57 protein-coding genes (1 of these 57 running past the window's edge) are annotated in these 56,378 nt (G+C 60.6%); 43 read left to right on the forward strand and 14 right to left on the reverse strand.

The genetic code is table 11. The features are described 5' to 3' along the window. Nucleotides 1–380: 380 nt before the first annotated feature. Complete coding sequence (locus I2H19_RS01975) at nucleotides 381–1,202, forward strand: 3'-5' exonuclease (RefSeq protein WP_195620953.1); 822 nt, start codon at nucleotides 381–383, stop codon at nucleotides 1,200–1,202. A 21-nt stretch (nucleotides 1,203–1,223) separates the two neighbouring features. On the opposite strand, the gene I2H19_RS01980 is transcribed toward I2H19_RS01975, so the two are convergent. The 3 genes from I2H19_RS01980 to I2H19_RS01990 form a co-directional block, all read right to left on the reverse strand. After that, the gene (locus I2H19_RS01980; RefSeq protein ID WP_195620954.1) at nucleotides 1,224–1,646 is read right to left on the reverse strand and encodes a hypothetical protein; all 423 of its coding nucleotides are present in this window, start codon (nucleotides 1,644–1,646) and stop codon (nucleotides 1,224–1,226) included. A 366-nt stretch (nucleotides 1,647–2,012) separates the two neighbouring features. Next, entirely contained in the window at nucleotides 2,013–2,999 is a 987-nt protein-coding gene (locus I2H19_RS01985) for a hypothetical protein (RefSeq protein WP_195620955.1), read from the reverse strand. 123 nt (nucleotides 3,000–3,122) lie between these two features. Then, nucleotides 3,123–3,776 carry a helix-turn-helix transcriptional regulator gene (locus I2H19_RS01990; protein WP_195620956.1) on the reverse strand — a complete coding sequence of 218 codons (654 nt, stop codon included), beginning with the start codon at nucleotides 3,774–3,776 and terminating at the stop codon, nucleotides 3,123–3,125. Nucleotides 3,777–4,053: 277 nt separating this feature from the next. On the opposite strand from I2H19_RS01990, the gene dpaL reads away from it, so the two are divergent. The 5 genes from dpaL (at nucleotide 4,054) to hydA (ending at nucleotide 10,437) form a co-directional block, all read left to right on the forward strand. Beyond that, the gene (gene dpaL, locus I2H19_RS01995; RefSeq protein WP_195239318.1) at nucleotides 4,054–5,268 is read left to right on the forward strand and encodes a diaminopropionate ammonia-lyase; all 1,215 of its coding nucleotides are present in this window, start codon (nucleotides 4,054–4,056) and stop codon (nucleotides 5,266–5,268) included. A 237-nt stretch (nucleotides 5,269–5,505) separates the two neighbouring features. Further along, nucleotides 5,506–6,891, forward strand: coding sequence for a YgeY family selenium metabolism-linked hydrolase (locus I2H19_RS02000; RefSeq protein ID WP_055252228.1), 1,386 nt, complete (start codon nucleotides 5,506–5,508; stop codon nucleotides 6,889–6,891). Nucleotides 6,892–7,092: 201 nt separating this feature from the next. Further along, nucleotides 7,093–8,295: a knotted carbamoyltransferase YgeW gene (gene ygeW, locus I2H19_RS02005; RefSeq protein WP_195620957.1), complete on the forward strand. Its 1,203-nt coding sequence runs from the start codon at nucleotides 7,093–7,095 to the stop codon at nucleotides 8,293–8,295. A 150-nt stretch (nucleotides 8,296–8,445) separates the two neighbouring features. Continuing rightward, nucleotides 8,446–9,060: a nucleotidyltransferase family protein gene (locus tag I2H19_RS02010; protein ID WP_195620959.1), complete on the forward strand. Its 615-nt coding sequence runs from the start codon at nucleotides 8,446–8,448 to the stop codon at nucleotides 9,058–9,060. Nucleotides 9,061–9,069: 9 nt separating this feature from the next. Continuing rightward, nucleotides 9,070–10,437, forward strand: coding sequence for a dihydropyrimidinase (hydA, locus tag I2H19_RS02015; protein WP_195620961.1), 1,368 nt, complete (start codon nucleotides 9,070–9,072; stop codon nucleotides 10,435–10,437). Between the two features lie 109 nt (nucleotides 10,438–10,546). Here hydA and yqeC read toward each other — a convergent pair whose 3' ends face one another. Beyond that, complete coding sequence (gene yqeC, locus I2H19_RS02020; RefSeq protein ID WP_195620963.1) at nucleotides 10,547–11,281, reverse strand: selenium cofactor biosynthesis protein YqeC; 735 nt, start codon at nucleotides 11,279–11,281, stop codon at nucleotides 10,547–10,549. 102 nt (nucleotides 11,282–11,383) lie between these two features. Here yqeC and yqeB point away from each other — a divergent pair, with 102 nt between their 5' ends. The 23 genes from yqeB (at nucleotide 11,384) to I2H19_RS02135 (ending at nucleotide 26,084) form a co-directional block, all read left to right on the forward strand. Further along, nucleotides 11,384–12,178, forward strand: a complete 795-nt coding sequence (yqeB, locus tag I2H19_RS02025; RefSeq protein ID WP_035137452.1) for a selenium-dependent molybdenum cofactor biosynthesis protein YqeB — start codon at nucleotides 11,384–11,386, stop codon at nucleotides 12,176–12,178. 9 nt (nucleotides 12,179–12,187) lie between these two features. Continuing rightward, entirely contained in the window at nucleotides 12,188–13,231 is a 1,044-nt protein-coding gene (locus I2H19_RS02030) for an XdhC family protein (protein ID WP_195620965.1), read from the forward strand. 311 nt (nucleotides 13,232–13,542) lie between these two features. Beyond that, entirely contained in the window at nucleotides 13,543–14,100 is a 558-nt protein-coding gene (gene rplE, locus I2H19_RS02035; protein WP_006235260.1) for a 50S ribosomal protein L5, read from the forward strand. Between the two features lie 79 nt (nucleotides 14,101–14,179). Continuing rightward, nucleotides 14,180–14,365, forward strand: coding sequence for a type Z 30S ribosomal protein S14 (locus I2H19_RS02040; protein WP_022094280.1), 186 nt, complete (start codon nucleotides 14,180–14,182; stop codon nucleotides 14,363–14,365). Nucleotides 14,366–14,484: 119 nt separating this feature from the next. After that, entirely contained in the window at nucleotides 14,485–14,883 is a 399-nt protein-coding gene (gene rpsH / locus I2H19_RS02045; RefSeq protein WP_195361119.1) for a 30S ribosomal protein S8, read from the forward strand. A 33-nt stretch (nucleotides 14,884–14,916) separates the two neighbouring features. Then, nucleotides 14,917–15,453 carry a 50S ribosomal protein L6 gene (gene rplF, locus I2H19_RS02050; RefSeq protein WP_006235263.1) on the forward strand — a complete coding sequence of 179 codons (537 nt, stop codon included), beginning with the start codon at nucleotides 14,917–14,919 and terminating at the stop codon, nucleotides 15,451–15,453. Nucleotides 15,454–15,528: 75 nt separating this feature from the next. After that, on the forward strand, nucleotides 15,529–15,897 hold the full coding sequence (gene rplR, locus I2H19_RS02055; protein ID WP_006235264.1) for a 50S ribosomal protein L18: 369 nt from the start codon (nucleotides 15,529–15,531) through the stop codon (nucleotides 15,895–15,897). 14 nt (nucleotides 15,898–15,911) lie between these two features. Further along, on the forward strand, nucleotides 15,912–16,436 hold the full coding sequence (gene rpsE / locus I2H19_RS02060; RefSeq protein WP_006235265.1) for a 30S ribosomal protein S5: 525 nt from the start codon (nucleotides 15,912–15,914) through the stop codon (nucleotides 16,434–16,436). Between the two features lie 2 nt (nucleotides 16,437–16,438). Next, nucleotides 16,439–16,621, forward strand: a complete 183-nt coding sequence (gene rpmD, locus I2H19_RS02065; RefSeq protein ID WP_006235266.1) for a 50S ribosomal protein L30 — start codon at nucleotides 16,439–16,441, stop codon at nucleotides 16,619–16,621. Nucleotides 16,622–16,624: 3 nt separating this feature from the next. Then, a complete protein-coding gene (rplO, locus tag I2H19_RS02070; protein WP_195620967.1) occupies nucleotides 16,625–17,074 on the forward strand; it encodes a 50S ribosomal protein L15 in 450 nt (149 codons plus the stop codon). Beyond that, entirely contained in the window at nucleotides 17,068–18,354 is a 1,287-nt protein-coding gene (gene secY, locus I2H19_RS02075; protein ID WP_035137447.1) for a preprotein translocase subunit SecY, read from the forward strand. The genes rplO and secY overlap by 7 nt, the downstream gene beginning before the upstream one ends. An 18-nt stretch (nucleotides 18,355–18,372) precedes the next feature. Further along, on the forward strand, nucleotides 18,373–18,999 hold the full coding sequence (locus I2H19_RS02080) for an adenylate kinase (protein ID WP_006235269.1): 627 nt from the start codon (nucleotides 18,373–18,375) through the stop codon (nucleotides 18,997–18,999). Further along, the gene (gene map / locus I2H19_RS02085) at nucleotides 18,996–19,784 is read left to right on the forward strand and encodes a type I methionyl aminopeptidase (protein ID WP_006235270.1); all 789 of its coding nucleotides are present in this window, start codon (nucleotides 18,996–18,998) and stop codon (nucleotides 19,782–19,784) included. The genes I2H19_RS02080 and map overlap by 4 nt, the downstream gene beginning before the upstream one ends. Before the next feature lie 232 nt (nucleotides 19,785–20,016). Further along, nucleotides 20,017–20,235 carry a translation initiation factor IF-1 gene (infA, locus tag I2H19_RS02090; RefSeq protein ID WP_035137443.1) on the forward strand — a complete coding sequence of 73 codons (219 nt, stop codon included), beginning with the start codon at nucleotides 20,017–20,019 and terminating at the stop codon, nucleotides 20,233–20,235. A gap of 150 nt (nucleotides 20,236–20,385) precedes the next feature. Further along, nucleotides 20,386–20,499 (forward strand): 50S ribosomal protein L36, encoded by a 114-nt coding sequence (gene rpmJ, locus I2H19_RS02095; RefSeq protein ID WP_006363204.1) that lies wholly within the window; start codon nucleotides 20,386–20,388, stop codon nucleotides 20,497–20,499. 14 nt (nucleotides 20,500–20,513) lie between these two features. Continuing rightward, nucleotides 20,514–20,888, forward strand: coding sequence for a 30S ribosomal protein S13 (gene rpsM / locus I2H19_RS02100; protein ID WP_022094275.1), 375 nt, complete (start codon nucleotides 20,514–20,516; stop codon nucleotides 20,886–20,888). A 14-nt stretch (nucleotides 20,889–20,902) separates the two neighbouring features. After that, nucleotides 20,903–21,307 carry a 30S ribosomal protein S11 gene (gene rpsK, locus I2H19_RS02105; RefSeq protein WP_006235274.1) on the forward strand — a complete coding sequence of 135 codons (405 nt, stop codon included), beginning with the start codon at nucleotides 20,903–20,905 and terminating at the stop codon, nucleotides 21,305–21,307. A 19-nt stretch (nucleotides 21,308–21,326) separates the two neighbouring features. Further along, a complete protein-coding gene (gene rpsD, locus I2H19_RS02110; protein ID WP_006235275.1) occupies nucleotides 21,327–21,923 on the forward strand; it encodes a 30S ribosomal protein S4 in 597 nt (198 codons plus the stop codon). Nucleotides 21,924–21,955: 32 nt separating this feature from the next. Then, a complete protein-coding gene (locus I2H19_RS02115) occupies nucleotides 21,956–22,897 on the forward strand; it encodes a DNA-directed RNA polymerase subunit alpha (protein WP_006235276.1) in 942 nt (313 codons plus the stop codon). A gap of 30 nt (nucleotides 22,898–22,927) precedes the next feature. Beyond that, nucleotides 22,928–23,395, forward strand: a complete 468-nt coding sequence (rplQ, locus tag I2H19_RS02120) for a 50S ribosomal protein L17 (protein ID WP_055287451.1) — start codon at nucleotides 22,928–22,930, stop codon at nucleotides 23,393–23,395. A 92-nt stretch (nucleotides 23,396–23,487) separates the two neighbouring features. After that, nucleotides 23,488–24,312: a tRNA pseudouridine(38-40) synthase TruA gene (gene truA, locus I2H19_RS02125; RefSeq protein ID WP_195620968.1), complete on the forward strand. Its 825-nt coding sequence runs from the start codon at nucleotides 23,488–23,490 to the stop codon at nucleotides 24,310–24,312. 203 nt (nucleotides 24,313–24,515) lie between these two features. Further along, nucleotides 24,516–25,514: a glycosyltransferase family 2 protein gene (locus I2H19_RS02130; protein ID WP_195239306.1), complete on the forward strand. Its 999-nt coding sequence runs from the start codon at nucleotides 24,516–24,518 to the stop codon at nucleotides 25,512–25,514. 132 nt (nucleotides 25,515–25,646) lie between these two features. Then, nucleotides 25,647–26,084 (forward strand): arginine repressor, encoded by a 438-nt coding sequence (locus I2H19_RS02135; protein ID WP_006235280.1) that lies wholly within the window; start codon nucleotides 25,647–25,649, stop codon nucleotides 26,082–26,084. Nucleotides 26,085–26,274: 190 nt separating this feature from the next. On the opposite strand, the gene I2H19_RS02140 is transcribed toward I2H19_RS02135, so the two are convergent. Beyond that, on the reverse strand, nucleotides 26,275–28,473 hold the full coding sequence (locus I2H19_RS02140; RefSeq protein WP_195620969.1) for a transglycosylase domain-containing protein: 2,199 nt from the start codon (nucleotides 28,471–28,473) through the stop codon (nucleotides 26,275–26,277). 162 nt (nucleotides 28,474–28,635) lie between these two features. Between I2H19_RS02140 and I2H19_RS02145 the strand changes: the two genes are divergently transcribed. The 4 genes from I2H19_RS02145 to I2H19_RS02160 all read left to right on the forward strand — a co-directional run bounded on the left by I2H19_RS02145 (nucleotide 28,636) and on the right by I2H19_RS02160 (nucleotide 35,005). Next, nucleotides 28,636–30,594, forward strand: coding sequence for a U32 family peptidase (locus I2H19_RS02145; RefSeq protein ID WP_195620970.1), 1,959 nt, complete (start codon nucleotides 28,636–28,638; stop codon nucleotides 30,592–30,594). A 96-nt stretch (nucleotides 30,595–30,690) separates the two neighbouring features. Next, entirely contained in the window at nucleotides 30,691–31,902 is a 1,212-nt protein-coding gene (gene tyrS, locus I2H19_RS02150) for a tyrosine--tRNA ligase (protein ID WP_195620971.1), read from the forward strand. Between the two features lie 281 nt (nucleotides 31,903–32,183). Beyond that, the gene (locus I2H19_RS02155) at nucleotides 32,184–34,004 is read left to right on the forward strand and encodes an adenine deaminase (protein WP_195620972.1); all 1,821 of its coding nucleotides are present in this window, start codon (nucleotides 32,184–32,186) and stop codon (nucleotides 34,002–34,004) included. 206 nt (nucleotides 34,005–34,210) lie between these two features. Further along, entirely contained in the window at nucleotides 34,211–35,005 is a 795-nt protein-coding gene (locus I2H19_RS02160; RefSeq protein ID WP_195444904.1) for a Cof-type HAD-IIB family hydrolase, read from the forward strand. 131 nt (nucleotides 35,006–35,136) lie between these two features. Here I2H19_RS02160 and I2H19_RS02165 read toward each other — a convergent pair whose 3' ends face one another. The 6 genes from I2H19_RS02165 to I2H19_RS02190 form a co-directional block, all read right to left on the reverse strand. Beyond that, the gene (locus tag I2H19_RS02165; protein WP_195620973.1) at nucleotides 35,137–35,979 is read right to left on the reverse strand and encodes a Cof-type HAD-IIB family hydrolase; all 843 of its coding nucleotides are present in this window, start codon (nucleotides 35,977–35,979) and stop codon (nucleotides 35,137–35,139) included. An 87-nt stretch (nucleotides 35,980–36,066) separates the two neighbouring features. Beyond that, the gene (locus I2H19_RS02170; RefSeq protein ID WP_195620975.1) at nucleotides 36,067–37,485 is read right to left on the reverse strand and encodes a citrate synthase; all 1,419 of its coding nucleotides are present in this window, start codon (nucleotides 37,483–37,485) and stop codon (nucleotides 36,067–36,069) included. A 77-nt stretch (nucleotides 37,486–37,562) separates the two neighbouring features. Further along, nucleotides 37,563–37,850 (reverse strand): ACT domain-containing protein, encoded by a 288-nt coding sequence (locus I2H19_RS02175; RefSeq protein ID WP_006235289.1) that lies wholly within the window; start codon nucleotides 37,848–37,850, stop codon nucleotides 37,563–37,565. A 396-nt stretch (nucleotides 37,851–38,246) separates the two neighbouring features. After that, nucleotides 38,247–38,954: a site-specific integrase gene (locus tag I2H19_RS02180; protein ID WP_267489789.1), complete on the reverse strand. Its 708-nt coding sequence runs from the start codon at nucleotides 38,952–38,954 to the stop codon at nucleotides 38,247–38,249. Between the two features lie 18 nt (nucleotides 38,955–38,972). Beyond that, nucleotides 38,973–39,224, reverse strand: a complete 252-nt coding sequence (locus tag I2H19_RS02185; RefSeq protein WP_006235292.1) for a helix-turn-helix domain-containing protein — start codon at nucleotides 39,222–39,224, stop codon at nucleotides 38,973–38,975. A 9-nt stretch (nucleotides 39,225–39,233) separates the two neighbouring features. After that, nucleotides 39,234–39,746, reverse strand: coding sequence for a hypothetical protein (locus I2H19_RS02190; protein WP_147336061.1), 513 nt, complete (start codon nucleotides 39,744–39,746; stop codon nucleotides 39,234–39,236). A gap of 552 nt (nucleotides 39,747–40,298) precedes the next feature. Here I2H19_RS02190 and I2H19_RS02195 point away from each other — a divergent pair. From I2H19_RS02195 to I2H19_RS02240, 10 genes are all read left to right on the forward strand, one after another. Then, on the forward strand, nucleotides 40,299–42,521 hold the full coding sequence (locus I2H19_RS02195; protein WP_195620980.1) for a hypothetical protein: 2,223 nt from the start codon (nucleotides 40,299–40,301) through the stop codon (nucleotides 42,519–42,521). Nucleotides 42,522–42,526: 5 nt separating this feature from the next. Beyond that, complete coding sequence (locus tag I2H19_RS02200; RefSeq protein ID WP_117769450.1) at nucleotides 42,527–43,267, forward strand: ABC transporter ATP-binding protein; 741 nt, start codon at nucleotides 42,527–42,529, stop codon at nucleotides 43,265–43,267. A gap of 279 nt (nucleotides 43,268–43,546) precedes the next feature. Beyond that, complete coding sequence (locus I2H19_RS02205; protein WP_195620982.1) at nucleotides 43,547–45,235, forward strand: ABC transporter ATP-binding protein; 1,689 nt, start codon at nucleotides 43,547–43,549, stop codon at nucleotides 45,233–45,235. Then, on the forward strand, nucleotides 45,232–45,582 hold the full coding sequence (locus tag I2H19_RS02210) for a hypothetical protein (protein ID WP_195620985.1): 351 nt from the start codon (nucleotides 45,232–45,234) through the stop codon (nucleotides 45,580–45,582). Before I2H19_RS02205 ends, I2H19_RS02210 begins: the two co-directional genes overlap by 4 nt. A 367-nt stretch (nucleotides 45,583–45,949) precedes the next feature. Then, nucleotides 45,950–46,375, forward strand: a complete 426-nt coding sequence (gene rpmE, locus I2H19_RS02215; protein ID WP_195620995.1) for a 50S ribosomal protein L31 — start codon at nucleotides 45,950–45,952, stop codon at nucleotides 46,373–46,375. Between the two features lie 340 nt (nucleotides 46,376–46,715). Then, complete coding sequence (gene secA / locus I2H19_RS02220; protein WP_195621004.1) at nucleotides 46,716–49,523, forward strand: preprotein translocase subunit SecA; 2,808 nt, start codon at nucleotides 46,716–46,718, stop codon at nucleotides 49,521–49,523. Further along, entirely contained in the window at nucleotides 49,523–50,671 is a 1,149-nt protein-coding gene (gene prfB, locus I2H19_RS02225) for a peptide chain release factor 2 (protein ID WP_195621007.1), read from the forward strand. The genes secA and prfB overlap by 1 nt, the downstream gene beginning before the upstream one ends. A 167-nt stretch (nucleotides 50,672–50,838) precedes the next feature. Further along, nucleotides 50,839–51,729, forward strand: coding sequence for a YitT family protein (locus I2H19_RS02230; RefSeq protein ID WP_195621009.1), 891 nt, complete (start codon nucleotides 50,839–50,841; stop codon nucleotides 51,727–51,729). A gap of 208 nt (nucleotides 51,730–51,937) precedes the next feature. Beyond that, nucleotides 51,938–52,768 (forward strand): transketolase, encoded by an 831-nt coding sequence (locus tag I2H19_RS02235; protein WP_006235308.1) that lies wholly within the window; start codon nucleotides 51,938–51,940, stop codon nucleotides 52,766–52,768. Between the two features lies 1 nt (nucleotide 52,769). Beyond that, nucleotides 52,770–53,711 (forward strand): transketolase family protein, encoded by a 942-nt coding sequence (locus I2H19_RS02240; RefSeq protein ID WP_195621011.1) that lies wholly within the window; start codon nucleotides 52,770–52,772, stop codon nucleotides 53,709–53,711. A gap of 290 nt (nucleotides 53,712–54,001) precedes the next feature. Here the strand turns inward: I2H19_RS02240 and I2H19_RS02245 are convergent, their stop codons facing one another. The 3 genes in view from I2H19_RS02245 to I2H19_RS02255 are tightly spaced (at most 48 nt apart) and all read right to left on the reverse strand, a layout consistent with a single transcriptional unit that may run on beyond the window. Beyond that, nucleotides 54,002–55,255 (reverse strand): hypothetical protein, encoded by a 1,254-nt coding sequence (locus tag I2H19_RS02245; RefSeq protein ID WP_195621012.1) that lies wholly within the window; start codon nucleotides 55,253–55,255, stop codon nucleotides 54,002–54,004. Beyond that, the gene (locus tag I2H19_RS02250) at nucleotides 55,248–56,195 is read right to left on the reverse strand and encodes an ABC transporter ATP-binding protein (RefSeq protein ID WP_195621015.1); all 948 of its coding nucleotides are present in this window, start codon (nucleotides 56,193–56,195) and stop codon (nucleotides 55,248–55,250) included. The genes I2H19_RS02245 and I2H19_RS02250 overlap by 8 nt, the downstream gene beginning before the upstream one ends. Nucleotides 56,196–56,243: 48 nt before the next feature. Next, a protein-coding gene (locus I2H19_RS02255) for a hypothetical protein (RefSeq protein ID WP_195621017.1) crosses the window boundary here: on the reverse strand, nucleotides 56,244–56,378 show its 3' end. 651 nt of this gene lie beyond the right edge of the window; only the last 135 of its 786 coding nucleotides appear in the window; the start codon falls outside the window, past its right edge — the gene reads right to left on this strand; the stop codon is at nucleotides 56,244–56,246.

Consider the following 56,378-nt stretch of genomic DNA (forward strand, 5'->3'; position numbering starts at 1 on the left):
ATTGTGGCATCCCGAGCCCGCGGAAAGAAGCTGCGCCGCGGGGGAGGCGACCCAAATGGCTTTCTCATATCGTCTTTTTATGCTTCGAATGCTGCTTGAGTGCCTCGGAAAGTTCGATAAGCGCCGTGAAGAGCGAGACCAAAGCAACCAAGAGCTCTACGAGCTCTGATGGGCCCGGGATGACCTCTGATTCAAGTCACCGGGCCTAAATCTTTTTCAGGCATTTGAATAGAGCGGGCGATTCTCTTGGGGCCGTCTGCATGGCGTATGCCTGGCGCGCGTGGCATTGCGTCCCGCTTTTGTGTCCGCACGGGCGCCTATCCTTACGGCAATGTAGCCGCCTATGTAACGAGCGGCAGTTGACGGAGAAAGGCCCAACCGTGTCAGCTGAAAAGACGCCGTGTATCTCGGCTATCGATACGACGAACTTTGCGCGCCAGATTGTGCTGGACTTTGAGTTTGCGCCGGTGCCAAAGCAGCGTCAGCGCCGTGGACTGTGCAATGAGATTATCGAGGCCGGCGCCGTCAAGCTCGATTACCACGGCAACGTTATGGGCGAGTTCTCGCAGTTTGTACAGACGGAATTTACCGAAGGCGTTGCGTTCCCCGTCCGCGAGCTCACAGGGATATCGGCCGTGGGCACCGCGATGGCCGATCCGCTCTACATGGTGATCAAAAGGCTCAGCGATTGGATCGGGCGCTACTCCGCCCAGGTGGTCTGTTGGAGCGGGGCGGATCGTCGACAGCTTTTGATCGAGTGTCAAGCAAAGCACATCGATCTTTCCGCATTTCCTACGGACTGGGCCGACCTGCAGGCGTTTTACACCTCGATCATGGACATGAGCAGCCACGGGTGCGTCTCTTTGAGTGACGCAGCGACGTGGTTTGGCATCGAGTTCGACGAGTCGACGGGTCACGCCCACAGCGCCCTAGCCGATGCACGCGTGACCGCCAAGCTGCTCAAGCAGATGATGGACGGGGACTACCGCGTGAGCCCGCGCGCCCAGGAGGTCCGTCAACGGTGGGGGATGGGCGAGCGAGCTCAGACGCGCCTTTCCAGCAAGTGCTCCGAGCTGGGCGACCTGCTGCTAAAGCTGAAGGCGGAGGGGGTAGGCCTTTTGAGAACGCCATTCGGTTTGGCATGGCGGGGCTGTAAGCGCGAGCCCGCCTTGCTGTTTGAATCGAAGCGTCAACCAGTATGACGAGCTGTCTGGTCTGTCTGCCTACGCCCCCGCAATCCCGCGTGCCACGCTCAGCAGCTCGTACTCCCTCTGACTCCACTGGCGTAGCTCGGCTGCGTCGACGGCATCGCGACACAGATCCAGGAACACCTCGGCGCTCTCGCAGAAATACTTGCGGGCAAAGTCGACCGAGCCGTCCGCGATGCACGCGCCGTCGGCAAAGAGCTTCCAGCTAGATGGCTCACGCGAGTCGTCTCCGAACAGCTTAATCTGCAGCACATGCGGATTGCCAGCAGCACAGAGCTTTTCCTCGAGCTTCTGTACCGTAAAGCGCATCTGGTGGGAGAGGCTGCTCTTGATCATGGCCGAGGCGTAGCCATTTGGCTTATCCAGAAGATGCATGTGATTTGGTTTGACGATCAGGTTGTGGAAGTTACGCTCGCTGCGCACAGAGAAATTGTCCATACGGACTCCTTTCATCGATGTTGGCAGGGCCACCGTGCCTCTTGGCCGGTTGGCGTCGGAATCGTGGAGCCAACTCTCTACCCCGACTCTGGATAAAACACGCCCGCTCCTTGCGGGCACGATGGAGTCTATCAACGTGTACGGACAGAAATCAGGCACCGCTTGCGAAATGACGCGCGGGCGGCGCTTGATTTCGCCGGCTGTCGCTAGGCTTAAATCAGAAAAAGTGTCGAAATCAGCCGTGTAAAAGTACGGAAAAGTGTCGAAATAGGCACCTTAAAACTTCGGAAAAGTGTAGCTGGATGACAAAACAGCACTTAGAAGCCGGTGCTGGATGCGGGATCCTGCGGCCGCCTTCAGCTCTCGCTACTCATCGTCCCCGTCGTTGGGGTCGCCCTTGAGGGTGTTGATGTCCAGATACTCGTTATCGTCCTCTTTTTGCTGGGTCTCCGACTCCGCTTGGGTGGGGCCGGAGAACAGCCGGAATCCCTCAAACGCAATGACGCCGAGCAGGGCAATGACAATGGCGATAAAGGCAACCTTGACTGCCTGCGGAAATTCCGAGAAACGCAGCGCCTTTTCCTCGGCGTAATAATCGGCGAAGCGCTCTTCGCCCGTGCTTTTGGTATACGCCGGCGCGGACGCGGCCTCCGGGTCATATTCCGGTGCAGGCGTGGCAGCGTACGGGTCGTTGAGATAATCGCTCGATGCGTTGCCATAATCCTCGGTCTCGATGCGATCGGTGCCTGCATAGCCATCGGAATAATCGGAATATGCCGCACCGCCCTCATAGTCCGCGGCGCTCGTGTTGGCGGCAAAAAGCGGATTAACCGGAACGTCGAGTGCCGGCATGCCGGTAGAGGTCTCGTCCAGATCGGCCGCTGCCCACGAGTCGTAGGCAACCTGATGGGCAGTGGGCTCATTGAGTCTTGTGATCGGAGACTTTCGTGCCGCAGGAACAGGTAGCTGCTGGGCGCTGTACATAACGGTGCTGTCGGTCGATTTGCCCTGCGCCGCCGCGGCAAGAAACGCCGCCGTCTCGGACGGGTCGCTTGCGGGGCGGGGAGCGGGCATGGTTGCCGGAGCAGGTGCGGGTATCGGTGCAGGCGCAGGTGCCGAAACAGGCACAGGCGCAGGTGCCTGCGCGGGTTTCGGCGCGAGCGGGGGATTCGGGCTTGACGGGCGAGTCCCGCCGCCCATGAGCTCGTCGGCGGTCCAGGGGCGATCGTCCATCACGTCGTCGAGGCTCAACGCAAACAGATCGTCTTCGTCTCCATCGAACATGTGGTGCACGTGTCCACCAATTGCCGGAGTCACTCCGCGACCGGTGCACGATGCCTTGCTCAACGCCATTCTGTTCCACCCTTTCGAAATGCTTATCTCATCGATTATATGGAACTTGCCTTGCAGCCGAGTCTCGGATTCGTGCATTCCAGAACTCGCGCCCAAAAGGGGAGGGGCGACTGGGCGAACTTCCTACTTGTCGCTGGCCGCAGCTTTGGCCTCGTTGAGGTAGCTATAGAAGCTGTATTTGGAGATGCCAAAGAACTCGCAGGCGCGTTCGCTCGACTTGGAAATGAGGAAGGCGCCGCGACGGTCGAGGTAGCCAATGGCGCGGATGCGCTCGTCCTTGGTCATGAGCGCCGCAGGCTTGCCCACAAACTGCTCGCACTCGCGCAGCAGGTCCTCGAGCAGGTCGCCGATGTTCTTGGTAATGGGCTCGGGCTCGGTGTAGCCCGTGCCGCCGGTGCCGGTAAAGGCATCGAGCGAGCGCTCAAAGGCCTTCATGAGCGTAATGTCAAAGTTGATGCCCAAAATGCCGACGGGCTTGCCCTCATCGTTGCGGATAAAAATTGTCGAGGACTTGAGCAGCTTGCCGTCGGTGGTTTTGGTGAGGTACGGCTCGCGGTCGCGTACGTCGGTGGCACCCTCGTGCATGGACTCAAACACAATGTGGCTGGGACCGTCGCCCAGCTTGCGCCCGCTTACGTGGCCGTTTTCGATCACCACGATAGAGTGGTCAACGTCCTCGGTCTCCAGGTCGTGGACGACAACTTCGCAGTTGGGGCCAAACTGGAGCGCCAAACCGTGTGCGAGGCGCTTGTAAAACTCAATCTGTGCGGGGGTCATGGGTGCCTTCCTAAAAATTAGTTTGGGCACACTTTGCCATAAACCCCACTTGTTCGCAAATAGCGAAGGTGTCGCTGCGTTATGTGACCGTTCGGCGGCGAAAAGGTACCGATTACGGCAACAAACAATTTGTTAGATTTTCCAATCAAAAAGTGTGATAGAACAGTGCTAACAAACTTTTTGTTTGGCATCCACATAAAAGTTCAGCCGCATGAATGGGATCGGGCTGAAACGCGTATGCGGGGGCCGGCAAGAGAGGACTTAAGGAGTTCACCGTATGGCCGATAAGATCCAGTGGGCGAGCAACACGATGCCCAAGAGCGATGACAAGCACTTGGGAATCATGAGCCTCGACCACGTGAAGAAGGCCCGTGCCTTCCACCAGTCGTTCCCCCAGTACACCGTCACTCCGCTTGCCCGCCTGGACGGCCAGGCCGCGCGCCTGGGCCTGTCCAACCTGTGCGTTAAGGACGAGAGCTATCGCTTTGGCCTCAACGCCTTTAAGGTTCTGGGCGGCTCGTTTGCCATGGCCAACTACATTGCCGACGAGACCGGCAAGGACGTTGCCGACTGCACCTTCGATTACCTGACCTCCGATCAGCTGGCCGAGGACTTTGGTCAGGCTACCTTCTTTACCGCCACCGACGGCAACCATGGCCGCGGCGTGGCATGGGCTGCCAACAAGCTGGGCCAGAAGGCCGTCGTGCACATGCCCAAGGGCTCCACCAAGCCCCGCTTCGATAACATCGCCGCCGAGGGCGCCACGGTGACCATCGAAGAGGTCAACTACGACGAGTGCGTGCGCATGGCCGCCGCCGAGGCCGACGCCTGCGAGCGCGGCGTCATTGTTCAGGACACCGCCTGGGAAGGCTACGAGAAGATCCCGTCCTGGATCATGGAGGGCTACGGCACCATGGCTTCCGAGGCTGCCGAGCAGCTGCGCGAGATGGCCATCAACCGCCCGACGCACGTCTTTGTCCAGGCTGGCGTGGGTTCGCTCGCCGGCGCCGTGGTGGGCTACTTCACCAACCTGTATCCCGATAACCCGCCCACCTTTGTCGTGGTCGAGTGCGCTCCTGCCGCCTGCCTGTACAAGGGTGCTGCCGCCGGCGACGGCGATCCGCGCATCGTGGACGGCGACATGCCCTCCATCATGGCCGGTCTGTGCTGCGGCGAGCCCAACATCCTGGGCTGGGATATCCTGCGCAACCACACCACCGCCTTCGTCTCCTGCCCCGACTGGGTCACGGCTCGCGGCATGCGTACCCTGGGCGCTCCCGAGAAGGGCGATCCACGCGTCATCTCCGGCGAGTCCGGCGCTGTGACCACCGGCCTGGTCGAGACCCTCATGCTCGATCCCGAGTACGCCGAGCTCAAGGAGCTCATCGGCCTGGACAAGACGAGCTCCGTGCTCTGCTTCTCCACCGAGGGCGACACCGATCCGGATCAGTACCGTCGCATCGTCTGGGAGGGCGAGTACCCGACTTGCTAGCAGACTGACCTGTCCGGAGGCAGCCGGAGGACTTTACTCCCTGCTCGGACAGTCCTGCTCGCACGGAGAGCACATTAAGTGCTCTCCGGCTCGTGCGGAACTCGCGACGGAGCAAAGTCCTCCGTCCGCCTCCTATGGTTACTTGCTTGCCGGGTGCTCAACCTCACGCTGCTTGGTACAAGTGATCTATCTGAAATATCTACCTGTAGGTAAACCCTTGTAGAAAGGTTGACTGTTATGGCTAAAGAACTCGATTTCGACGCTATCAAGGCTGCTGCTGAGTCTCATCGTGCTGATATGACTCGCTTCCTGCGCGCCATGATCTCTCACCCCTCTGAGTCCTGCGAGGAGGGCGAGGTTGTCGCCTGCATTAAGGCCGAGATGGAGAGCCTCGGCTATGACGAGGTCAAGGTCGACGGCCTGGGCAACGTTATGGGCTTTATGGGCGAGGGCGACAAGATCATCGCCATCGACTCCCATATCGACACCGTCGGCATCGGCAACATCGAGAACTGGGACGCCGATCCCTATGAGGGCTACGAGACCGACGAGATCATCTACGGCCGCGGCGGCTCCGACCAGGAGGGCGGCATGGCTTCTGCTACCTACGCTGCCAAGATGATGAAGGACATGGGCCTCATCCCCGAGGGCTACAAGATCATGGTCGTCGGCACCGTCCAGGAAGAGGACTGCGACGGCATGTGCTGGCAGTACATCTACAACAAGGACGGCATTAAGCCCGAGTTCGTCATTTCCACCGAGCCCACCGACGGCGGCATCTACCGCGGTCACCGCGGCCGCATGGAGATCCGCGTCGACGTTCACGGCACCTCCTGCCACGGCTCCGCTCCCGACCGCGGCGACAACGCCATTTACAAGATGGCCGACATCATCGCCGACGTCCGCGCCCTCAACAACAACGGCTGCGACGAGTCGACCGACATCAAGGGTCTCGTCAAGATGCTCGACCCCAAGTACAACCCCGAGCACTTCGAGGATGCCCGCTTCCTGGGCCGCGGCACCTGCACCGTCAGCCAGATCTTCTACACCAGCCCCAGCCGTTGCGCTGTCGCTGACTCCTGCGCCATCTCCATCGACCGTCGTATGACCGCCGGTGAGACCTGGGAGTCCTGCCTGGACGAGATCCGCAACCTGCCGGCCGCCAAGAAGTACGGCGACGACGTGAAGGTCTCCATGTACATGTACGACCGTCCGTCCTGGACCGGCGAGGTCTACGAGACCGAGGCTTACTTCCCCACGTGGATCAACAAGGAGACCGCTCCGCACGTCAAGGCCCTCGTCGACGCCCACAAGGCCATGTTTGGTGACGAGCGCATCGGCTGCGAGCCCAGCATGGACAAGCGCACCGGTCGCCCGCTGTGCGACAAGTGGACCTTCTCCACGAACTGCGTTTCCATCCAGGGCCGCTACGGCATCCCCTGCGTGGGCTTTGGCCCGGGCGCCGAGTCTCAGGCTCATGCTCCCAACGAGGTCACCTACAAGGACGACCTGGTCACCGCTGCCGCCATGTATGTGGCTGCCCTGAACCTCTACGATCCGAGCCAGGCCGATGGCGACGCCACCGTGTTCCGCGCCGGTCTGACCAACAACAAGATCGATTAGTCCCATTCCTCGATCTTGTTGAGCCGGGGACAGCTCGTGTCCCCGGCACCCCCTGTTGACTTGGGGCCCGCGGTCGTTATCTCCCATGCTTCCTCGACGGTAGCGGGTCCTCGTCATAGTGCTCTGCATGTTCTAGCCACACGCGCATGCCGGAGCACATCTACTCATTGCAATCGTTTCATCTTTGGAAAGGATATTTACATGGACGCCAAGTTTACCGAGCTCGTCGAGCAGCTGAACGGCCTCGATTTTAAGGGCATGTACGGCAGCGACTTCCTGCACACCTGGGATAAGACCACCGATGAGCTCAAGGCGCTCTACATCGTCGCCGACGCCCTGCGCGAGCTGCGCGAGAACAACGTTTCGTCCAAGATCTTCGATTCGGGTCTGGCCGTCTCCCTGTTCCGTGACAACTCCACCCGTACGCGCTTCTCCTTCTCTAAGGCAGCCAACCTGCTCGGCCTTGAGCTGCAGGACCTGGACGAGAAGAAGTCCCAGATCGCCCACGGCGAGACCGTCCGCGAGACCGCTACCATGATCTCCTTCATGGCCGACGTCATCGGCATCCGCGACGACATGTACATCGGCAAGGGCGACGCCTACATGGCCGAGGTCTCCGAGTCTGTCCAGCAGGCCTACGAGGACGGCGTTCTGGATCACCGCCCCACGCTCATCTCCCTGCAGTCCGATTCCGACCACCCCACGCAGGCCTCTGCCGACATGCTCTACCTCATCAACGAGTTTGGCGGCCTTGAGAACCTCAAGGGCAAGAAGGTTGCCGTCACCTGGGCCTATTCGCCCTCTTACGGCAAGCCGCTGTCCTGCCCGCAGTCGCTGATCAGCCTGCTGCCCCGCTTTGGCATGGACGTCACCCTGGCCCACCCCGAGGGCTATGACCTCATGCCCGAGGTCGTCGAGCGCGCCAAGGGCTATGCCGCCGAGTCCGGCACTACCTTTAAGCAGGTCAACACCATGGCCGAGGCCTTCGAGGGCGCCGACATCGTGATCCCCAAGAGCTGGGCTCCGTTTGCCGCCATGGAGAAGCGTACCAACCTGTACGCCGAGGGCGACGACGCCGGCATCGCAGCGCTCGAGAAGGAACTGCTCGCCCAGAACGCCACCCATCAGGACTGGTGCTCCACGACCGAACTCATGGAGAAGACCGCCAACGGCCAGGACACCATCTTTATGCACCCGCTGCCCGCCGACATCTCCGGTGTCTCCTGCGAGCACGGCGAGGTTAACGCCGACGTCTTCGACATGCACCGCGTGGGCATGTACAAGGAGGCCAGCTACAAGCCGTACGCCATCGCTGCCATGATGTTCCTGCAGAAGGTTGCCGATCCCGCCGCTACCCTCAAGGCCCTCGACGAGCGTAACACCGCCCGTTGGCTCCAGGCCTAAAGCCGGGCTGAGGTAAGCCATGTAAAGGGGGCGCTCTGCCAACCGGCGGGGTGCCCCCTTTTTGCATCGTGGGCGTGCGGGATAAGCGCTTTCGATGTGGATGCCCGCGGCGCGAGTTATGGGTACGATGGTTTCAGGGGAGGTATCACCATGAAACTTGGATGCGTCATTATGGCTTCGGGCGAGGGCAAGCGGTTTGGCTCTAACAAGATGCTTGCCGATATCTATGGCGAGCCGCTGATTGCCCGGACCATCGATTCGGTTCCCCGGGGCTTTGACGTCGTGGTTTCGACGCGTTGGCCCGAGGTCGCTCAGATTTGCGAGGACAAGCATTGCCCGTGCGTGCTGCACGACGGCGAGCTGCGCAGCGAAAGCGTCCGTGCGGGCCTTTCATGGGGAGTCGAACGCAACTGGAAAGGTTGCCTCTTTTTGCCGGGCGACCAGCCGCTCGTGAGTTCGGGTTCATTTGAGGCTATGGTTCGTGCGTTTGACGAGTGTGGCCGCAAACATCCGGTGCGTCTTGCGTGCAACGGTGAGCCTTCGAGCCCGGTGCTCTTTCCGGCGGAACTGCTCGATGCACTTATGTGTCTTGAGGGCAAGGACGGCGGCGGTTCGATCCTCAAGGACCGTACCGACGTGGTGCTGGTCGAGGCGCGTGCCTACGAGCTGTGGGACGTCGATACCGCCAAGGGACAGCAACGCATAACGGAGCATATCGCCGCCTGCTCGTATTTTGATCGCGTGGCCAACTGCATCAATCAATAAGGAGCAATTATGATCATCATCAAAAACGGCGCGCTCGTGACGCCCCAGGGGCTTCGCCGCGCCGATCTTGCCATGGAGGGCGATAAGATTGTGCGGATTGCCGCGGCAATCGAGCCGGGCGAGGGCGATACCGTCCAGGACGCCACCGACTGTTGGGTGTTCCCCGGCTTTATCGACGGCCACACGCACATGCAGTGCTGGACTGGCATGGATTGGACGGCCGATAGCTTTGAGACCGGTACGCGTGCGGCTGCCTGCGGCGGTACGACGACCATCGTGGACTACGCGACGGCCGATCGCGGCGTGACCATGCCCGATGCCTTGGCCGAGTGGCATCGCCGCGCCGACGGAACCTGCACGGCCAACTACGCGTTTCATATGGCACTCGCCGAGTGGAATGAGCGCAACCGCGCCGATCTTTCGGCCATGCGCGAGGCGGGCGTGTCGTCGTTTAAGACCTACTTTGCCTACGACCATCTGCGCTTGAACGATGCCGAGACGCTCGAGGTGCTGGAGGAGCTCAAGCGTATTGGCGGCATACTGTGCGTGCATTGCGAGAACGGTACGCTGGTGAATGAGCTGCAGAAGCGCGTGTTTGAGCAGGGCATCCACGGGCCCGAGGGCCATGCGCTCAGCCGTCCGGATGTGTGCGAGGCCGAGGCCGTGAGCCGTCTGTTGTATCTGGCGCACCTGGCCGGCGACGCACCGGTCAACGTGGTGCACCTTTCGACCAAGCTTGGTCTTGAGGCCATCCGTGCCGCCAAGGCGCGCGGGCAGAAGAATATCTATGTCGAAACCTGCCCCCAGTATCTGATGCTCGACGACACCTGCTATCTGGAGCAGGGCGAGGACGGCTTTGCGGGCGCCAAGTACGTGATGAGCCCGCCACTGCGCCATGCCGGCGACCGTGCCGCGCTGCGCGAGGCGCTTGTGGCCGGCGAGATCGATACTATTGCGACCGATCATTGCAGCTTTAACCTGCACGGGCAAAAGGACCGCGGACGCGATGATTTCCGCGCGATTCCCAACGGCGGGCCCGGCGTGGAGCATCGTCCCGTCGCGATTGCCACGAGCTTTGAGGGCCAGCTGGGACCCGAGGATCTGTGCCGCTTGATGAGCGAGAACCCGGCGCGCGTCTTTGGCATGTATCCGCGCAAGGGCTGTCTTGCCGAGGGCGCCGATGCCGACGTGTGCGTGTGGGATCCCAAGGCGCGCTGGACGATCAGTGCCGCGACGCAGCATCAGGCCGTGGACTACACGCCGCTCGAGGGTTTTGAGGCGCATGGCCGCGCCAAGGCCGTGTTTGTGAACGGCGTGCTGGCGGCACGCGACGGCGAGCCCACCGGAGCCCAGCCCGGTCGCTACGTGCCCCGCTAGCAGCAAAGATGCCGTGTCCCCTCCTCAGTTGCGGTGAAATACGGACTGTTTGCGGCCGTCGGGCGGCCAAACAGTCCGTATTTCACCGCAACTGACGAGATGGGGCCGGCTACTTGAGGCTGCTGGCGATGAGGGGGCGGCCGAGGGCTGCCTCGAAGCGGTCGGCCATCGTGGGGTCGGCAAGCGTGTCGACTTGGTTGAGCATGACGCGTGCGGTGCTGAGTCCCAGCGCCTGCATCTCGGCATTGAGCACCTGGGCGACGCGCTCGGGTGTGGCGATGTCGGTGGGCTCGCAGCCGCAGCGCTCGCAGAAGAGCTCGGGGCGGTGGACAACCTCGGCGACGGGCTTGCCCAGCCCCGAGGCGCCGACGATCCAGACGATGTTGGCCGTGCCAGAGGGAATTACCGGCTCCCAGGCGGCGTGCGCCTTGAGCGGGAGTCGCTTGCTGCCATCTGCCTCGGCCAGGACGTAGTCAAAGCGCTGTGCCAGCTCGTTGAGCGGCTCGGCGGGGGCGGAGAGCTTGCCTGTCTCCGGGTCCAAAACGCCCGCCTGGCAGATGCTTCCGTGGCTCATGCCAGCGCATGCCTCGCAGGTGCAGCCGGGAACATGCAGGGCCCCCGGCTTCCAAGGCGCGGCGTCCAGGCGACGGCTCGACCCGTCCCACGGCACGCCGGCGACGGGGAACATGCGCGTGGCGGTACAGAGAAGCACCCTGCCGCCAGCGCGCATAAGCTCAAGGCCGAGCGTCTTCAGCAAGGTCGACTTGCCTCCACTGCCGATAATTGCGGTAATGCCCGGCTCGATCTTGAGCGCGGAGGCAAGGTTTCCGCTCGTCGTTTCCATCTGTTCACCGCCGTATAATACTGTGATAATAAATAATCATCAGAGTAGCGGTCGAGCCGCTTTTGCTCTGCTCAAACCGTAGCACAGGGAGGTGCCCCGGGAATGCTCGTTTATGTTCGCGGCGCCGGCGATATCGCCACGGGTGTCGCCGCTCGCTTGGTGCGCGCCGGCGTGTCGGTCGTTATGGCCGATATCGCGGTTCCCACGTGCATCCGCCGCACAATCAGTTTTTGCGAGGCTATTCGCCTGGGCGAGGTCCAGGTCGAGGGCATTCGCGCTCGCTTGGCGCAGACGCCGGCAGAGGCGCTCGAGATTACCCAAGCGGGGGATGTTGCCGTCGTGGTGGACCCTCAGGCCAAGATGCTCGATGAGCTTAAACCCGCGGCTGTGGTCGACGCGATTTTGGCCAAGCGCAACCTGGGCACCACGCGCGACATGGCGCCTACCGTCATCGCCGTGGGGCCGGGCTTTACCGCGCCGGTCGATTGCGACGCCGTGGTCGAGACCATGCGCGGGCATTTTTTGGGCCGCGTCATTACCCAGGGCTCGCCCCAGCCCAACACGGGCGTGCCGGGCGTGATCGCCGGCTATGGCAAGGAGCGCGTTATCCACAGCCCCGCCGCCGGCGTGTTTCGGTCCGACCGCGCAATCGGCGACATCGTGAGCGCCGGAGACGTGATTGGCTACGCGGACGATACGCCCATGTGCACGCAGATCGATGGCTGCCTGCGCGGGCTTTTGGCGAACGGCGTGCAGGTGACTGAGGGCTTTAAATGCGCCGATGTCGATCCGCGTGGCGATGCCAGCTATATCAACTACATTTCGGACAAGGCGACGTCGGTCGGCGGCGGCGTGCTCGAGGCACTCGCTATGCTCACCGATATCTTTAGAGGATAGAAGGCGGCAATGGAAAAGCTCGATGTTGTGAATGCGGCGCTTGTCGCCCTGCGTGCTGGCGAGACGTGCGAGCTCGTGGTCGTAGCCGGCACGGCGGGGTCGTCGCCGCGCGGCGTGGGCGCCTGGATGGCCGTCTTTGCCGACGGTAGCCAGGCGGGCACCATCGGCGGCGGCAAGATCGAGCTCTTTGCGCTGGACGAGGCGCGAGAGCTGCTGGCCGCGGGGCAATCGCGTCTGGTCCGCTACACCATGGGCGGCGAGAACTCCGATACCGGCATGATCTGCGGCGGAGCCATCTGCCTGTGCTACCTACATCTGGATGCGACCCAGGCACCGTTGTTCCAGGAAATTGCCGACGTCTTGGTCTATCGGCGCATCGGCGACTTCGTCATCGACTTTGAACCGTTTATCGCGAGCGCGCTCGAGGGCGATGTGGCCGAGTACCATGGCGAGGCATCGCGCCATACCATTGCGGGCTGCCCCGGGCTTTCACTGGTGGAGGAGGGGAGTAGCGTCACCTACACTAACGCCGCCTCCGAGATTCCCGCGGCGCACGTCGAGACGCTCTGCCCCGAGGGCCTGACCTACATCTTTGGCTGCGGACACGTGGGCGCCGCGACGGCGCGCGTGCTCACGGCGGCGGGCTTTGCCGTCGTGGCTTGCGACGACCGCCCCGGCACGCTGACCCCCGAATGGGTGCCCGGTGTCTACGATCGTCGCCTGGTCGATTACAAGAACCTGAGCAAGCAGTGCCCCATCGGCCCGCGCGACCTGGTGGTCGTCGCCACGGCGGGTCACAAGTCCGATATAGACGTGGTGATTCAGGCCATGCGCGCCAAGCCTGCCTACCTGGGCTGCCTGGGATCGCGCCGCAAGACGGCCTTTGTGCGCGCCCGCCTGGAGCAGGAGGGCTTTACGCAGGAGCAGATCGACGAGCTGCACCTGCCGATCGGCGTCGCCATCGAGGCCGAGGACCCCGAGGAGATCGCCATCTCCATCGCCGCCGAGATGATCCACCTGCGCCGCACCAAACTCGTCCCCCGCAAGCGCTAGTCGCATCCCCACCAATAAGTTGCGGTGAAATACGGATTGTTTAAGCCTGTTAGGCCGCCAAACAGTCCCTATTTCACCGCAACTGCTTTTTGGGACCCATTTGTGCGGGGGAGTTGTGGAGTTGTGCAGGCAGACGAGGTTTTTCTGGAAATACGCACCCAATGCGCGTATAGTACCGATTGTTTTGTCGGCTCCTGCTGCGTCGAGTCCAAACCGCGAAATGCCATGAGCGGCGCGGATGCAGCCAGGAGGCACGAGGACAACCCATCGTGGCCACGCCCCGTGCTTAAAACCCCAAGAAGGAGTGAACAATGGCAGAAGAGAAGTATGTGCCGCGTCTGAAGACCAAGTACAACAACGAGGTCAAGCAGCAGCTTCAGGACAAGTTCCAGTACGAGAACGTCATGATGATCCCCAAGTTTGAGAAGATCGTCGTGAACATGGGTGTCGGCGAGGCCGCTACCGATTCCAAGGCCATCGACGGTGCCGTGCGCGACCTGCGCGCCATCACCGGCCAGCAGCCGATGATCACCCGTGCCCGCAAGTCCATCGCTACCTTCCGCCTGCGCGCTGGTATGCCGATCGGCTGCAAGGTTACCCTGCGTGGCGACCGTATGTGGGAGTTCTTCGATCGTCTGACCTCCGTCGCGATCCCCCGTATCCGCGACTTCCGCGGCATCTCCGCCAAGAGCTTCGACGGGCGTGGTAACTTCTCCATGGGCGTCACCGAGCAGCTCATCTTCCCCGAGATCGACTTCGACTCCGTCGATCACCAGCGTGGTATGGACATCACTTTCGTGACCACCGCCAACACCGATGAGGAGGCCAAGGCCCTTCTGGACGCCTTCGGTTTCCCGTTCAAGAAATAGGTTCACCTGCCCTAAAAGCGCCGTTCCCACAAGGGGGCGGCGTTTGGGGCGAACAATACTCTATGTGAGGAGGATATAAGTGGCTAAGACATCGATGATCGTCAAGTGCAATCGCAAGCAGAAGTTCTCTACTCGTGAGTACACGCGCTGCCAGCGCTGCGGCCGTCCGCACTCTGTGTACCGCAAGTTCGGCCTGTGCCGTGTCTGCTTCCGTGAGCTTGCACTCAAGGGCGAGCTTCCCGGCGTTAAGAAGGCCAGCTGGTAAGTCACTACCAGCGTTTCAAGCATCCGTTTGGAACAGGGAAAACGCGCTAGTTAGGCTTTGCCGTTAAGGGCGGCGAAGAACCAAGAGCACGTGTTCATCAAGAACGAAGGAGAATCTGTATGAACCTTACAGACCCGATCGCAGATATGCTTACGCGCATCCGTAACGCTAACTCTGTGAACAAGGCCACGGTCTCCATGCCGAGCAGCAAGAAGCTCGTCGAGATCGCTCGTGTTCTGCACGAGGAGGGCTACATCGAGGGCTACGATGTCGAGGACACCGTTCCCCAGAAGACTCTGCACATCACGCTTAAGTATGGTTCCAAGAAGGCTAAGGTCATCAACGGCATCCGCCGCATTTCCAAGCCGGGCCTGCGTAAGTACACCGGCGTTGCCGATATGCCCCGCGTCCGCGGTGGCCTTGGTACCGCCATTATTTCCACCAGCCATGGCGTCATGACCGACCGCGATGCTCGCAAGCACAACGTCGGCGGCGAGATCATCGCTTACGTCTGGTAATTCGCTCGGTAGGTAGAAGGAAAGGAGATCACCGTGTCTCGTATCGGTAATAAGCCTGTCCAGATTCCCGCCGGAGTCGAAGTGGCAGTCAACGGCAACAACGTTGTCGTCAAGGGCCCCAAGGGCCAGCTCGAGCTCGATGTCTTTGAGAAGCTCGCTATCAACGTCGAGGACAACGTCCTCACCGTTTCCCGTCCCGACGACGAGCGTGAGACCCGTGCCCGCCACGGTCTCACCCGCGCCCTCATCCACAACATGGTTGTTGGCGTTTCCGAGGGCTTCGAGAAGAAGCTCGAGCTCGCCGGCGTCGGTTACCGCGTGCAGCAGAAGGGCAAGAACCTCGAGTTCTCCCTGGGCTTCTCGCACCCCGTGATCGTCGAGGCTCCCGAGGGCATCACCTTCGAGGTTCCCGACAACACCCACGTGAACGTCAAGGGTATCAACAAGCAGCAGGTCGGTCAGATCGCCGCTGAGATCCGCGGTCATCGTCCTCCCGAGCCTTACAAGGGCAAGGGTATCCACTATGTTGGCGAGCACATCCGCCGCAAGCTGGGTAAGGCCGCCAAGTAGTCGTAACCGACTCACTCGCATAAGACCAGCACCCCGTCAGGTGCTGGCAAGATCAACCTTTTTAGGAGTTTACGTATGAACAAGCATAAGGCGAAGCTGGAAGGCCTCAAGCGTCGTCAGCGTCGTGTTCGCGGCAAGGTCTCGGGTACCTCCGAGCGTCCGCGTCTTCGCGTGACCCGTACTAACGCCAACATCTATGCCCAGATCATCGACGACAGCAAGGGCTCCAGCCTGACGCTCGTCTCTGCCTCGACCCTCGAGGCCGAGTTCAAGGGCACCCACACCTCGAACAAGGAGGCTGCGGAGAAGGTCGGTCAGCTCGTTGGCAAGCGCGCCATCGAGGCCGGCATCACCAAGGTCGCCTTCGATCGCGGTGGCCGTATCTACCATGGCCGCGTCAAGGCCCTCGCCGACGGTGCTCGTGCCGCCGGTCTCGAGTTCTAGGAGGTATGTAGCACATGGCTCGTAATCAGAAGCAGCAGCGCGAGGCCTCCGAGTTCGAGGAGCGCGTCGTTTACATCAACCGCGTGTCGAAGACCGTCAAGGGTGGTCGTCGCATGAGCCTCGTCGCTCTCGTCGTCGTTGGCGACGGCAAGGGCAACGTCGGCGTTGGCATGGGCAAGTCCGCTGAGGTGCCCATGGCCATCTCCAAGGCATCTCTCGATGCCAAGAAGAACATGTTTCACGTGCCGGTGACCGAGCAGGGCACCATCCCGCACGAGGTTCTCGGCCACTTTGGTGCCGGCCGCATCATCATCAAGCCCGCTGTCGAGGGTACCGGCGTTATCGCCGGCGGCGCTGTGCGTCCCCTCTTTGAGCTTGCTGGCATCAAGAACGTCCTGTCCAAGTCCCTCGGTACCGACAACGGCCTCAACATCATCAAGGCTGCCGTCGAGGGCCTCAAGGAGCTCTCCAGCCCTGAGGACGTCGCGGCTCGCCGTGGCCTGACGGTCTCCGAGATGTTCGTCGGTAAGGAGAACTAAGCATGGCTGACACCATCAAGATCAAGCAGGTCCGCAGCACCAACGGTTGCAAGCAGGACCAGGTCCGTACTGTCCGTGCCCTCGGTCTCCACAGGATCCGCGAGGTTCGCGAGATTGCTGACAACGAGTCCGTCCGCGGCATGATCTTCAAGGTCAAGCACCTTGTCGAGATTGTAGAGGAGTAGCAAATGCAGCTTCACGATCTTACTCCCGCGCCCGGTTCCGCCAAGAACCGCAAGCGCGTCGGCCGTGGCAATTCTTCGGGTCACGGCACCACTTCTGGCCGCGGTCAGAAGGGCCAGGGTTCCCGCTCTGGCGGCACCAAGGGCGCCGGCTTCGAGGGTGGCCAGACTCCGCTGGCTATGCGCCTGCCCAAGCTTCCGGGCTTCCGTAACCCCCGTCGTATCGAGTACACCGCTGTTAACGTTGAGCGTCTCGAGCGTAAGTTCGAGGACGGCGCTGTGATCGACGGTGCCGCTCTTAAGGCCGCTCGCATCACCAAGAGCGAGTTCGAGCCCGTCAAGGTGCTCGGCAATGGTGAGCTCACCAAGAAGTTCACGGTCAAGGTCGACAAGGTCAGCGCTTCTGCGCAGGCCAAGATCGAGGCCGCCGGCGGAAAGGTCGAGCTGCCGTGCTAAATGGTCTTAAGAATGCTTTCCGCATCAAAGAATTGCGCGAAAAGATTCTTTTTACCATAGCTATGCTCGTCGTGTACCGCATTGGTGCGCACGTTCCTGTGCCCGGCATTCCCTTCCAGGGGATGCTGGGCCTTTTCTCGACCGATAACAATTCGGTCGCCGCAGGTGCTATGGCCCTCCTGAATCTTTTCTCTGGCGGCGCGTTGAGCTATGTGTCGGTGTTTTCGCTGGGCATCATGCCTTACATCACCAGCTCGATCATCCTCCAGATGCTCCAGGCCGTTGTGCCTTCCCTGCATGAGCTTGCCCGCGAGGGCGAGGTCGGTCAGACCAAGATTACGCAGTATTCGCGTTACCTCACCCTTGCTCTGGCAATCCTCAACTCCGTGGGTTACCTCTTCCTCTTTAAGAGCTTCGGCATCAGCTTCAATGGCGCCGGCGCTCCCGAGATCATCTTCGACCTCATGATCGTCGGTACGCTCACCGCGGGCGCCATGCTGATCATGTGGATTGGTGAGCTCATCACCCAGCGCGGTATCGGCAATGGCATGTCGCTGATCATCTTCGCGAACATCATGGCCGGTCTGCCGCAGGCTATCTTCTCCAGCACCGAGGGCAATGCCGGTGGCATCATCACCATGGTGATCATCTGCGCCATCATCCTGCTGGTTATCCCGCTGATTGTTTTCCTTGAGCGCGGCCAGCGCCGCATCCCGGTCTCCTACGCTAAGCGCGTCGTGGGCCGTCGCATGATGGGTGGCCAGACCACCTACCTGCCCATCAAGGTCAACACCGCGGGTGTCGTGCCGATCATCTTTGCTTCGGCGCTGCTGTACTTCCCGGCTCAGATTGCCGTGTTCTTCCCCGGCATCGGCTGGATTCAGGCAGTTGCCTCCGCGCTTTCGACCGGTTGGCTCAACTGGGTGCTTAACGTTGTCCTCATCGTGTTCTTCGCGTACTTCTACACCTCCATGGTGTTCAACCCCGATGATACGGCCGACAACCTTAAGAAGCAGGGCGGCTTTATTCCGGGCGTGCGTCCGGGTAGGGCTACCGCGGCCTACATCAAGAACGCGCTCAACAAGATTACGCTTCCCAGCGCTGTCTTTTTGGCGCTCATCGCCATCGTGCCTTCGATCATCTTCTCCTTCACGGGTAACCATCTGATCCAGGCATTTGGCGGCACGTCCATCCTCATCATGGTCGGCGTCGTGCTCGACACGGTCGATAAGCTCGAAGGTCAGATCAAGATGTATGATTACGATGGATTCTTTAAATAGGCTAGAGGAGGATTGCTCATGAACCTCGTATTGCTCGGAGCTCCGGGTGCCGGTAAGGGCACCGTCGCACAGGAGCTCGTCGCCGAGTTTGGCGTCGCCCATATTTCCACGGGCGACCTGCTGCGTGCTGCCGTCAAGGGTGGCACCGAGCTTGGTATTCAGGCTAAGAAGTACATGGACGCTGGCGAGCTCGTTCCCGACCAGCTCGTGATCGACCTTGTCAAGGAGCGCCTTGCCGCCGATGACGCCCAGCAGGGCTTCATCCTCGACGGCTTCCCGCGCAACACCGCCCAGGCCGTGACGCTCGATTCCGAGCTCTCCGCCATGGGTCGCGAGATCGACTGTGCCCTTCTGGTCGATGTGGCCCCCGAGGTCATTATCGATCGTCTGTCTTCGCGTCGCACCTGCCGCGCCTGCGGTTACACCGGCACCGCTGCCGATGCTACCTGCCCCAAGTGTGGCGGCGAGATGTATCAGCGCGACGACGACAAGCCCGAGACCATCAAGAACCGTCTCGACGTCTACGAGAAGTCCACGAGTCCGCTCGTCGACTACTATCGTGGCCAGGGTCTGCTCAAGTCGGTCAACGGTGACCAGGCTCGTGAGACCGTGTACGGGGATGTCAAAGAGGCTCTCGGTCTATGATCAAGATTAAGTCTGCAACGCAAATCGAGCAGATGAAGAAGGCAGGAGCGCTATCTAAGATGGCGCTCCGCCACGTTGGAGCCATGGTGCGCCCCGGCGTTTCGACTTTTGAGCTCGATCAGCTCGCGGAGCAGATTATCCGCATGCATGGCGGCACCCCGGCCTTTAAGGGTTACGGCGGGTTCCCGGGGACCATTTGCGCATCGATCAACGATGCCGTGGTCCATGGTATTCCCAACCCCGACATGATCCTGCGCGATGGCGATATCATCTCCATCGATACGGGAGCCGTTGTCGACGGTTGGGTCGGCGATAACGCTTGGACGTTTTTCGTCGGCACCCCCACGCCCGAAGCCAAGGCTTTGTGCGAGGTCACGCGCGATTGCCTTAAGGCTGCCATCGAGCAGGCTGTTCCCGGTAACCATATCGGGGACGTCGGTTATGCCGTTCAGTCCCTCGCCGAGTCTCACGGTTACGGCGTGCTTCGTGATTATGTGGGCCATGGCATTGGCCGCGTGATGCACGAGGACCCCAATGTTCCTAACTATGGAAAGAAGGGGAGGGGCGTTCGCCTCCAGGCCGGCATGGTCATTGCCATCGAGCCGATGGTTACGATGGGTTCCAACCATGTGAGCACGGGCTCCGACGGTTGGATTGTTACGACCAACGACCACCTGCCCGCCGCGCACTACGAGAACACCGTCGCCATTACCAATGACGGTCCGGTGATTCTCACCACGGATGCGCAAGGTGCTTGGTGTTCGCTCCAAGGCGGAGAAATGTAAAAGTCGCCGCCCCCTGATGCCCAACCTCGCCTTTCAATTTCGAAGGCATGACCCCAAGGTCTATGCCTTCTCATTTCAAGGCGATCTTGGGCATCAGGGAACGGCTTTGTTTTACATTTCAAATGTAACAAGTTCCACTTAGTTGTGGAGCCATTACGAAGTTATTACGATGCGTGCATACGTGTTGTAGAATACTCAATCGCTGTCGTTTTCTAGAGAAAGATGATTGCTTGTGAAGAAGGAAGACGCAATTGAGCTCGAGGGTACGGTAAAGGAACCGTTGCCCAACGCCATGTTTAAGGTCGAGCTCGAGAACGGTCATTCGGTTCTGTGCAACATTTCTGGCAAGATCCGAATGAATTACATCCGTATTCTCCCCGGTGACAGGGTTGTCGTGGAGCTTTCCCCGTACGACCTGACCCGCGGCCGCATCACCTATCGCTACAAATAGCGGCACGCATTCACGCACTCCATTTCCGGCTGCAGGCTTAGCTCAACCTACGGTCGGATTGTGTGTGAAGACCAGCCATAGTTTTAAACGCCTGCGGCTGGGCGAGTAGATAGTAGGGAAGTAGTTTGAGCGCTACCGAAAGGAAGAACGATGAAGGTACGTCCTTCGGTCAAGAAGATGTGCGATAAGTGCAAAATCATTAGGCGCCATGGCAAGGTCCTCGTCATTTGCGAGAACCCCCGTCATAAGCAGCGTCAGGGTTAAGAGAGGAGACTACGTTGGCCCGTATTAATGGTGTCGACCTCCCGCGTGAGAAGCGCGTTGAGATCGGTCTGACCTACATTTACGGCATCGGCCGCACCACTGCGACGAAGATCTGCGTCGAGTGCAACGTTAACGTGGATACGCGCGTTAAGGACCTCACCGAGGATGAGGTTAACGCCATCCGCGATTATATCGATAAGAACCAGATCATGGTTGAGGGTGACCTCCGCCGTGAGCGCAACCAGAACGTCAAGCGCCTTATGGACATCGGCTGCAACCGCGGCCTTCGTCACCGCAAGGGCCTCCCGGTCCGCGGCCAGCGCACCCACACTAACGCTCGTACCCGCAAGGGCCCGAAGCGTCAGATCGGTGCTAAGAAGAAGAAATAAGGAGCGCTAGATAGATGGCTACTGCTAAGAAGAACGTTCGCGCTGCCCGTCTGAAGCGCGCGGACCGTAAGAACATTTCCGTGGGCCAGGCTCACATTCGTTCTACGTTCAACAACACGATCGTTTCGATCACCGATCCCCAGGGCAACGTCATTTCCTGGAAGTCGGCTGGCCAGGTGGGCTTCAAGGGCTCCCGTAAGTCCACGCCGTTCGCTGCCCAGATGGCTGCCGAGGCTGCTGCCAAGCAGGCCATGGAGCACGGTATGAAGAAGGTTTCCGTCTTCGTCAAGGGCCCCGGCTCCGGTCGTGAGACCGCCATCCGCTCCCTCCAGGCTGCTGGCCTCGAAGTCTCGAGCATCCAGGACAAGACCCCCATTCCGCACAACGGCTGCCGCCCCAAGAAGCGTCGCCGCGTGTAACTGAAAGGATCGTATCAATATGGCAATCGACAGGACTCCTGTTCTTAAGCGCTGCCGTCAGCTCGGGATCGATCCCGCTGAGCTCGGTTACAGCAGCAAGAAGGAATCTATCCGTCAGCCCAAGCGCCGTCGCAAGGAATCTGAGTACGGCATGCAGCTGCGCGAGAAGCAGAAGGTCAAGTTCATCTATGGCGTTCTGGAGAAGCAGTTCCACGGCTACTTCAACAAGGCCCGCAAGATGAACGGCGTCACCGGTGAGAACCTCATGATCATCCTTGAGTCTCGCCTCGACAACGTCGTCTTCCGTCTTGGCTTCGCCCGCACCCGCAAAGAGGCTCGTCAGTCCGTCCGTCACGGTCACTTCACCGTGAACGGCAAGCGTGTGGACATCCCGTCCTACCGCGTCAAGGCCGGCGACGTCGTCGCTGTCGGCGAGAAGTTCCGTGACCTCCTCCCCATCAAGGAGGCCCTGATTTCCTCCGAGCGCTTTGAGGTCCCTGGCTGGCTCGAGGTCGATATCGAGAAGCTGTCTGGTAACGTGCTCGCTCTGCCGACGCGTGAGCAGATCAGCGGTGATATCAACGAGCAGCTCATCGTCGAGCTCTACTCTAAGTAGTCCATCCGGGCTGCTGAGGCTGGAGGTAATACATGTCAGAATTCATTAGGCCTCAGGTTCAGGTCGAAGAGATCAACGAGACGTCTGCTCGTGTCTCCGTCGAGCCGCTCGAGCGTGGTTACGGCGATACGCTGGGTAACTCCCTTCGTCGCGTTCTTCTGTCCTCGCTCGAGGGTGCCGCCGTCGAGGCTATTCAGATCGATGGTGCGCAGCACGAGTTCATGACCATCCCTAACATGGTCGAGGATGTCACCGACATCGTCCTGAATGTCAAGGGTCTTGTCTTCAGGGCTCTCGGCACGACCGACGAGGCGACCGCCACCATCTCGGTTGACGGCCCCTGCGAGGTCACCGGTGCGGACTTCTTTATTCCGTCCGAGTTTGAGCTGGTCAACCCCGAGCAGCACATTGCTACGCTCACCGAGGGTGGCCATCTCACCATGAGCATGCGCATCGGCTATGGCCGCGGCTATGTTTCTGGCGAGGCCAACAAGCGCGACAACGATCCCATCGGTGTGATCCACGTCGACTCGCTGTACTCGCCGGTTTCCCGTTGCGCCAAGCTCGTTGAGGCTTGCCGTGTCGGTCAGCACACCGACTACGACCGCCTTGTCCTCGAGATCGAGACCAACGGCTCCATCGCCCCGCGCGACGCCGTGGTCCAGGCTGCCAATATCATTAACCAGCATATGGCTGCCTTTATGAACCTTGCCGAGACCCCCGAGGTCGAGGAGGAGGCTTCGATCTTCGCTCCCGAGGTCACCAACGACAACGCTGAGCTGGACAAGCAGATCGAGGATCTGGACCTTTCCGTCCGTTCCTACAACTGCCTTAAGCGCGCCAGCATTCACTCGGTCCGTCAGCTCGTTGAGTTCTCGGAGAACGATCTGCTCAACATCCGTAACTTCGGTGTTAAGTCGATCGAGGAAGTGAAGGACAAGCTTGAGTCCATGGGCCTGAGCCTGAAGGCTTAATGCTTCGCATATTTGAGGAGAAACTAGACCATGCGTCATAACGTTAAGAAGGGCCTGAAGCTCGGCACCGATGCGAGCCACACCAAGGCCATGAAGAAGAGCCTTGCTAAGGCCCTCTTCGAGAACGACCGCATCAAGACCACCGAGACCCGCGCTAAGGCGCTGCGTTCGGTCGTCGATCCGATCATCACCTGGGCCAAGAAGGGCGACCTGCACTCTCGTCGTCTGGCTATCGCCAAGCTCGGCGATAAGCAGCTCGTTGCCGAGATCTTCGACAAGGCTGCTCAGGGCATGTGGCAGGACCGCAACGGCGGTTACACCCGCATCATGAAGCTCGGTAACCGCAAGGGCGACAACGCTCCCATCGTTATCATGGAGCTCGTCACCGAGCCTTGCACGCCTAAGGCTAAGAAGGCTGCTCCGGCCCCCAAGAAGGCCGCTGCTCCCAAGAAGGTCGAGGCTGCCGAGGAGGCTCCTGCTGAGGAGACCGCTGAGTAGACAATCCGTCTGCATAGGCTATATTCGAGGGGTACGTTCGCGTACCCCTCTTTTTTTGTCGCGATACCGTTGCTTGTTTGTTGGGAGCGCCCATGACTGCGCCGTCTGATTTCAATTCGATTTCCGAGCTTGACGCCACGCTCGTATTTCGCGTGGCCTATGATGGCTCGTCGTATAGCGGATTTGCCGAGCAGCCGGGACAGACGACGGTTGCGGGTGAGCTACGTCGAGCTATTGAGACGCTCCTGCGCCGTCCGATCGACCTGACGTGTGCGGGACGTACCGATGCCGGCGTGCATGCGGTGGCACAGTTTATCAGCGTGCCCGTAACGGACGCTGAGTTGGCTTTGACGCGCCGTAGGTGGCTGAGGGCCATGGATGCCCTCCTGCCCAAAGATATCGCCATAAACGAGGTCTACAAGGCCCGTAAAGGCTTTTCTGCACGCTTTGATGCGCGTTCCCGTACGTATACGTACCGTATTGCCGATCGCGACGCGCGCCCTGTGCTTTCGCGCGGTGCGGTGTGGTGGCATCGCTACCCATTGGATGTTGAGGCGATGTCTGCGGCCTGTCCCGCGCTGCTGGGCGAGCAGGACTTCAAGAGCTTTTGCAAGGTGGCGTCTGCCGTGGGCAAGCCCACGCACCGCTGCGTGATGCGTGCCGAGTTTGGCCATGAGGTTGCGTTTGGCGAGGACATCCTGACGTTTACCATCGAGGGCAATGCGTTTCTGCATTCGATGGTCCGCACGATCGTGGGCACGCTTGTCGAGATTGGCATGCATCGCCGTGAACCCGAGTGGATGCGCGAGGTGATCGATGCTTGCGACCGTACCGCTGCGGGCCCCACGGCTCCTGCCTGCGGCCTTACGTTTATGGGCGTGGATTACGATCCCGCCGAGCTTGTCGTGCTCGACTAGGGGAGGGCTCGGCGCGTCGTGCGTCGGCACCTGTCATCTGTGGGCTGCGCGTGTGCAACATCTGTTCTTGGCGTGCAATACAACCGGTGTCTCATTGCTTTTATTGCCGGGGTGTACCATGAACGACAGTTTGATTCACTGCTGTCGAGAGGACGGATAACTTGGTTCGACGTGGCTCGCATCCGCGACTTTCGGTGATCCTTGTGGTAGAAGGTTCGCCCAGCTATGCGATGCGTGCGCTCGAGAGTATCCAGAACCAAGACCTCTACGATTTGCAGATTGTCGTTGTCTGCCGCGATGCTGCGCCCGGTGTGCGCCATTCGCTTCAAGTTGCTGCCGACAGGGACATCCATATTGATTTGATTGACGTCGAGGACGCGAAGCGCGGCGCTTGTCTTCGTGCCGGTTTTGCTGCCTCGCGCGGCTCTCAAATCATCGCTATGAACGCCGATGAGTGGTTTGCTCCGCAGTCCCTTTCCAAGATGGTCAATATCGCGTGCGATACTACGGCAGACATAGTGCTCCCCACGGTGTCGCTCGACCGCTATGATGCACATCGAGAGCGCCATTCGCGCGTCTTGGATGCTGCTCATATTTCCATTGATAGCAAATCTTCGATGGTGGCCGGGCTGCCTCAGTTGATTTTAGGCGGCCTAGTCGTTCAGACCTCTGGTGTGATGTACAGCCGCTCGCTGTTTGAGGCATGCCTTTTGTGCGACAAGGTGTTTCGCACAGTTGGGTTTATGGCATGCGCGCTTTCGCAGACACGATGCGTGTCCGGCTGCGGCGATGCTTGTTTCCACACGGCGGCACCTAAACTTACAGATGCCTTTGATCCCACCATGTATGCCAAGGTATCCGATGACACTCGAGCGCTCGACGAGCTTGCGGACTCACTCTCGGAAGCAGACAGCGGTGGTCGGCTCAAGCTGGCAAGCCAAAAGTTCTACTTTGCCGGACTGGTCGCCTGCATCGAGAATTTGTGTCTGAGCCCGCATGGGGTGTCGTCAATCGAGCGTTCCGCCCGCATGCGTGATATGCTCGATGCGCCTCGAACCCGTCAGATGGTCGCCGCGCTCAAGGATAACCATCGGGGGCTCGGTCTGTTGTTTGGGCCGATCGCCAGCGCCAAGCCCGCGCGCTGCGTGATGTGTACGCATCTGGCAGCTTTTCTTAACCGGACGGGCGCAAAAACCGCCTAAACGGCTCATTTCGAAACAAACTTGCATAGAATTGTTTCGAAATGCGTTCTTATACACAAAAGCCTTCAAATAGCGTTAAACTATTCAATCACTGATTGATTGTCTCCGCCATCTTTTGGAGAGAGGGTTTGTATGGCTAAAAAACGCAATGGGCGCCAGGATGCCATTAGAGATATTGTGCGCAATAAGGACGTCCGAACGCAGCGCGTGCTGGTCGATGAGCTCCGCGCTATGGGCTTTGATTGCACGCAGGCGACTGTCTCTCGCGATATTGCCGACATGGGGCTGCGTAAGCTCCCTGAGGGCATCTATGTTCTGGCAGAGGACCTGCACCTGCAGCGTATGGTTTCCGAGCTTGTAACGGGCGTTCTGCGTACCGATAATCTGGTTATGATCAAGGCTCAGCCTGGCACGGCTTCCGGCATCGCCGCCGCCGTTGATGCGGCAGAGTTGCCCGATGTGCTTGGCTCGCTTGCCGGCAACGATACGATTTTGGTTATTGCCCAGACGGCCGAGGACGGCGAGCGTCTTGAGGCGCTGATCAATAAGCTGAGCAATTCTCGCAAGTAGGCGTGCGGGTCGTGCGCTCGGCACTGTGCGCGTGACATGGTGGCTTGTAAGGGGTATCGACGTTGGTCGGTACCCCCCTTTTTTTGTTTGCCGGTATAAAGACCGTCCACCAGGTCACTTTAAATTAAAAGGCCCCCGAGCACTTTAATAAGCTGCTCGGGGGCCTTGTTGCTAATGGCCGGATGAATTTCTAGCCGACCGTATCGTCAGGCGTGGGCGAGGGGTCGGGAGTGGGCGTAGGCGTGGGCGTAGGCGTGCCGCCATCGCCGCCGGTCGAACCATCAGTGGAGCCGCCCGTCGAGCCACCGGTCGTTCCGGTGCCGCCGGTGGTGTCGCCGCCCGTGGTCTCGGTCGTCGTGGTCGTCGTGGTAGTCGTTGTGGTGGTTTCCTCTTCGTCCTCGTTCTCGTCCTTGTCGTCGTTCTCCGTCTTCTTGGTGTTGTTGGTGCCGTAGAACTTCCAGACGCTGTTGTTCTTGTAGGTGGGCGCCGTTCCGGTCGCAAACTCCTCGCGCTCGGTACCGGTCAGAACGGTGTTCATAAACCGCTTAAAGACAGGCAGGTTGGTGCTGTCGCCCAGCAGGTCCGTGCCGTATTTTTGGATGGGGATCTCACCTGCGGAATAGCCGGTCCACAGGGCGCACGCCAGCTGCGGGGTATAGCCGCAGAACCACAGGTTGGTGGTGTTGTCGGTGGTGCCCGTTTTGCCGGCATAGGGCTGGTTGACGCTCAGGGCGCCAGCAGCACCTGTACCGCTGCCCTGCATGACGCCGGACAGAACATCGGTGACCGCGGCGGCCTCGCCCTCGGTAAGCACCTGTGAGGGATTGTCCGTGTGCTGGTACAGCACCGAACCGGTACGAGAGTCAATCTCGGTGATGGCGATCGGCTGACGATAGTAGCCGCCGTTGGCAAACGTCGCGTAGGCGGCGGCCATCTCGAGCGGCGAGATCGAGCCAGTGCCGAGCGTCATGACGGGAACGTCCTCGATGTTGTCCTTGGCGGGATCGATGCCGAGCTTTTTGACGAGCGAGATGATCTTGCTGTTGCCGACGGCTTCCGCCACCTGGATGTAGCCGGTGTTGGAGGAGTATGCCGTCGCCTGCTTAAGCGTGATGTTGCCATAGCTATGGTTGGCGTAGTTTTGGACCTCGGTCGTGGTGCCCTTGGCCTTGAGCGGCGAGTTGCAGTTGAGGGTGACGTTGGGGTTCATGCCGTTTTGGATGGCAGTTGCCAGCGTAAAGGCCTTGAAGGTGGAGCCGACGGGACGCTTGGCCGTGGCATGGTTTACGTGGTTCTCGTCGGCGTTGTAGTCGTAGCCGCCCACCATGCACTTGATGTAGCCGGTCTTGGGATCGACGACGACCATGCCCATGTCCAGGCCGTCGAGCGAGAGCGTGTCGAGCTGCTCGCGAACGGCATTCTCTGCCACCTGCTGCATCGTGGGGTCGATGGTGGTCTTGACGGTCAGGCCGCCCTTAAAGAGCACGTCGGTCGAGAACTCCTGCTCCAGCAGCTGCTTAACATAGGCGACAAAGTAGGGCTGCGAGTATACATCGACGCCGCTGCCCGAGATTTCGGTCACGTTGAGGGTGATGGGCTCGGCCTGTGCGGCATCGTGCTCCTCCTGCGTAATGTGGCCCAGACGCAACATGTTGTCGAGGACCTTGTTGCGGCGGGACAGCGCCAGGTCGGGGTTGACCGTGGGGTCGTACTGCGAGGGCGAGTTGGGAAGGCCGATGAGCAGCGCGGCCTCGCTCAGGGTGAGGTCGGCGGCGCTCTTGGACAGATAGGTCTCGGCTGCGGCCTCGATGCCGTAGGCGCCGTGGCCGTAATAGATGGTGTTGAGGTACATCATGAGGATCTCGTCTTTGGAGTACATATCCTCCATCTTTACGGCGATGTAGGCCTCGCGTACCTTACGCTCGATGGTCGAGTCGAACTGCTCCTCCTGCAGGATGGTGTTGCGCACCAGCTGCTGGGTGATAGTCGAGGCGCCTTCGTGCCCGCCGCCGAGGGTTGCCACCGCAGCACGCGCGATACCCCACAGGTCGATACCGCCGTGCTCGTAGAAGCGCTCGTCCTCGACGTCAACGGTGCCCTGCAGCACGTAGGGGGAGACCTCGTCCTTGGTGATGGACTTGCGGTTTTGCGTGTAGAAGCTCGCGATCTTGTTGCCGTTGCAGTCGACGATCTCGGTGGGCTCGCTCACCAGATACGCATTGGCGTCGGTGTAGTCGGGCAGATCGGACAGCCAGCGGTTGACGTTGCCGACCATGCCGATGCCAAATGCCACGCCCGCGATAAGCAAAAAGCCCAAAAACGAGAGCAGGATTATGGGCAGGGCATGCGTCTTTGAACGGCTGCGTCCCTGTCGTTGGCGAGGACCCATATATTGACCTCCAGGTATGTCGTGCCCGACGGCGGATGTGCCGTCGGGGCAGGATGGACATAAGTTATTACACGATAAACCAAACGGGGTGCGCGAGGCCTCGTGTATGCTGGAAGGCGGCATTTTTCAGAGTGAATGCATACCTTGGTAAGGAGTTTGTCGATGGCGATTCGGACGATGGGGCCGAGCGGACAACACAAGACTGGATTGGATGCTGCCGGTGCGGCGCTGCCCGAGCTGCTGGCGCCGGCGGGCGGGCTCGACCAGATGCTTGCGGCCATCGCCGCGGGCGCCGATGCCATCTATGCGGGGTTGGGCGGCTTTAACGCCCGTGTGAGCGCCCATGGCTTTACGGATGACGAGTTTGTGCGCGGTTGTGCCGTGGCGCATGCCCATGGCGCGCGCGTGTACGTGACGCTCAACGTGTTCGTGTTTGACGATGAGTTATCCGACGCGGTGGTGTTGGGAGCTCATGCACTGGAGCTGGGCGCCGATGCTCTGATTGTGGCCGATGCCGGGTTGGCCTGCGTGCTGCGCGCGGCGATTCCCGGGGTCGAGATTCACCTGTCTACGCAGGCGGGCGCTCATAGCGAAGGCGCCGTGCGGCTTGCCGCCGATGAGCTGGGAGTCGAGCGCGTGACGACGGCACGCGAGCTGACGGTCGACGAGATTGCGGCGCTATGTGCCACGGGCGTGCCCATCGAGGTATTCTGCCACGGTGCGATTTGCATCGGCTATTCGGGGGCGTGCGAGTTCTCGGCCCTGCGGCGTGGGCGCTCGGCGATGCGCGGCGACTGCACGCAGCCGTGCCGTCTGGCGTACGACCTGGTGGACGAGGCGGGGCAGAGCGTTGTCGCCGTCGAAGGGGATCGCCTGTTGTGCCCGCGCGACTATCTGGGTATTGCGCATCTGCCCGAGCTTGTAGATGCCGGCGTGGCGTCGCTCAAGATCGAGGGGCGCATGAAGAACCCCGATTACGTATTCAACGTGGTGCGGGTGTGGCGCCGGGCACTCGATATGCTGTGCGACGGCGCGTGGGATCCCGGTGCCGTGGAAGAGCTTGAGCGCGAGCTGGGAAGGTCGTTTAACCGTGGGTTTACCGATGCGTACCTGCGAGGGCGTTCGGGTGCCGAGCTGATGAGCTTTGAGCGCGCAATTAACCAGGGCGTGCGCGTGGGGCGTTTGGTCGCTGTGGGCCACGAAGAGGTGACCGTTGAGCTCGACGCCGCCGTGGCGGCGGGTGACACGCTCGAGATTCGGTTCTATCCGGGTGTCGACGCGCGTCCCGATGTGCCCAAGCGCTGGCCGCAGGTGCCCTGCCCGGTGGATGCCGCAGCGGGGAAGCGCGTCGTCGTGCATTGTAAGCGTAAAGTGGGCGTGGGCTGCGAGGTGTACCTGATTCGCAGCGCCGGCGTGTTGGATCAGACGGCGGCAGTGTTGGAGCGCATGCGGGCCGAGGCGGATGCGATTGCGCCCGTTGCGCGTGCCGTTGAGGTGCTGCCCTTTGAGGGCGTTGCGATGGATGGCGGTGCGTCCACGGAGTTGGTGGAGTGCGCGGTTCCCACTCGCATGGTTTTTGCTTGGCAGCTGATGGATGCCGACCCGCGCGGAGAACTTGATTTGTCCGACGCCGTTGTGGTGCTTGACGAGGTGTGCCGCACGGGTGACGCTGACTGGACCCGCTCACTGATACAGCGTGCCGGGCGCGTCGTCTGCCGCAACCTGGGACAGGTGGTGATCGCTCGCGAGCTGGGCGTGACGTTTGACGTGGCGGCGCCGGTGTTCTGCGCGAATCGGGCCACGCTTACCTGGCTGCGCGGACTCGGTGCGGGGCGGGTGTGCTTGCCGGCGGAGTTGCTCGGCAATGATGCGGAGCGTATTGCCGAACTGGCCGCTGAACCCGGCGTCTTGGGTCCGGTCGACGCCGACCGTCCCGAGCTTATGGTGTGCGAGCACTGCCTGCTGACCGCCGAGGGCGTCTGCGCCACCGATGCGACGGGACAGGTTCGTTGCCGCGACTGCTTGCGTCGTCGGCAGGTACGCTATCTGGTCGAGCGTGACGGTACACGTCTGCCAGTTGCCATTGACGCATGCGGCAGGACGAGGATTTTCCTGTCGTAGGTGCTGCGTCGCGTCAGTTTGTTATCATAAGAGAGTTTATGGACTTCCAGCACCGCCGTTTTCGGCGAGGGTGCTATAGCAAAAGGAGGATACCCAATGCTGTCTGTTGACGAGCAAATGCGTATCATCACCTCGGGCGCCGCGCAGATCGTTCCCGAGGCCGACCTTCGCAAGAAGCTTGAGAAGGGCGAGCCCCTCAACATCAAGCTCGGCGTCGACCCCACCAGCCCCGACCTGCACCTGGGCCACGCCGTGCCGCTGCGCAAGATGCGTCAGTTCCAGGACCTGGGCCACAACGTCACCCTCATCATCGGCAACGGTACCGCGTTGATTGGCGACCCTTCGGGCAAGAATTCCACCCGTCCGCAGCTTTCGCAGGAGCAGATCGAGGCCAATGCCGAGACCTACGTGAGCCAGGCCATGAAGATCCTGGATCCCGAGAAGACCACCATCGTGCACAACGGTGACTGGATCCTTTCGATGGATCTGTCCGGTCTGCTGCAGGTGTGCTCCAAGTTCACCGTCGCCCGCATCCTCGAGCGCGACGACTTTACCAAGCGCTACCAGTCTCAGACGCCGATCGCCCTGCATGAGTTCCTGTATCCCGTGATGCAGGCTTTCGACTCTGTGCAGATCAAGGCCGACGTGGAGATGGGCGGCACCGACCAGCTCTTCAACCTGCTCGCTGGTCGCGAGCTCATGGAGAAGATGGGTATGGAGCCGCAGATCGCGCTTACCATGCCGCTGCTCGAGGGCACCGATGGCGTGCGCAAGATGTCCAAGTCCTACGGCAACTACATCGGCCTGACCGATGCTCCCAAGGATATGTTCGGCAAGACCATGTCCATTCCCGACGAGATGATCGGCAAGTACTATCGTCTGGCCAGCTCGCTCACCCCGGCCGAGGTCGACAAGATCGACGCTGCTCTGGCCGATGGTTCCGCCGATCCCTATGAGCTCAAGCGCGCACTGGGCCGCGACCTGTGCGACACCTACCACGGCGCTGGCGCCGGCGACGAGGCTCAGGCCGAGTTCGACCGCGTGTTCAAGGAGGGCCAGCTTGCCGACTTCCCCGAGAAGCACGTTGAGCTGACCGTCAACGACGAGGGCCAGATTTACCTCGCCGGCCTGCTCAAGGACCTGGGTCTTTCTGCCAGCGCCGGCCAGGCCCGTCGCGATATCGACGGCGGCGGCGTCAAGATCAACGGCAAGGCCGTGGCTCCCAAGAGCTACAACATCGATCCCAGCGCCCTCAAGCTGGGCGACACCCTTTCCGTAGGCAAGCGCAAGGGCTTTAAATTGGTCTAACGAGCAAGTTGACCTCACAAGTGCCAAAAAGGCCGCAGCCGGGATTCCCGACTGCGGCCTTTTGAGTTGCGGTGAAATAGTTCCTAAAAATGCCATACGGGCGCCCAGGCAGGAACTATTCCACCGCAACTTTTTTCTCCGTCCCCAAGGGATCATTTGGCGGTGCCGTTAAGCGGAAGGGGTGTTATCGGCGGCCTCCTTTTGGGCATACAATTGCTATTGGTTTGCTGCGGTGAAGGCTCGTCCGCTCCGCAGTTATTTCTACAGTTGAAGGAGTATGTATGTCCGTTGAGGTCATGAGGTCTGTGATCGATGCAGCCGAGGGTCGTGTGCCCGTCGACACGCTGTTCACCAATGCGCAGATTGTCGACGTATATGGCCAGCGCGTGGCGCCTGGTAGCGTTGCCGTCAAGGATGGCGTAATCGTCGGCGTGCTCTACGACGGCCGCGACGATGCCTCCGGCACCTACGAGGCGACCGAGGTCATTGACTGCCAGGGTCGCTATATCGCTCCCGGCTTTATCGACGGACATCTGCATATCGAGTCCTCGAACATCCGTCCCGCCGAGTATGCTCGCATGGCGGCGACGCGCGGCACCACTACTGCCATTGCCGACAGCCACGAGATCGCCAATGTTTCCGGCCTGGACGGCCTGCGCTTTATGATCGAGGACGGCCGTCGCGCGCCCATTTCCATCAAGTACATGATGCCCTCGTGCGTGCCCGCGCTGCCCGATGAGCAAGCGGGTGCTGTGATTACCGCCGCCGATATGCAGGCGTTTTTTGCCGAGCATCCGGGCGATGTCTTTGGTCTGGGCGAAATGATGAACCTGCCGGGCGTCTTTATGGCCGATCCCGAGACCTGCGCTCGCATCGATGCTGCCAACCAAACGCCGTCCAAGCAGGTCGACGGCCATGCGCCACTTGTTGCCGGCAAGGACCTCAACGCCTATGCCGCGGCGGACATTATCGCCGACCACGAGTCGACGATTCCCGAGGAGGCACTCGACAAACTGTCCCGCGGCATGTATGTGATGTTGCGCGAGGGTACGTGTAGCCACGACCTGGCCAACCTGTCGCCGATGCTGCTGGAAAACCCCGCCCGTGCCCGCCGCTGCTGCTTCGCGACCGATGACCGCGCTCCCTCCGATGCGCTTTCGACCGGCATGATCGACAATGCCTGCCGCGTGGCTATCGAGGCCGGTATTGACCCCGTGGTTGCCATCTCTATGGCGTCCCTGTCCACGGCCGAGGCGTTTGGCCTGGACCACGGTTGCCGCGACCCGCACGAGCTGCGTGGCGCCATCGCCCCGGGCAAGCGTGCCGACCTGCTGGTACTCAACGACCTGACGTTTGCCATGGCTCCGCATCGCGTGTATGCCGCCGGCGCGCTCGTGGCACAGGACGGCACTTTTGTGGGCGAGATTGCGCCCGAGATGGCTGAGGTTGCGGCCCTTGCCGATGAGCTGCGTACTTCCGTTAAGCTGCCGAAGCTATCGCTCGACGTGTTCGACTATGCCTTTAAGCCGGGCGAGGCCGTGATCGACGTGGTGCCGGGCAAGGCCATCACGGGCATGGCTCGTCCCGAGAACGCCGAGGGCTTGCGCCGCATTATGCTGATCGAGCGTCACGGCCGCGGCTTGTCGCTGCAGGCCGAGGGCGCCGATGGCGACGGTCCCGCCGGCATGGGGCTCGTCGGCAAGCATATCGGCCGCGGCTGGGTGCGCGGCTTTACCATCACGGGCGGCGCTATCGCCTCGACGATCGGCCACGACTCGCACAACGTGTGCGTGGTGGGCGACAACGCCGCCGATATGATGGCTGCTGTCGAGGCCGTGGGCCAGGGCGGTCACGTGCTGGTGCGCAACGGCGAGGTCGTGGCGCGCATTCCGCTGGCGCTCGGTGGCCTGATGAGCGAAGGCACGGCTGAGGACGTCGCCGCGCAGCACGACGACTTTATGGTCAAGGCGCGCGCCATGGGTATTGAGCCGCCGCTCGACCCCATCATGGGCATCATCTTCCTGCCCCTGCCGGTCATCCCGACGCTCCGCATCCGCCCCGAGGGCATGTTCGACGTTACAACCTTCACCTATGCCGACTAGTCATCGGGGACGTTCTTAAACGACTAGTCGTCGGGGACACTCTTTGGCGGGCTGCCTGACGCCGCGACCGTAGGACCTCTGGCATGTGTGAGCTATTTGCCAGGTCCTTGAAACGTTTGCGCCCGCGGAGTCTTATTTGAGCTCCCTTTGGGTACGTTGGAATCGGATACACGTTCGATTCCAACAAGCCCGAAGGGAGCTTTTCTATGTTTAAACTGATTGCATCCGATATGGACGGCACACTGCTTGACGAAAACGGCCAGGTGCCTCCCGAGACCTACGAATTGATTCTGGCGCTACACGAGCATGGCGTGCATTTCGCCGCATCGTCAGGTCGTCGCTACGATCGCCTGTGTGAGTTCTTTGCGCCCGTTCGCGACAAGATGGACTTTGTTGCCGCTAACGGCGCCCAAGTCTACGCCGACGGTAAGATGGTAGACCGTGAGGTGTATTCGCACCTGGCGATTCGAAGGCTCGCCCAAGCCGTCAGGACGTTTCCCAATCTGCATCTTGCGCTCTTTGACCGAACCAAGTCCTTCTTGCTCGATGACGAGTGCAAGTTCGTGCGTGAGGTCGATAAGGACCTTCCCAATGCCGAGCGCATTTGGGAGCTGCCCGATCCCAGCGTAAATATCATCAAGGCGAGTATCTTTTGCGATGACTGTGCCGTTATGGACAGTGCCTACGTACTGCAGCGCGAGCTTGGCCAGCTTTTTACCTTTGCGCCTTCTGGAAACGCATGGATCGATGCCATGCAGCCTGGTGTGTCGAAGGCCTCGGGAATCGAGCAGCTCATGGAGCACTATGGCGTCGAACGCGACGAGGTCATGGCGTTTGGCGACTCGATGAACGACTACGAGATCATTCGCTTTGTCGGCACGGGCTGCGCGATGGAAAATGCGCGCCCCGCGCTCAAGGCGGTGGCCGATCGCGTCGTAGGCTGCAACCGCGACCACGCCGTTCAGCATGAGCTCCGTCGCGTGCTGGAGAGTCTCTCCTAATCCGGCAGTTAGGGACACTCCTTGCGGTTTTTCGGGGTAGCTAATTTGGGACGGGGCTATTTTAGCTACCCCACAAGCGGGTAGCTAAAATAGCCCCGTCCCAAATTAGCTACCCTGCTGGGTTGCTGCTGCTAGGCGAGGGCGGCCATGATGGTGCGGGCTACGCCGTCGTGGTCGTTGTCAAACTCGGTGATGGCACCGGCGGCCTCGCGGTCCTCGGGCTCGCCATTGATCATGGCCATGCCATGGCCTGCGGCCTGCAGCATGGGGATGTCGTTGATGTTGTCGCCGAAGGCCCAGGCATCTGCCAGGGGCTCGCCCAGATGCTCGCACAGCCATGTCAGAGCCGTTCCCTTGGTGGCGCCCTCGCCCATGACCTCGATATTCATTTCGTACGAACGCGTGACCTCGATCCCGTCGAGCGTGCCGAGCGCCGCCGCGATGGCGTCGCGATCGGCCGGGTCGTGCCAGTACATGGCGATGCGTTCGAGCGTCTCGACCTCGTCGATCTTGCTGTCGATATCCATGTCGATCGGTGTTCGTGTGCGCTTGAGCGAAGCCGCGATGTGGGGGTCGCCGCCACAGAACTCATCCAGACGCCCGTATAACGAGCGGGGGAGGAAGCACTGCCCATCCGCGAAGATATCGAAGGTCACATCGTGGCCGGCGGCAATGCGATGGATGCGGTGGGCAATACCACGGTCGAGCGGACGGCTCAAGATGCACGTGGCGCGCGAGGCGTCGGTGGGCGTATCCTCGTCGAGCTGCCAGACGCTGGCGCCGTTGGCGCAGACCGCGTAGTGTACGGCGGGGTGGGCGAGGATGGGCTCAAAGATGCCTGACAGCGGGCGCCCCGTGCAGGGCACAAACTCAATCCCACGTCGAGCGAGTTCGTCGAGCATTGCCCAGGTGGCGTCGCTCATCTGCTTATCACTCGTCAGCAGCGTTCCGTCCATATCGGAAAACACAATCATTTGATGCAGCCCTTTCTACTGGCATAAAAAGCGTGGCCGAAGGCGGCGATGCCCTGGCCACGCTCGAGTTCTATAACGGTCCGCGTCCTAGCGGTCGGCGAGTGGCTTGTACTCCAGCGGCTCGATCACCGGGCGGTAGGCGGGGCGGATGATGCGGTGCGCACAGAAGAGCTCTTCCATGCGGTGCGCCGACCAGCCGGCCATGCGGGCGACGGCGAATAGCGGCGTAAAGAGCGTCTCGGGCACGCCGAGCATCTTGTAGATAAAGCCCGTGTACAGGTCGATGTTGGCGCAGATGGGCTTGGTCATGCCGTGGTCGCGCATGACCTGGGGTGCCAGGCGCTCGATACGCTCGATGAGTGCGAACTCTTCGCCCAAGTCCTTCTTGGCTGCCAGTGAGCGCGCGTAACGGCGGCAGACCTCGGCGCGCGGGTCGCTGAGCGTATAGACGGCGTGGCCCATGCCGTAGATGAGGCCCGTGCCGTCGAAGGCCTGCTTGTCGAGGATCTTGCCCAGGTAGGCCGCGACCTCGTCCTCGTCCTCCCAGTTGGAGACATGCGCGCGGATGTCCTCGTGCATAGACACGACCTTGGCATTGGCGCCGCCGTGGCGCGGGCCCTTGAGCGAGCCGATAGCCGCGGCGTAGGCGGAATACGGGTCGGTGGCCGAAGACGACAGCACGCGGCAAGCGAAGGTGGAGTTGTTGCCGCCGCCGTGCTCGGCATGCAGCATGAGCATAACGTCGAGCAGCATCGCCTCATCGCGGGTGAACGCCATGCCGCCGCGCAGGACCTGTAGGATGGTCTCGGCGGTGGAGAGACCGGGCGTGGGGTGCGGTACATGAACCTCGGAGCCGCGACGCTTGGCGACCGAGGCCATATGCGCGAAGGCGGCGATGCGGGGGAGACGGGCGAGCATGGAGATGGCGACGTCGATCTCGTGCTCGGGTGTAATGGCGTCGGGCTCGGCGTCGAAGGCGTAGAGCAGCAGCACGGCGCGCTGGAGCACATTCATGATGCTCGACGACACCGTGGTCATGGGGAACTCTTTGACGTACTCGTCGCTCAGATGTCTAAAGGCACCCAGGCGCTCGCAGAAGCCGTCGAGCTCTTCCTTGTTGGGCAGCGAACCCGTGATAAGCAGATAGGCGACTTCTTCGTAGCCGTAGCGATTCTCGGCCTGGGCATTGTTGACCAGATCCTCGATGCTGTAGCCGCGAAGCGTGAGCTTGCCCTGATCGGGCACGACCTTTCCGTCGACCTTGTTGTAGCCGTGCACATCCGAGATACGAGTGAGGCCCGCGACCACGCCCGAGCCGTCGGCATTGCGCAGGCCGCGTTTGACATTGTGCTCGACAAACAGGCCCTCGTCATAAGGGTCAGTCGGCAGGCCGTGGTAGAGGTTTTCGCTCTCAGGCGAAATCTGGCGGCTTGCTTCGTAATCCAGAACCAGGCGGCTCAAGTGGTCATCGAAGCGGTAATAGATTTTCTTGGCGTCGTAGGCCATGCGCGCTCCTCTCCGGGCCGCATCGGGGTGACTTGCATGGGCATGCGCGCGTCAGGCTATCCCCAGCGGCTTGCTCGCTACAGGCGGTACATAAAGTTGAAGACGTCCTCGCGCTGGATGGACACGTTGACGCCCGAAAGCTCGCCGGCCTCGGCCAGCGCCTTCTGCAGCTCGGCGAAGTCGAGCTTGGACTCGGCGGTATCGGCCAGCATGGTCATGGTGAAGATGTCCTCGATAATGGACTGCGTGATGTCGCGGATGTCGACGTTGGCCTCGCCCAGAACGCGGGTGACGCCGGCGACGATGCCGGGGCGGTTCTTGCCAAGGACGGTGATGACGATACGGGAGGACGAGATCTCGGCCATGGGAAACCCTTTCGCGTGATTGCGGCGCGCGCGGGGCGCTCCGCTACGGTACAGTGTTCATCATTGTACCTGTCTGGCGCAAAAAAGGCGCGCTCGCTGCGGCGTTACATGCCTGCAACATGAGCGTAAGGGGGAAGGCCGTACGGGGAAGAGCCGTCTGGCGCGTGTCCGGCTCGTGTTGGGTTGATTTCCGATCTCAGCCGAACACATTGAGCGGACAGGCCGTTCTCGCAGTCAGCCGAACGCCTCCGACGGCTGATTCCGAACTGGAAGCGGAGGGCATCCCCGCCCTTCGGTAGGGGATACCGCTCCGCGGCGCATGCCGCGGGCGGCGCCCCTATCGGACCACCGTGACCTCAGTTGGGATGGGCCCAGCACTGCCGCGTACTCGGTGAGCTAGAGCCAACTGTTCGTCTTCACGTCGCGTATGGCGATATTTCGGTCGTCCGGCTCGGTGATGCCGTAGCCGAACGCCTGGAGCGTCTCGATGGACTCCTGGATCCTCTGTTGGAACATGGGACCCGGATCGACCCTCGGCCCGAGGTGCCCGCGCCAAAGGCACGGCGTGGCGCGCAGCATGTTATGGATTTTGGAGATGGGCTCGATGTCGGCGTAGACGTTGAGCGTCGCCATGGCGTCCTTGTGGCCGAGGATCGATTGGAGCGCCTTGATATCGCCGCCTTGGCGGATCCACTGCGTTGCGAACGTGTGGCGAAGGCCGTGGAACGTGATCAGCTCGTCGTTGGTGCCCATGAGGCCGTTGGTCTCCGAGAACGTCTTGAACGCCCTGCGGATATAGCTTGTCGTCGCGAAGGTCGCGCCCGGCTCCGACAGGATGTAGCAGTCCCCGATCTCGACCGCCCCGGTAAGGCCGCGCAAGCGCAGCTTTCCGCAGTCGATCTCGTGGGTCTCCTTCAGGAAGGGGAGTAGGCCGACCGGGTCGATGGGGATACCCCTGGCGTCATGGGTCTTGGTGTCCTTGATGAACGAACCCATTCCCTTCGCGTACGCCACCGAGTGTCTGATCGAGATCAGGCACGTCTCGAAATCCACATCGCACCACCGAAGGCCGCAGACCTCGCCGATTCGCATCCCCGTGTGCAGGGCGAGTACGACCGCCCTCTAATCCTCGGCGGACCAATCGAGTCCGAACTCCTTTCGGGCATCCTCTTCGCTCATGACTTCGAGAAGGTCTCCGGGTTGGCAACGAAGGGCGAGGCATAGCTGCTCGAGTGTGTTGAAGCGAATGCCGCGAATATGCCCTTTTTTAATACGGGACAGGTTCACGGGCGTGGTTCCAATCCTTTCGGCAAGTTCGTTCGAGGAAATCTTTCGCTCGGCCATGATCTTGTCGAGGCGAACAATTACGGGCATGGCGTTTCCTTACGCAATCTCGTCGGAGTCGAGGTACAGCTCTCGGGCGTACAAGAAGAGCTGGGAAAGCATGAACAGGACGATGCCGAGAACCAGAGAGGTCCAATCGAATGATGAAGCGATCTCTTGGGCGCCGACGGCCCCCTCGCCGCCAAACATCGAAACGGAGGTTTTGAGTGAGCCGGCGTAGAGGCTGGTGGCAGCTTGAACAACGAAGAGAATGCCGAGCACCTTCAAGCATGTCGCAGACCCTTTCTTGAAGGGGTCTGCGCTCTTGATCGTCCACACGAGAACGGCGCTGAGGATGGTCGTAGCGATACCGATGACGGCAGGGACCAATGTCGAGATCGCAAGGGCTGGATACGCGGGGGAGTCTGCAATTACAGGGTTGTCGAGCACTTCGATTGCTGGCTTTAAGGAGAACGCCACTTGTGCGATGGCGGTGGCGCAAAGGGTCGCAGAGGCTATCGCACATGCGATGCGGAAGGAATGAAGCCGGGGAGTGCGATTGTCGGAACTCATAATAACCTCCGAAGAATTTAAAAAACTCAGGTTACTTTTTAACAGTTTATGTTAAATTGACTTTGCCGGCAAGTAATCACAACATGCTGCAACCGAAACCCCTCTAGATTGGAGAGGATTATGTTCAGTACTGTTAAGTCGTGTAAGCTCTTGGTTTTCCTCGGCCTCGCTCTTTGTCTGTTGCTGCCGGGAGCCCCCGCTTTTGCGGATACCCCGATGCCTCCTTCCCAGGAGAGCAGCCAGTGTGCCCTCGTTGAGCCCCTCGGGTATACGGACGACGTCGTCGATACCTACTGGAGCTACAGCTGTCCTCGCGGCGTAAGCGGGCACAGCATCTCGATGTTCAACATCTCTTACAAGATGATCTCCTACCGAAATGGCTATCGCCGATCCGCGCATCATAGGGAATCCCGCCTCGCTGCAATGTGCTCCTGTGGTGTTCTTGGCACAACTGATAAATGGCAATTTGTCTATAGCACCTACTAGATGCGAGGAAGGGCCGAGCATTTTGTTCGGCCCCTCTGTTCCGACTGGATGAGGTTAAGGTTGGCGATGAATATGCTCAAAATCTCGAAGGCGATCTTTAGGTCGCTTCTCTCCTCCAGGTCGCTCTGTGTTGTCGTTGTTGCGTTGATGGTTCTTTGTGCTCTGCCCGTCTTCAGGAGCGCGGCTGGCATCGACGGACGGGTCGAATACCTCGAGTCGGGAATAACCCGTGTTGAGCAGGAATTGTCAGCATCCTATGCGGATGCGCTTGTGAATGCGGGGGAGGACGGTGTCTATACCTCTTCATCAAGCATGCCCGCGCTTCTGTACCCTCTTGCCGCGGGACGTCTTATCTTGGCACCGCTCTCTCCCCTACTTCCGTTTCTGCAGATATCGGATGGAGAGTACACCTATTATGACGGATCGAAGGAGTACTTGCTATGGGTCGCAACGGCCGTTGCCGTCTCGTTCCTTGCCGCGCGTCTTAACAAACGTGAAAAGCTCATCATCCAGGCACCGATGGGCGAGCTGGGTAGACTTGTTGCATCGAGCGTATGGGCGAGTGTTTTTGCAATGCTTGCCGTCCTCGCCATCAATCTTCCAGGGATAATCGCCGCGCTTGTGAAGAATGGCCCGGGCTCGCCGTTCTATCCGATAGGCTACATTCATTATGCGACTCCGGTTATCAAACCGGCTTGGCTGGTGTTCGCGCAGACGGCCATCTTGCAATTCTTGGTGGCAGCGTTCATCTCGCTTGTCGTTCACCTTGCCGTGCAGATTGCCAATAACCCTACGCTTGGAATCGTGTTCGTATGTGCCCTGATGGGGGTGACGATGGTTCCCGGGTATTACGGAAGATCCATCGCTTTACGTGAGTTCGCCCTGTTGAATCCCCTTACGTATGCGAACACTGAGTTGACCGTCGGCGCCTATAGCCCGTACCCGACAACGCAGATAGTGAATCTGCCTGGACTTTGCTTCGAGCGTGGCGCGATTGCCCTCGTATGCGCAATCGGGATCGAGGTGCTGGCAATTAGCCTGCTTTGCGTTGCTGGAAAGAGCGGCTGCGCGTGCCCGATATCCCCGATTTGTCTTGAGAGAGGTTCCTTCACTGCATCGAGAACGGCAACTCGTTCGAGCGCTTGTGCCTCCGCCGTTGCATACGTAAGAACGATGGGGAAACTGCTCCTGCGTTCTCCTACCCTCGCCGTATGCGCGATTGCAATGTCGACGACGATGCTGGCCCCGGCTCTGGTCGAGATGTTTCCTGACGCTGATAACGTTTCCGCTGTTCGGTATAGGGATGGGGAGCTCCGTTCAATAGATCGGTATCTAGAGCGGAACGCTGCGAATATGGACGTCGAGGGCAAAGCGGCCCTGGAAGACATGCGGGATGCTCTTTCGGGTTTCGTGTACGCGCCTATGCCTGCGGAGGGGTTTCGAAGCCTTGCGACGTACGAGCGCGCTCGAGGTGAGCTGGGCGCGGCAGATGCGACTCTCCTGCAATCGATCGGAATCGAGCCGGAGACTCCTTCTCGTGCGGAGGCGCGCGCCCTTCTGCTTGAGTCGATCGCGAGCTTGCCGGACCCCAAGGTTTACGAGTTAAGTACGAAGATGCCCCCATTAATCCTCCTTTCGTATCTCCAGGCAGCGCTTCCCTCCTTATTTTTGCTGTTGCCCGTGGTTGTCACATCGCTCGCGTGCACCCACCTGCAGTGTCGTTCCCTTCTGGTTCTCCAGATCCCCGCAACAGCGCATGTGCGTTTTCTGACGGCTGTTGCGCTGGCTCTCCTGCTTGGCTTGGTGCTGCTTTTGGTGTCGATGGTTCCCGCTGTCGTTGTGTCCGTGATTAAGAACGGTGCGGGTGGATCGGAGTATCCCGTCGCTCTCATTCGGGCGGGAGCTTCGACAACGTCCACGGTGGGGGAGGCGGTGTTGTGCAGTATTCCGTTGCTGGTCATGGCATACGGCGTGATTTCCGTCGTCGCTGCGTTGACAGCAGCGATTAGCCGCAACCCCGTTGTCACCGGAATGGTTTGCGCGGTTCTCTTGGTGTTGGGTTCGTTGAGCGCTCATGTTGAAAGCGTGGGCATGGGCGTCGCGCTGCTGGCTCCATTCGCCTCGTTTGATCCCGCTTCCCAGGTGGGGACGATTGGGTTCCTTGGGCGAGGGACGAACGCGATGCCTTTTGGAGAGGTCGTCGGCGCATCGGGCGCTCTGCTGGTGGTCTTGGGCGCCGTATCTCCGTTGATGGTGCGCCTGAGTGTTCCAAAGATCGAAAGGGGATGATCTCGATGATTGACCTTCAAACGCTGACGATCTCTTATGGAAAGAAGGTGCTCGTAGATTCGGTGAACGCTGAGTTTGCCCCGGGTACGGTCTACGGTCTCGTCGCTCCGAACGGGCATGGAAAGACGACGTTGCTGCGTGCGATGGCAGGTTTGCCGGGTCCTCGCGTGGACGGGAGCATCGTTCTGGATGAGGTGCAGGGTACGGGTGCGAGAGAGGTCCGTTCTATGATCTTCTATGCACCTGGTGAGGGGACGCTGCTGTATCCCGGATTGCGTGCGGAAGATCACCTCAAGATGGTTTGCGATATGTGGCCGCATGCTCGCGATATCGAAGAGATAGTGGAACAAACGCAGATAGGCGAGTTCGCGAAGATGAGGATCCGCACTCTGAGCCAGGGCATGAAGCAGCAGCTTACCCTGGCGATTGCGTATGCGACGGGCGCGCGGTACCTTCTATTAGATGAGCCCATGAACGCGCTCGACCCCAGCAGGGTGGACTTGCATTCCGAGATTCTCAGGAAGCTGGCCGATTCTGGTACGTGCATCATCATGTCATCCCACATCTTGGATTCGGTCGATAGGCTGTGCGATGAGATTCTGTTTTTGAAGGATGGGAGGCTCATTAGAAGCATTCCGCAAGATGATGCTGCGCCGAAGTCTCCTGGATCCCATTTCGCAAAGCCTGCCGGACGCGCCGAGGGTGCGCTAAGCACGTATCGGCGACTCTACGAAAAGGGCGGGTAGAAATGCAAGTTAAAAATCTATGTGGCCAATGTGATACCGTTGAACCCGCATATCGATACCGCTCAGCCATTCGCCTCGCCCCCGTCGCACGTATCTTCATCCGGTCTGTTACTTTTAATCTAACGATTCTTTGAGGAACGTAGGTGCTTCCAAATGTACTGTCGACTTCTTCTCAAACTGATCCTAAGAGACAGGGCCGTATGGATTTGTACGCTCGTTCTCGCTGCAGCCTTCTCCGTCCCCATTGCGTTCAATTCACCCATCTACGGGCCCTTCTTTATGAAACAGGGCATGCAGAGCTTTGTCGACGCATTCAATACGCGCGCGCCCCAGGCCAGCGGCACAGACCTATCTCCAGAGCAGCAAGCTGACGCGGAGCTTGCAAGATACGCGAACGCCGCCCTCGCCGCTCAAACCGACGCCGCCTTTCTCGACTCTGCCGAGAGCTACTACGCGCTCATGGACGAAGGCTTCCAATCCGGATCCATCGTGGGAGACCGAGAGACCAATGACGCGGAGCTCGCATATTGCCGTGCCCTGAGCAGCTCCGGCATCACGGATATCCCGGCCTCCGCAAACGACCTGCCGTTCCTTTCCTTCCTGCCTTACGCCATTGCCACGGCGCCGTCCTTCCTTCCCTCCATCCCCTTCCTTCTCTCGTCGATACTCGCGCTCGGCGCCACAAGGCCCGGGACCCTGGCGGCAAAGGCGCCCGTGCCCAAATTCCGGCGCCTTATCCAAACCGTGTTTTCGATAATCGCCGCGGGGACCGCGATGCTCCTCGCCGGCCTCGCACCCGGGGGCATTTACGCCTTGGCCCTAAACGGCTTCGGGCAGATCGGGTACCCGATCGCCTTCTTCCATGACGGCGCGCTCACTACCACGACCGCGGGAAACGTCTTCACGACCCTGCTTCTCGCGCTGCTCGCGGGCGGAACCTTGATATCCGTTTGCTCCGCCGTCCTATCGACCGCAACGAGGCGCGTCCTCGCGGGCCCCCTTACCTCAGCGCTGCTTGTCGCGGCCCCGGCATTCCCGTTGCTGTCCGATTCGGCGCTGGAGCATAACGCCGCGCTCAATCTCCTGCCGCTGGCCGTGTTCTCGCCTATCGAGGCCACGGGCTACGTAGGATGCTTCCCGACAGAATTCATCGGCTCCGGTTCAGGCAGCGCATCGATGCTTGCCGTGGCCCTGGCATACGTCGCGGTCCTTTTTGCGGTCGGCGCCGTTGCGGCACGTTCGCCCAAACAGGCTGGACCCGCTAAAAAGCACCATGGGCTCGAGCTTCTGGACGCGAGCGTGGGATACGGGAGCACGACGATACTTTCAATCGGGTCGCTTTTCCTGGGCCCGGGAACGGCGGCTGGGCTCGTCGCCCCCAACGGCTCGGGAAAAACCACCCTTCTTGAAGCGCTGTCGGGCCAATTTCCCACCCGCATCCGCTCGGGAAGCCTGGCGGCAGACGGAATCTGCCAACGCCGATCAGCCGAATTCGCAGAACTCGTCTACCTGAGCTCTTCGGGCAGCGCGGATCTCTATCCCACGCTATCGGCCATCGAGCACCTTGCTTTCGTTAGGGAGGCGTGGAAATCGGCCGCCGACATCGACTCGCTCTGCGACTCCCTCGGAATCTCCCCATATCTCGACAAGCCGACCCGTAAACTCTCGACAGGAATGAAGCAGCAGGTAAAGCTTGCCATGGCGATAGCGACCGATTGCCCGTACCTCGTCCTCGATGAACCGCTGAACGGCCTCGATCCGGGAAAGCGGAAAACCTCCTGCGACGCGATGCGCGGCGAAGTGGCGCGGGGACGCAGCGTGCTCATCTCAAGCCACCTGCTCGACGACCTGGCAGACCTCACCAACTCGTTCTACTTCATCGAAGCCGGCACGCTCGTGGAAAAGACCGAGTCGTCCTCGCAGACGCTCAAGCAGGAATACCTCGATACATACGAAGGAGGTGAATGACAAGAAAACTATTTGAACAGCTGAAGTCCAATGCGTCGCGCATGGCTGTCTACGCCATCCTCGTGGCAACGGCTTTATGCGGAATCGCGGCACCCGTCTATGCGCTCAACGGGGAGAAAGGCGATGTCGAACCCGCGTACATGGCTTCGACGGTTAAGGACCGGTACAAAGCCTTCTCTGGAGACACGTTTTACGTAGCAGAGTACGACACGACCTACCGTCAGCTTCGCTACAACAAGGGCTACGACTATCTAGGCGCAGAGGCAATCAGCTATACGTCGGGTTGGTACCGCTCCAACTATGGACACATAACCCAGTTCAAGTGTAACTACCGTGTGTACAACTAAAGCAACCGGCCGGGACGAGGGGTGACGCAAAAGCGTCGCCCCTCGTTTTTAACCATGTCAACTGAACCTAGTTCAGTTTGGTTGATTTCCGATCTCAGCCGAACACATTGAGCGGAAAGGCCGTTCCCGCAGTCAGTCGAACGTCCCCGGGGCCCTTCTCAGGCCCCGGGGACGGCATTTTCCCAGTTGAAGGAACGGTGGAGATGTGTTTCGATGGGTCAGATTCGTGTCGTTCCGAAAAGACCGTGAACCTTTTGTGGGACACGCGGCGCCGTGGTACCATAGCCGAGTTTGTTGTCTTGGTCGGAAACCAAGACGCCTTATGCGCTGATCGGTAACCAGCGCCTGACCAATAAGGAGTCCTACCATGAAGCAGGGTATCCATCCCCAGTATGTCGAGTGCACGGTGACGTGCTCCTGCGGCAACACCTTCAAGACGCACGCTACCGTGTCCGAGATGAAGGTTGAGCTTTGCAACGAGTGCCACCCGTTCTACACCGGCCAGCAGAAGTTCGTCGACACCGGTGGACGCGTCCAGCGCTTCGCCGACAAGTTCGGTGGCGCCGCTGCCGCCCAGCTCAAGAAGGCCGAGGAGGCCAAGGCTGCCAAGGCTGCCAAGGCTGCTGAGGCCGAGGCCGCTCGCAAGGCCGCCGCTGAGGCTAAGGCTGCCGAGAAGGCCAAACGTGCCGCTAAGTTTGCCGAGGAGGCTGCCAAGCAGGCCGCCGAAGCTCCCGCAGAGGCTCCCGTCGAGGACGCCGCTGCCGAGGTCGAGACCACCGAGGCTGCTGAGTAAATAGCTCGCCGAGCAAACACTCGCATTCATGGCTAAAGGGCCGCGTATCCATTTGGGTGCGCGGCCCTTTTCTTTTGGTGGTGCAAACCAACCTGTCCCCATTGCACCAGATTGGTGCGAAGGGGACAGGTTGGTTTGCACCAAATGGCAGAGAGGCGGCGTTTTCCCAGATAAAAGCTACCAAAATTAACCAGTCCCTTTTTGGCAGGTTGGTCGTAGTTATTACGTGGCGGTCGAGGTCGACCGCATAGGGTGCGCCCTGTTTGGCTAAAGTACAATTATCTGTGTTTAACTCGCCCAAGGCTGCATGGCATGGGCGATGGCCAAAAAGGAAAACCACATGGGATTCATGTCAAAGCTGCTGTCCTTTGGATCCGATAAGGACCTGAAGCGCTACTACAAGATTGTCGACAAGATCAACGGTCTTGAGCCCCAGTTTGAGAAGATGACCGAGGAAGAGCTCCGCGCCCAGACCGATAAGTTCCGTGAGCGTTACGCCAACGGCGAGTCGCTCGACGACATGCTCCCCGAGGCTTTTGCCACCGTGCGTGAGGCTTCCAAGCGCATCACGGGCATGCGTCACTTTGACGTGCAGCTCATTGGCGCCATGGCACTGCACGAGGGGCATATCGCCGAGATGAAGACCGGCGAAGGCAAGACCCTGGTCTCCACGCTGGCCGGCTACCTCAACGCTATTGCCGGCAAGGGTGTACACGTCGTTACCGTCAACGATTACCTGGCCAAGCGCGACTCCGAGTGGATGGGCCGCATCTACAAGTACCTGGGAATGACCGTCGGTCTGCTCCAGAACAACATGCCGCTTGAGCTCAAGCGTCCGGCCTACCAGGCAGACGTCACCTACGGCACCAACTCCGAGTTCGGTTTCGATTACCTGCGCGACAACATGGTCACTCGCCCCGAGCAGCGCGTGCAGCGCGGCCACCATTACGCCATCGTCGACGAGGTCGACTCCATCCTGATCGACGAGGCACGTACCCCGCTCATCATCTCGGGTGCCGGCACCAAGTCCGCCAGCACCTACAAGGACTTCGCGCGTGCCGTGCGCGGCCTTGAGCGCGGCGAGGACGTCTCGCACGACATGCTCACCGCCACCGAGGACGTAGAGCCCACGGGCGACTACGTCATGGACGAGGCCAAGCACACCATTGCCGCCACCGAGCGCGGCCTTAAGAAGATCGAGCGCCGCCTGGGTATCGAGGACATCTATGCCGACCTTTCGGGCCAGCTGGTCAACCACCTGCAGCAGGCGCTGAAGGCCCAGTACATGTTCCATCGCGACAAGCAGTACGTGGTCACTAACGGCGAGGTCAAGATCGTCGACGAGTTCACTGGCCGCATCATGGAAGGCCGCCGCTATTCCGAGGGCCTGCACCAGGCCATCGAGGCCAAAGAGGGCGTGCTCGTGCGCGAGGAGAACCAGACGCTGGCCACCATCACCTTGCAGAACTACTTCCGTCTGTATGACAAGCTCTCCGGCATGACCGGTACGGCACTCACCGAGGATGCCGAGTTCCGCGAGATCTACAAGCTGCCCGTTGAGGTCATCCCCTCCAACAAGCCCGTTCAGCGTGTTGACCATGAGGACCTGGTGTACCGCACCATCCAGGCCAAGTACAACGCCGTTGCCGATGACGTCGAGCGACGTCACGCCAAGGGCCAGCCGGTCCTGGTGGGCACCGTCTCCATCGAAAGCTCCGAGAAGCTGTCGGCCGCCCTTACCAAGCGCGGCATCGCGCACGAGGTCCTCAACGCTAAGCATCACGAGCGCGAGGCTCATATCGTTGCCCAGGCCGGACGCTACGGCGCCGTGACCATCGCTACTAACATGGCCGGTCGTGGTACCGACATCCTGCTGGGCGGCAACCCCGACGAGCTGGTGCGCGAGCGCCTTGAGTACGAGGGCCTGACCATGGAGGACGTGACGCCCGAGCAGCTCGAGCAGTTTAACGCCGAGGCCAAGGAGACCTGCAAGGCCGAGCGCGAGCGCGTGCTTGCCGCCGGCGGCCTGACCGTCATCGGCACCGAGCGCCATGAGTCCCGTCGTATCGACAATCAGCTGCGCGGCCGCTCCGGTCGTCAGGGCGATCCGGGCGAGACCCAGTTCTACCTGTCGCTTGAGGACGACCTGATGCGCCTGTTCGGTGGCGACAAGATGGATCGCGTCTCCAAGATGATGGTCACGGCAGAAATGGGCGACGACATGCCCATTCAGCATAAGATCATCTCCAAGGCCGTCGAGAGCGCCCAGCACAAGGTCGAGAGCATCAACTTCTCCATGCGCAAGAGCGTTCTTGAGTACGACGACGTCATGAATAAGCAGCGTCAGGTTATCTACGCCGAGCGCAACAAGATTCTGGACGGCAAGGATCTGACCGACCACATCACCGAGGTCATGCACGACACCGTGTACCGCTGCGTGCAGGAGTTCTGCACCAAGGACAGCCACGATGGCGAGCGCGATCTCGAGGGCCTGCGCAAGTGGGTCGTGGAGCTGACCGGGCATATCGATACGCCCAAGTTCCCCGACGAGGACTTTGAGGCCCTGGCTGCCGATGTCCTGGCCTACGTCGAGAAGTGCTACAACATGAAGGCCGAGCGCCTGGGTGAGGACCTCATGCGCGAGCTCAACACCCAGGTCATGCTGCGCGTCATCGATACGCGTTGGATGAACTACCTGCAGGAGATGGACTACCTCAAGACCGGTATCGGACTGCGCGGCTTTGGTCAGCGCGACCCGCTGGTCGAGTACAAGACCGAGGCCTACGGCGCGTTCCAGATGCTCGTCGACACCATGTACGAGGATTACCTGCGCACCGTCCTGCGCATCGAGATCAAGGCCGCCCCGCACGCCGTGGAGCACAAGGAGGACCCCGCGCTCGAGGGTGCGCGCTTCTCCGGCCCCGCCGATGTCGATGGCGACAACGGCAACTCGGTGCTGCGCAAGCAGGCACAGGTGCAGGCTCGTACGGCCGTCCAGGGAGGCCCGGCTGCCGTCAACAACGGTGGCAAGGTGACCACCTACCGCAAGGATGAGAGCGACGATCCGTACGTCAACGTTGGCCGCAATGACCTTTGCCCCTGCGGCAGCGGCAAGAAGTTCAAGTACTGCCACGGCAGGAATCGTTAATGGCCGAGGCTTTAGAGGTAACGCCCGCCGAGCTGGACGCGTTTGCGGACCGGCTCGGCGAGGTCGAGTCGTATCTTCATTTGGACGAGAAGCGCACACGCGTGACCGAGCTCGAGGCCAGAAGCGTGGCCCCCGGCTTTTGGGATGACGCCGACGCCGCTCGCGCCACCATGGAGGAGATCGCTCGCGCCAAGGAAGATATCGCTGCCGTGGATACCGCGCGCGGCGAGCTATCTGACGCCCGTGCGGCGCTGGAGCTTGCCGAGGAGATGGGCGACGACCCCGATGCCGCCGCATTGCGCGAGGAGGCTGCCGCTACGGCGGAACGCCTGGCCCGCGCCATCGACGAGCTCGAGCTTTCGAGCTGGTTTACCGGTGAGTTCGATCACGGCGACGCGATTGTGACCATCAAACCCGGACAGGGCGGCCTGGAGGCGCAGGACTGGACCTTCATGCTCTTTAAGATGTACATGAAGTACTGCCAGCGTCGCGGCTGGAAGGTCACGATTAACGACTGCCCCGCTGCCGAGGTTATCGGCATTGATCGCGCGACCTTTACCGTCGAGGGCAAGGACGCGTTTGGCATGCTGCGCGCCGAGGCCGGCGTCCACCGTCTGGTGCGTATTAGCCCCACCGACGACAAGAAGCGCCGCCAGACCACGTTTGCCGGCGTCGAGGTCATCCCCGTGCTGCCCGATGATATCGACATCGAGATCAATCCCGACGATATCCGCGTGGACGTGTATCACGCGAGCGGCCCGGGCGGCCAGGGCGTCAACACCACCGACTCCGCCGTACGCGTGACGCATTTTCCCAGCGGCATTGTTGTTACTTGCCAAAACGAGCGCAGCCAGATTCAAAACAAGGCCGCGTGCATGCAGATTCTCAAGGCCCGTCTGTACGAGATCGAGCTCGAGAAGCGTGCCGAGGCGCTCGACGAGATCCGCGGGCCAAAGACCACGATCGGGTTTGGCAACCAGATTCGCAGCTACGTGCTCTACCCGTACCAGATGGTCAAGGACCTGCGTACGGGCGTGGAGACCAGCAACGTCGAGGCCGTTCTCGACGATGGCGATCTGGATCCGTTTGTGATCGGCTACCATCGCTGGGCAACCGGCAACGCCGATGCGGAGACCCCGTCTGCATAAACCGCCCGGTTTATGTGGAGATGGATTAAAACCCTCCCAGCAGGGTGGTTTTGTATCCAGAGCAAACCCTGCGCAGGGGTGGTTTTTGTCCGGCGAATCGGTAGAATCGAATACAAGAAGAAGTTCAAAGCGCATCCGTTTGGGTGCGCTTTTTTGAGGGAGGCAGCATGGCATATCGTCTGGACATCAAGCGCATTCTTTCGATGAACTTCTTTCACGACCTGCCCCAGATCATGTTGGGGTGTGCCTTGGCCGCCATCGCGACCGACTTGTTTTTGATTCCCAACGGTCTTGCCGCCGGTGGCGTTACGGGCCTTGCCACCATTATCCAGGCGGTCGGCGCGGCGCGCGGCCTATCGCTTCCCGTTGGTATTCAGACGATCGTGATGAACGCCTTGCTGTTGTTGGTCGTTATGCGCGAGGGCGGCATGTTCTACGTGGTGCAGACCGCGACGGGCTTTGTGCTGCTGGGCTTCTTTACCGATCTGTTCGCCCCGTTTGTAGCACCTCTGGCGGATGCGGACCTGATGCTCCCTGCCATGTGGGGCGGCATTATTACGGGCATCGGTTACGGCATGGTGTTGCGCGCCGGCGCCAACACCGGCGGCTCGGACACGATTGGCCAAATCATCTCGCGTAACACCTCGCTGCCGGTGGGCTCGACCGTCATGGCGATCGATGTTGCCGTATGCGCGCTGTCGGCTCCGGTCTTTTCAACCGAAAACGCACTATATGCAGGCCTTTCGATGGTCATTAGCGGCTACGTGATCGATGCCGTGGTCGATGGTGGCAACAAGCGCCGTATGGTACTCATCATCTCGGACAAGTTCCCTGATATCGCTGCCGATATCATGTATGGCCTGGGTCGTGGTTGTACCAAGTTTAAGGCGACTGGCATGTATTCGGGTGCCGAGAAGCCAGTGATTATGGTCATCGTGAGCCGTCGAGAGCTCAATACCCTCAAGACGATCGTGCGCGAGCGCGATCCTCATGCCATCGTGACGGTTGCCGACGTTACGGAAGCCTTCGGCGAGGGATTCAAGGACATTAGCGCGTAGGGTCGATCGCGTTCCATCCAAAAGACGTTCACATTGATAAACCGTTTCATCAGCGGTTCTGCCTGCTAAATTGTTCAAATAATGATAAAAACTCTGGTAAAGCCATCAGTTTCCAGCATAATGAATGACGTACGTGCATTGCGGCTGTGTTGGGATTACCTTTCCGTGCCGTGCGCATTTTGTCTAATGAGGATGAAAGGAAGGCACAATGAGCGACGAAGAGCTCAAAAAGGTTGCCAACGAGGTAAGGAAGGGCATCGTCACCGGCGTGCACGCTGCCAAGTCCGGCCATCCGGGCGGTTCGCTCGGCGCTGCCGACATCATGACCTATCTGTACTTTGAGGAAATGAACGTCGACCCGGCCGATCCCCGCAAGGCCGATCGCGACCGTTTTGTGCTCTCCAAGGGCCATTGCGCTCCGGGCCTGTACGCCGTGCTCGCCGAGCGTGGGTTCTTCCCCAAGGAGGATCTCGAGACGCTGCGCCATATCGGCAGCCACCTGCAAGGTCATCCCAACATGAACGACACCCCGGGCGTCGATATGTCCACCGGCTCGCTCGGCCAGGGCATCTCCGCCGCCGTGGGCATGGCGGTTGCCGCCAAGCACTGGGGCGATACTTACCGCACGTACGCCCTGCTGGGTGATGGCGAGAGCGAGGAGGGCCAGGTCTGGGAGGCAGCCATGTTTGCCGGCAACCAGCAGCTCGATAACCTCTGCGTGATCGTCGACCACAACGGCCTGCAGATCGACGGCCCCGTCGAGGAGGTCAACGACCCCATGCCGCTCGCCGACAAGTTCCGCGCCTTTAAGTTCCACGTGGTGGAGCTTGCCGACGGCAACGATTTCGATCAGATCCGCGCCGCCTTTGCCGAGGCCCGCGCCACCAAGGGTCAGCCGACCGCCATCATCGCCGAGACCATGAAGGGCAAGGGCGTGTCTTTCATGGAGAACCAGGTGGGCTGGCACGGCAAGGCCCCCAACGATGAACAGTTTGAGCAGGCCATGGCAGAGCTCACGGCCGCCGGAGAGGAGCTCTAGGATGGCAGACGTCAAGAAAATCGCCACGCGCGTAAGCTACGGCGAGGCCCTCGTCGAGCTCGCCAACGAGCACGACGACTTTGTGGTCCTCGATGCCGACCTGGCTGCCGCAACGCAGACCGGCAAGTTCAAGGCCGCCTGCCCCGATCGTTTCTTTGATGTGGGCATTGCCGAGAGCAACCTGATGGGTGTCGCCGCCGGTATCGCAACCACCGGTCGCGTTGCCTTCGCGAGCACCTTTGCCATGTTTGCCGCCGGCCGCGCTTTTGAGCAGGTCCGCAACTCCATCGGCTACCCGCACCTTAACGTTAAGATTGGTGCCACGCACGCCGGCATCTCGGTGGGCGAGGACGGCGCTACTCACCAGTGCTGCGAGGATATCGCCCTGATGCGTGTCATCCCCGGCATGACCGTGATCGTTCCCGCCGACGACGTCGAGGCTCGTGCCGTGACGCGTGCCGCTTACGAGTGCGATGGCCCCGTCTACATGCGCTTTGCCCGCTTGGCCTCGCCGGTTATCAACGACCCCGAGACCTACAAGTTCGAGCTGGGCCGCGGTATCGTCATGCGCGAGGGCGCCGACGTGACCATCGTCGCCTGCGGTTTGATGGTCGGTGAGGCCCTCGAGGCCGCCGAGCAGCTCGCTGCCGAGGGCATCGACGCCGAGGTCATCAACATGCACACCATCAAGCCCATCGACGCCGACCTGATCGTCAAGAGCGCCACCAAGACCGGCCACGTCGTGACCGTCGAGGAGCACTCCGTAATCGGCGGCCTGGGCAGCGCCGTCGCCGACGTCCTGTGCGAACAGTGCCCGACGCCGCTTAAGAAGATCGGTGTCAACGACACCTTCGGCGAGTCCGGTCCGGGCGCCGAGCTCCTGCACAAGTACGGCCTGGACGCCGCCAACATCGTGGCAACCACCAAGGAGTTCTTGGCGTAAGGCGGTCTGCTTTGGCCTTAACTTGAGAGCCGCTTCCGCATTGGGCAATGAACAAGCCGGGGCGCCTTCCATATGGAGGGCACTCCGGCTTTGTGTTTGGAGACGGCAGGGAAAGAAGCTAGAGAGGTTTTACGGTCGGGGCCAGGGCGCAGTTGCGCAACATTCAGCCCTAAACCCTAACAGCCAGAGGCGAATCGGAGAGGATTTCGCCCTGAAATGCGATGGTATGCATCCACTCGAAGGCTCGCTGATTCACGCATCCTTGGCGGCAACGGCCCTCCTTGACATCATCAGGCAACCTGATGGCGTTTGAACGTCCTTATCGCGAGAGCAATGCCCGTCGCGAAAAGCAGGAGGTAGAAAGCGGCGAGGAACACGGGCAGCTCGACCACGACAGGGCCTATGGCATACGAGACCATGCCGAAGAGGTTGAGGGGGTTCAGTGCGTCGTAGGGGAACAGGTAGATGACGCGGTTCGCGATGCTGCTCGTCATCGTCGGCACGAAGATCGGAATCAAGATGAGAGCGACGCCGACTGCGAGGATTCCCATGGGGCTGTCTATCTTGGCTGACAGTGCGAGCACTATCCCAAGGAGGGCGAGGGTTGCGAGATACCCGACGAGGCAGCATATGAGGGCGGCGGCTGACAGGCTTATGCCGTAGGTGCATGTGATGTTGTAGATCTGGATGGGTAGACCTGCGCCGTCGGCTCCGTAGAAGACGAGCGTTATTGCCAGGAAGACGAGTGTGAAGACCCAGTATATGGCGCTTGCCGCGATCATAGAGGCCGCCGCCTTCGCGCGCCCGAGCCTTGATTTGCCGAACTTGGTGGACAGCAGGATGGCGTCGGTTTTGGCCCGGTACTCCCCGTTGAACACCGATGCGCACGTTATCACGACTGCGAGCATCGCGAATATGAGGAACTGGGCGAGGTTGAGGAAGTCCTCCCATCCTCCTGCGTATCCGTACTCGATGGGCGTTTGCATGCCTTGCGCCCTCTCGCTCCAGAACGCCCTCTCATCGTCGTTGTACGAGAGGGCCCCGTTCGCGTCGAGCCCGGAGGCTATCTTCGAGCGGACTCGCCCGTAGAGGTCGACGGTGCCAGTCGTGTCGATAGCGGCTGCCGCGGACACGGGCATCTGGTAGCCTTGCATCCAAGGGCTTGTCAGCAGCGCCATGAGGGCGCCGTTCTTCGCGCTGAACTCCCAGTACTCGTTCGCCTTCTCCCCGTAGGGCTTCCTGTCCGTCCTGTACTCTTCCTTGACCTCGCCGTCCGGACCGACGAACTCCTTGAACTCGCGGAGCGCCTCGGTGGCCTCCTCGTCGGTGATGGGGCCTGCGAGCGCTTCCGTGTCTGCCTTTATCTGGGCGATGGCGGCAGTGCCTTCGAATTCGGTGCCCATCTCCTTGGGGTCGAGGGCGTACTGGGACGTTATGTTGAAGAAGGCTATGACCGCGACCAGCGCCAGGACGGCCGCTATGGAAACCTGCGAGACGCGCCTTGAGAGCATCTTCTTGAGCTCGTATCTGATGAGGCTACCCACGGCGCGCTCCTTTCCTGCGTGCGATTGCGTCCCGTCCCGCTTCCGCTTTCGTCCGCGAAACCGGCAGGCCCCCGGACTGCTCCTGGAAGAGGTAGAGGTAGACGTCCTCCAGCGTCGGCTCCACGGCGCGCGCGCTCGGATGCGGGCGCTGCTGCGCCACCACGCGAACAATGGCAGAGCCGTCCTGGGCGTAGTGGATGTTGCCCACCGTGAGCGATGCCGACATGGCGTCTGCCTCCCTCGGGGCGACAGTGCACTCCCAGACGCATCCCCTGATGTCCCCTGTGATCTCGTCGACCGTGCCCGTCGTGATGATGCCGCCAGCGCGCATCACGAGGATCTCGTCGGCGATGTACTCCACATCAGAGACGATGTGCGTGGAAAGGATGACGATCTTGTCTTGGGCGAGAGAGGATATGAGGTTGCGGAAGCGGACGCGCTCCTTGGGGTCGAGCCCTGCGGTGGGCTCGTCGAGCACGAGGACAGACGGGTCGTTGAGCACCGCCTGGGCGATGCCGAGCCGCTGCTTCATGCCGCCGGAGAAGGTCTTGACCTTCCGCTTTGCGGCCTCTGCGAGACCGACAACTCCTAGGAGTTCGCGCGTACGCACTTTCGCCTGCTGCGCGGTGAGCCCCTTGAGCGATGCCAGGTACATCATGAAATCGCAGGCCGTGAAGTCCGGGTAGTAGCCGAAGTCCTGGGGCAGGTACCCGAGGCGCGCCCGATATCCGTCGCCAAGCTGGTCTATGGGGGTGCCCCCGAACAACACGCTTCCCGATGTCGGCCTCATGACGTCGCATATCATGCGCATGAGCGTGGTCTTGCCTGCGCCGTTGGCCCCGAGTAGGCCGTAGACGCCGGGCGTGAAGCTGAAGCTCACGCGGTCGACGGCGATATGGCTGCCGAACTGCTTGGTGAGCCTGTCAAGCCTGAGTTCCATGTTCGTTCCTTGTCCTTCGTTCGATGTTGCAGGCATGCAGGAGGAGAGCTAGAGTGCCGCCTTTGACGGGCGTGGCGAGAGGCCGCCTGAGACGCAGCGTATGAGCCTTGACGCCTCCAGGGCGGTGAGCGCCATGGAGGCCATGAGCGCCGTGACCCATACGGCGAGAGACGCGCCCTCGTA

The sequence above is a fragment of the Collinsella aerofaciens genome, assembly GCF_015560135.1.
GTDB lineage: Bacteria > Actinomycetota > Coriobacteriia > Coriobacteriales > Coriobacteriaceae > Collinsella > Collinsella aerofaciens_AN.

Coding starts and splice junctions, on each gene's coding strand:
- I2H19_RS01980 (WP_195620954.1), bottom strand. CDS start 1,646: ATGGACAATTTCTCTGTGCGCAGCGAGCGTAACTTCCACAACCTGATC.
- I2H19_RS01985 (WP_195620955.1), bottom strand. CDS start 2,999: ATGGCGTTGAGCAAGGCATCGTGCACCGGTCGCGGAGTGACTCCGGCA.
- I2H19_RS01990 (WP_195620956.1), bottom strand. CDS start 3,776: ATGACCCCCGCACAGATTGAGTTTTACAAGCGCCTCGCACACGGTTTG.
- dpaL (WP_195239318.1), top strand. CDS start 4,054: ATGGCCGATAAGATCCAGTGGGCGAGCAACACGATGCCCAAGAGCGAT.
- I2H19_RS02000 (WP_055252228.1), top strand. CDS start 5,506: ATGGCTAAAGAACTCGATTTCGACGCTATCAAGGCTGCTGCTGAGTCT.
- ygeW (WP_195620957.1), top strand. CDS start 7,093: ATGGACGCCAAGTTTACCGAGCTCGTCGAGCAGCTGAACGGCCTCGAT.
- I2H19_RS02010 (WP_195620959.1), top strand. CDS start 8,446: ATGAAACTTGGATGCGTCATTATGGCTTCGGGCGAGGGCAAGCGGTTT.
- hydA (WP_195620961.1), top strand. CDS start 9,070: ATGATCATCATCAAAAACGGCGCGCTCGTGACGCCCCAGGGGCTTCGC.
- yqeC (WP_195620963.1), bottom strand. CDS start 11,281: ATGGAAACGACGAGCGGAAACCTTGCCTCCGCGCTCAAGATCGAGCCG.
- yqeB (WP_035137452.1), top strand. CDS start 11,384: ATGCTCGTTTATGTTCGCGGCGCCGGCGATATCGCCACGGGTGTCGCC.
- I2H19_RS02030 (WP_195620965.1), top strand. CDS start 12,188: ATGGAAAAGCTCGATGTTGTGAATGCGGCGCTTGTCGCCCTGCGTGCT.
- rplE (WP_006235260.1), top strand. CDS start 13,543: ATGGCAGAAGAGAAGTATGTGCCGCGTCTGAAGACCAAGTACAACAAC.
- rpsH (WP_195361119.1), top strand. CDS start 14,485: ATGAACCTTACAGACCCGATCGCAGATATGCTTACGCGCATCCGTAAC.
- rplR (WP_006235264.1), top strand. CDS start 15,529: ATGAACAAGCATAAGGCGAAGCTGGAAGGCCTCAAGCGTCGTCAGCGT.
- rpsE (WP_006235265.1), top strand. CDS start 15,912: ATGGCTCGTAATCAGAAGCAGCAGCGCGAGGCCTCCGAGTTCGAGGAG.
- rpmD (WP_006235266.1), top strand. CDS start 16,439: ATGGCTGACACCATCAAGATCAAGCAGGTCCGCAGCACCAACGGTTGC.
- rplO (WP_195620967.1), top strand. CDS start 16,625: ATGCAGCTTCACGATCTTACTCCCGCGCCCGGTTCCGCCAAGAACCGC.
- I2H19_RS02080 (WP_006235269.1), top strand. CDS start 18,373: ATGAACCTCGTATTGCTCGGAGCTCCGGGTGCCGGTAAGGGCACCGTC.
- map (WP_006235270.1), top strand. CDS start 18,996: ATGATCAAGATTAAGTCTGCAACGCAAATCGAGCAGATGAAGAAGGCA.
- rpmJ (WP_006363204.1), top strand. CDS start 20,386: ATGAAGGTACGTCCTTCGGTCAAGAAGATGTGCGATAAGTGCAAAATC.
- rpsK (WP_006235274.1), top strand. CDS start 20,903: ATGGCTACTGCTAAGAAGAACGTTCGCGCTGCCCGTCTGAAGCGCGCG.
- rpsD (WP_006235275.1), top strand. CDS start 21,327: ATGGCAATCGACAGGACTCCTGTTCTTAAGCGCTGCCGTCAGCTCGGG.
- I2H19_RS02115 (WP_006235276.1), top strand. CDS start 21,956: ATGTCAGAATTCATTAGGCCTCAGGTTCAGGTCGAAGAGATCAACGAG.
- rplQ (WP_055287451.1), top strand. CDS start 22,928: ATGCGTCATAACGTTAAGAAGGGCCTGAAGCTCGGCACCGATGCGAGC.
- truA (WP_195620968.1), top strand. CDS start 23,488: ATGACTGCGCCGTCTGATTTCAATTCGATTTCCGAGCTTGACGCCACG.
- I2H19_RS02135 (WP_006235280.1), top strand. CDS start 25,647: ATGGCTAAAAAACGCAATGGGCGCCAGGATGCCATTAGAGATATTGTG.
- I2H19_RS02140 (WP_195620969.1), bottom strand. CDS start 28,473: ATGGGTCCTCGCCAACGACAGGGACGCAGCCGTTCAAAGACGCATGCC.
- I2H19_RS02145 (WP_195620970.1), top strand. CDS start 28,636: ATGGCGATTCGGACGATGGGGCCGAGCGGACAACACAAGACTGGATTG.
- tyrS (WP_195620971.1), top strand. CDS start 30,691: ATGCTGTCTGTTGACGAGCAAATGCGTATCATCACCTCGGGCGCCGCG.
- I2H19_RS02155 (WP_195620972.1), top strand. CDS start 32,184: ATGTCCGTTGAGGTCATGAGGTCTGTGATCGATGCAGCCGAGGGTCGT.
- I2H19_RS02160 (WP_195444904.1), top strand. CDS start 34,211: ATGTTTAAACTGATTGCATCCGATATGGACGGCACACTGCTTGACGAA.
- I2H19_RS02165 (WP_195620973.1), bottom strand. CDS start 35,979: ATGATTGTGTTTTCCGATATGGACGGAACGCTGCTGACGAGTGATAAG.
- I2H19_RS02170 (WP_195620975.1), bottom strand. CDS start 37,485: ATGGCCTACGACGCCAAGAAAATCTATTACCGCTTCGATGACCACTTG.
- I2H19_RS02175 (WP_006235289.1), bottom strand. CDS start 37,850: ATGGCCGAGATCTCGTCCTCCCGTATCGTCATCACCGTCCTTGGCAAG.
- I2H19_RS02185 (WP_006235292.1), bottom strand. CDS start 39,224: ATGCCCGTAATTGTTCGCCTCGACAAGATCATGGCCGAGCGAAAGATT.
- I2H19_RS02190 (WP_147336061.1), bottom strand. CDS start 39,746: ATGAGTTCCGACAATCGCACTCCCCGGCTTCATTCCTTCCGCATCGCA.
- I2H19_RS02195 (WP_195620980.1), top strand. CDS start 40,299: ATGAATATGCTCAAAATCTCGAAGGCGATCTTTAGGTCGCTTCTCTCC.
- I2H19_RS02200 (WP_117769450.1), top strand. CDS start 42,527: ATGATTGACCTTCAAACGCTGACGATCTCTTATGGAAAGAAGGTGCTC.
- I2H19_RS02205 (WP_195620982.1), top strand. CDS start 43,547: ATGAAACAGGGCATGCAGAGCTTTGTCGACGCATTCAATACGCGCGCG.
- I2H19_RS02210 (WP_195620985.1), top strand. CDS start 45,232: ATGACAAGAAAACTATTTGAACAGCTGAAGTCCAATGCGTCGCGCATG.
- rpmE (WP_195620995.1), top strand. CDS start 45,950: ATGAAGCAGGGTATCCATCCCCAGTATGTCGAGTGCACGGTGACGTGC.
- secA (WP_195621004.1), top strand. CDS start 46,716: ATGGGATTCATGTCAAAGCTGCTGTCCTTTGGATCCGATAAGGACCTG.
- prfB (WP_195621007.1), top strand. CDS start 49,523: ATGGCCGAGGCTTTAGAGGTAACGCCCGCCGAGCTGGACGCGTTTGCG.
- I2H19_RS02230 (WP_195621009.1), top strand. CDS start 50,839: ATGGCATATCGTCTGGACATCAAGCGCATTCTTTCGATGAACTTCTTT.
- I2H19_RS02235 (WP_006235308.1), top strand. CDS start 51,938: ATGAGCGACGAAGAGCTCAAAAAGGTTGCCAACGAGGTAAGGAAGGGC.
- I2H19_RS02240 (WP_195621011.1), top strand. CDS start 52,770: ATGGCAGACGTCAAGAAAATCGCCACGCGCGTAAGCTACGGCGAGGCC.
- I2H19_RS02250 (WP_195621015.1), bottom strand. CDS start 56,195: ATGGAACTCAGGCTTGACAGGCTCACCAAGCAGTTCGGCAGCCATATC.